This is a genomic window from Arenibacter troitsensis, from assembly GCF_900177645.1.
Lineage (GTDB): Bacteria > Bacteroidota > Bacteroidia > Flavobacteriales > Flavobacteriaceae > Arenibacter > Arenibacter troitsensis.
Window position 1 is genome coordinate 527,771 of the sequence record NZ_FXAO01000003.1, and the last position, 52,167, is coordinate 579,937.

Genomic DNA, 52,167 nt, shown 5'->3' on the forward strand with positions numbered 1-52,167 from the left:
TGAAAATTAAGAAAGGTTGGAAACAAAAGATCCATGAAGTAATCTACGGGACCCATACCCCTGCAGGAAGACTTTTTGATATCATACTACTTGCGGTAATCGTCTATAGTGTCATCATTGTCATGTTGGAGAGCATACCTTCGTTTGACGAAAAACACCATAAATTTCTGAACTATTCCGAATGGGTGGTGACCATTCTATTTTCTATAGAATACATTTTAAGGATAATTTCCATCAACCGACCTAAAAAATATATCTTTAGCTTTTTTGGATTAGTCGATTTTTTATCCACTATCCCAAAATACCTTTCCCTATTCTTTGTAGGTTCCCAATATCTAACTGCCTTTAGAATTTTAAGACTATTAAGGGTATTCCGAATATTAAAACTAGTACGCTTTGTAGGGGAGTCGAACAATCTAGTGAGGTCTATCCATGCCAGTAGAACCAAAATATTCGTTTTTGTTTTCTTTATCATCATTATATCCGTTTTATTGGGAACGGTGATGTATATTGTTGAAGGCCCTACCCATGGATTCACCAGTATACCCCATAGTGTTTATTGGACCATTGTTACCCTAACCACGGTAGGTTATGGGGATATCTCCCCGGAAACCCCTTTGGGGCAGTTTATCGCCACCGTAATCATGATTATTGGCTATGGTGTAATAGCGGTGCCCACCGGGATCGTTTCTGCTGAATATGCGGCTGGCTTGACCAACAAAAAAAATATCCCCCCTGGTAGAACCTGTCCTGATTGCGGTACTGAAATTATGCGTATTGATGCCCATTACTGTAGGGAATGTGGACATAGATTAAGTGATGATTAATGAATAAAAATAATCTTATTTCCATTGTAGGACCCACTGCGATAGGTAAGACCACCTTGGCCATTGCCATAGCCAAACATTATAAAACAGAGATTATTTCTGCCGATTCCCGACAGTTTTACAAAGAAATGTCTATTGGGACGGCAGTACCCTCCCCGGAAGAATTGGCCAGTGTTCCACATCATTTTATTCAGCACAAAAGCATTTTTGAAGAATATACCGTAGGGGATTTTGAAAGGGAAGCCATAGAAAAACTGGCAAAACTCTTTGAGGATAACGACATTGTAGTTATGGTAGGCGGAAGTGGCCTATACGTTGACGCCATCAAGGACGGACTGGATAATTTCCCCCCAATAGATCCTGAAATCCGGGAAACACTGAACCAAACCTTGAAAACCGAAGGCATTTTAAGCCTTCAGGAGCGACTCAAAATTCTGGACATGGATTATTACCATCAAGTAGACCTTAATAATCCACATAGGCTTATTAGAGCCCTAGAGGTGTGTATTGGCTCAGGTCTCCCCTACACCTCTTTCCTAAAACAAAAAAAAACCAAAAGGAATTTCAGTACCATTACCATAGCCATAAATGCCGAAAGGGAGATCATCTATGACCGTATAAACCAAAGAGTGGATATAATGATGGAACAGGGCCTTTTGGAAGAGGCATTGTCCCTAAAGGAACAACAATCCCTTAATGCATTGCAAACCGTAGGTTACAGAGAATTATTTAATTACTTTAAGGGGGGCTTTGACCTGGATACTGCTATTGCCGAAATAAAGAAAAACACCAGAAGGTTTGCAAAAAGGCAATTGACATGGTTGCGGAAAAAAGAGGATATTATTTGGGTTGATTATAACTACGACTTAAACGGTGTTTTGAGGAGAATAGAACAAGAATGCAATAGACAATGACTTCAACCAATAAAAACATTCTATTTGTAATCGGGGTTTCCGGTACAGGCAAATCTACCATAGCGAAGTTGTTGGCAGAAAAACTGAAATTACCTTTTTTTGATGGTGACGATTATCACTCAGAGGCCAACATAAAAAAAATGTCTAATAAAATCCCTTTGACGGACGAAGATCGGTACGATTGGCTGGTAACCCTAAACAAATTGGCCGTGAACAATAAAGAAACCGGAGCTGTCATTGTCTGCTCTGCCTTGAAGGAATCCTACAGAAAAATACTGGAAAATAAAATTGAAGGTAAGGTAGTTTGGATTTCCCTGGAAAGTTCTTTTGAATTGTTATTGGAACGCCTACAAAAACGAAAAGGACATTTTATGCCTGCCGAATTATTACGGTCCCAACTGGACACTTTTGAACCTCCTACCAAGGCCATAAAAATATCGATAGAACCCAGTCCCCAAGAAATTGTGGACCAAATATTAAGAGAATACCGGAACTAAGCAATAAGTTGTCCCAGGAACAAGCTTTCACAGCGGTAACGAAGTTGACCCAAGAGTTCAGATTCAAAACCAGAGACCACATCCTTTTGTTCGGGGTTCCTTCCGCCAACACCTTTCAATAAACCTACAGCATTGAAATTTAGTAGATTACAAATAAAAAGCACCAAGAAAAATCTTGGTGCTCTATAAATTTTGGATATATGGTGCTTAATCATTTTTAACCACCAATCTAAATCCTTCTCCATGGATATTCAATATCTCCACGTTTTCATCTTTTTTAAGATATTTACGCAATTTGGCAATGTAAACATCCATACTTCGGGAAGTAAAATAATTATCATCCCTCCAAATTTTGGTCAAGGCCAACTCCCTTGGCATTAAATCGTTCTCGTGCAATGCCAAAAGTCTAAGCAACTCGTTTTCCTTCGGAGAGAGCTTAATGGCTTCCTCATCCTTGTATTTCAAGAACCTAAGCTTGGAATTCAATTGAAAACCACCAATTGTAAATTCAAATTGTTTACTGTCCGCTAACGAACTGGAAGACTTTCTTTGAATTATAGCTTTAAGTTTCATTAACAGTACTTCCGAATCGAAAGGCTTGTTCAAATAATCATCCGCACCTGCCTTATATCCTTTAAGGACATCTTCTTTCATCGTCTTGGCAGTAAGAAAAACGATAGGCACGTTCTCGTTCTTTTCACGAATTTCCTTGGCAAGGGTAAAGCCATCCTTATAAGGCATCATTACATCCAAGATACAGACATCAAAATTGTCCTTCTTAAATTTTTCAAAACCTTCCATTCCGTTTTTCGCCAATGTAACGTCAAAATCGTTCATTGCCAAGTAATCTTTAAGTACAATTCCAAAATTTGGATCGTCCTCTACGAGTAATATTTTCTTATCTACTGTTTCCATTATTGTTTTAAATTAAAGGCAGTTTTATATAAAAAGTGCTTCCTTTTCCTTTTTCACTTTCTGCATAAACCTCACCTTGATGATCATCAACTATTTTTTTAACGTAAGCAAGCCCTAAGCCATGCCCCTTAACATTATGTATATCTCCTGTATGTTCCCTATAGAACTTTTCAAAAACCTTTTTCAATACCGCTTTGCTCATTCCAGCCCCCTGATCCTGTATTTTTATGATGATATAATTACCGACCACTTCCGTAAAAACATCGATCTTTGGTGCTTCTGGCGAATATTTCACAGCATTGTCCAATATATTTACTATTACATTGGTAAAATGCATCTCATTGGCCAATACCTCTGAGCGTTCCGCCTTTAAATGTGGCTTGATGTATCCTCCCCTATCCGCTACTATAAGATCCACATGGGTAATGGCATCCTCTATTATGTCGTGCACATCTGCCCTATCCTTACTAATATCCAACTGGTTTTTTTCCAACTTGGATATTCGCAATACGTTTTCTACCTGCGCATGCATTCTTTTATTTTCGTCCCTTATCATTTGCAAATAGCGCAGTACCTTCTCCTTGTCATCAATAATCTTCGGATTCTTTATAGCTTCAACAGCCAAATTGATCGTAGCAATAGGAGTTTTAAACTCATGCGTCATATTATTGATAAAGTCCGATTTAATCTCTGAAATCTGCTTTTGTTTTATCAATTGATAGATAGCACTGGAATAGGCCACCACGATAACCAAGGTAAATGTCAGGGACAAAATTGCCATTCCAAGAATAGACTGGATAAGGAACCTTTTCTTTTTTGGGAAGGTCAACAAAAGGGAAAAATTGGTATTCCCTTCACTGTCCTTAAACAAAGGAGCCTTATAAAGCGTGGTCTCGGAAAATTTAAACTTTTTGGATTTCACCTTAGTGGGCAGCCCTTTACTGTAAACTCCATACTCGTAGTCTATATCTATCCCGCGATTATTCAATTCCCTACTAAGCATCAATTCCACCTCCTGCTTGGATACCCGTTTATGGATAGGCCTATTTTTGGCCTGCTCCCTAAACACATCGTCCAAAGCAAACTTGTCCAGATCTGTCATAGATCCAATTTTCTCCAGCTTTTGGACAGGGGTCAAGGAATATTGCCTACCGTCCAAACCAAAATCCTCCTTAAATATTTCAGTTGTCCTGGTACTGGTAATATTTCTAAAGGTTGTGGTGTCCAAGCCAATATCAAAGAACGTAGATGCCATATTGTAGTCTTCCTCCAAAATACCATGCGTGTAAAACCGTATTTCGTTGGAATTGATATCACGATCAAAAAAGAAAAAATTCTTAAGATGGGTAGCCTTTGGCTTTCCTATACTATCACTAAGCTTGTAAAACTCATTAAGATAATCCTGTACCTCCCGCTTTTCTATATTCTCTGCAACCCTACTCAAAATTTGGTTGACCGTATTTGAAAATTGTTCCTCTTTATCAGCTACCGACTTATTTATCCAATAACTCTGTACAAAGATGATTCCTACCAGGGAAAGGCTCATTAAGACTACCAAAAGACCAAATAACCTCTTATTCATTTATCAACAAAATTAGAAATTTAACATTTAGCCAATTGCACGTTTAACCTAACCTTAACAAAAATGTTAAAATTTCGCGCTTAAGCCCTTATTTTAAGTAATTTATGGTGAATTCGGGAAACTTCCCTTTCCGTAGCCTCCAATCCAATATTTTCAATTATGAAGTCGGAAAGCTTCTCTTTTTCCTGGTCCGGCAATTGATTATCTATACGTTGCATTACCGCATGCTCACTAATTCCGTCCCTATCAACTACCCTTTGTATCCTGATATTCCTTGGTGCGGTAACCAATATAATTTTATCATAAAATTCCTGGTTCCCATTTTCAAAAATAATAGCAGCTTCTTGAATTACATAAGGGGCTTTCTGACGTAGGCACCAACTCTTAAAATCGTGCCTCACGGCAGGATGGACTATATTGTTCAGGCCCTTCAATAATTTCTTATCATTGAACACTAATTTGGCTATGTAATCCTTATTTAGCGTTCCATTCTTATAACTATCCTTGCCCAACAATGCCTCAATATCCTTTTTGATCTTTTCAGAACCGGCCATTAATTTCTTTGCCTCTATATCCGAATTATAAATAGGAACCCCTAATTTTTGGAACATAGATCCCACAGTCGATTTTCCACTACCAATACCCCCTGTCAAACCCACGATCATCATTGCCTCTTTAGTATAAATTCTACTTTATTCTCCCTTAACTGTACCACATTTACGCTATCTGGCTTTTTTATCAATTTCAAATCCAGAACATTTTCATTTTTGTCCCTTAGGTTCGAATAGTCTGCGATGACCACAAAATCCGTCACCGACAATTCCTTGATTGAACTTAATCGTCCCCTGCACAAAACCGAAACTATTTCTGGAAACGTTCTTATCCCGACTCCTTCAGGCACATTAACAACCTCCACTGGTACCTTAAAAACCTTTTCTGAAAATTTAAATATTTTGGCCGATAATGTGACGTTATGATCGGAGTATTTGGTGTTTTTTAGATTTGCCGGAAGATTCAATTTTAATTTCTTTGAAATATCATTGGTCGTATGTGGCAGCATCAAGGTTTGGGTGGTAATTCCGGTCAAAGTATCTATCTCCTTTTTTGGCCCCATTACAGTTATGGAATCTGGCGTCAAGCTATAGTTCTTATCCATCAAATAGTTTTGTTCCAAATCAATAGTCACTTTGGGAATTACCGGGACCTTTTTTTTGTAAAGCCTTTGAAAATTGAAAAACAAGGTATCCTTGTCCATATCCTCAACCCTTATAAACTTTGAAAGCTGATTTTCTATTTGACTTCTATAAGTTGAGGGGGAAACAAAAAATTTGGGACCCTTTTTTTCCAATTCGGACAGGTCCACTTCTACAGTTTTGTTTTTGAAACCGAACATCAAAAATTGAAACCCACTGGCTCTTAGTCTTACCTTAATGTTACTTTTGGAAACACTGTTTAGTAATAAGCTATCCGGGGTACTGCCATAATGTATATCAAAAGTGGCATTATTGGTATATTGTTCCCCTAAATTGCTAATAAACCAAGCCAGACTGGAACAGAATAGAAAGACCAGAAACAGTTTAACCTTTCTTTTGTTTAGTCCGTTTTTAATTTTTTCTATCAACTTATTACATCGTTTTAAAGAAAAGCTTAGGAAATAACTCCTCTGGTTTCTTATTGCTTAAAGCTATTAGGATCGAATTTTTAATGAATCCAACACCGTATCCTACAAATTGGATGACTGCTGCTACCAACGATAGCGCAGCTACCTTAACATTTTTATTGGCCATCAAGGAATGCACAAAAAGTAAACCAAAATAGAGGGCATAAATAGATATTGGCCATAATATTCCTAAAACCAACAAGGCAATTGCCACAATGAATCCGAAACAGAACAAAGTGGGAAACCAATAAGTTATTTTGGCACTGTCCGGATGCCAATGGTTTAAAATGGGCCTTACCATTCCAAATTTATTGACCTGGGTATAAAACTTATTCCAATCTATTCGACGCTTATGGTATACATAGGCATCTTCGATCAATTTGGTTTCATATCCCGCCTCCCAAATTCTAAAGGTAAGGTCCGGATCTTCACCGGGATGTATATTGCCATATCCAAGGGTTTTTTCAAACGCTTCTTTGGATATTCCCATATTAAAGCTCCTAGGCTGAAATTTGCCTACAGCCCTTTTTTTTCCCCGTATACCCCCAGTGGTAAAAACAGAGGTCATGGCATAATTAATGGCCTTCTGTACATTGGTGAAGGAAGAATGGGCAGCATCCGGCCCCCCATAACAATCCACATATTCATTTGCCAGAGACTTTTCCACCACGGACAAATATTGGCTTGGGATTATACAATCGGAATCCAATACTATAAAGTAATTACCACCTGCACGCTTCATTCCATAATTTCGGGAATCCCCAGGGCCGGAGTTTTTCTTCTTTAAATATGTTATGGACAATTTATCCTTATACTTTTCCACAATATCCTCTGAACTTTCCGACGATCCATCTTCCACGACAACCACCTCAAAAGATTTATCATAGTCCTGCAATGAAAGGCTTTCCAGCAATTCATCAATCTCATTGGGTCTGTTGTAAACCGGCACTATAAAAGAAAAGAATAAATCCATTGTGGTTTGGTATAAAATAAAGACCTGTCACAAACATGTTGGCTTGCCTTCAACCTTATTATAACTGTATTAAGCTAAAATGAATAATATGTAAGCTGGTATTTTGTCAAGAATATAGGTTGTTGGCCCAAGACATACCTCCAGATACACCCAAGGTGTATTATTCTGAAAATCTATCTACTACTTCCTGACTAACACCTGTATTGGAAAAACCTCCATCATGAAATAAATTTTGCATGGTAACCTTCCTGGTCAAATCCGAAAAAAGGGTAACGGTATAGTCTGCACAATCCTGAGCCGTTGCATTTCCCAAGGGCGACATTTTTTCCGCGTAGGAAATAAAACTGTTAAACCCTTTAACCCCTTGTCCCGCAGTTGTAGCTGTTGGGGATTGGGATATGGTATTCACCCTTACCTTCTTCTCCTTGCCAAAAAAGTATCCAAAACTACGGGCAACAGATTCCAAATACGCCTTATTATCGGCCATATCATTATAATCTGGAAAGGTTCGCTGAGCGGCCATATAGGTCAAGGCCACTATGCTCCCCCATTCGTTCATGGCATCGGCTTTGTACAAGCTCTGCATTACCTTGTGAAAAGATAACGCGGATACATCCCAACCTTTGGTGGTAAAATCATATTTCTCATCGGTATAGGCCCTGCCTTTACGAACGTTGACAGACATCCCAATGGCGTGGAGAACAAAATCTATTTTTCCTCCCAGAATCTCCATGGACTGGGTAACCAAATTATCCAAGTCTTCCACGCTTGTGGCATCTGCAGGGATAATCTTGGAACCTGTCTTTTTGGCAAGTTCATCTATCTGTCCCATTCGCATGGCTATCGGCGCATTGGTAAGGACAAAGGTACCACCTTCATCATGTATAGTTTCGGCAGTTTTCCAAGCTATGGAATTGGCATCCAACGCCCCAAAAATAATTCCCTTCTTTCCTTTTAGTAAATTAAACGACATAGTCTATTTTCTTAGTGAATTTTAGATCGTCAAAGATATTAAAAATTAGTGGGTAGACCACAGAAAGAACACGGTAGAAAAGCTAGTGCTCCTATTGCCATGGCTTCATATTACCAAGACAATAACCACAAAGGGGTTCATAGTATAGCACATTAATATGGCCAAAAATACCGGAAGGAGAAATTCTAGATTTCCCTATCCTTTCCAAAAACGGTTAATCCAATAGCTGCCTGGCATGTGCCAAAGCTGAATCGGACAAGGTTTTTCCTCCCAACATTTCTGCCAGCTCTACCACCCTTTCTTCTGAAGCAAGCCTTTTCATTTTGGTATTGGTACCCATTAGTTCTTCCTCCTTGTAAACCTTAAAATGATGCACACCTTTGGCCGCTACCTGTGGCAGGTGGGTGATAGAAAAAATCTGCATCGTATTGCTCATATCCTTCATAATGTCTCCCATTTTATTGGAAATCTCACCGGATACACCCGTATCTATCTCATCGAACATCATAGTAGGCAGCTGTTCGTACCTGGCCAAAATAGCCTTTATGGTCAACATTATCCTGGACAATTCACCGCCCGAGGCCACCTTCTTCAGGTCTCCATAAGCCGACCCCTTGTTCGCTGAAAACAAAAAGCTGAGATCGTCCTTCCCTGTAGGTTTAAACTCCTTGGATGGTGCAATTTCAATTTTAAAGGTTGCACTGGCCATGCCTAAGTCGGTCAAAGTTTCCTCCAATTGTTTTTTCAGCTTTGGAATAACCGCTTTTCTTCTCTTACTTATATTGGAAGCTTCCGTATTCAACGCAATTTCCAGTTGATGCAACTCCTTCTTTTTACGGTCTATATCGGCGACAACATTTTCCGTTGCACTTACCTTTCCATCCAAGGCATTCCTTATTTCCAACAGTTCCGGAATAGTCTGTACCTTGTGCTTCTTTAGAAGATCATAAAGCAATTGAAGTTTGGCATTTACCTGTTCCAACATTTGTGGATCTGCCTCCACCTTATCATTTAGAATATTGAGTTCGTTGGAAATATCATCCAATTCAATAAATACTGATTTTATGCGCTCGTTTATATCTGAGTATTGGTGTCCAAAACTAGCCAACTTGCTGGATACTTGTTTCAGCTCTGTAAGCAAGTTTACCAACCCTATCTGCTCATCATTCAACAGCTGCTGACCATGTGACAATTGCTCCAGAATAATCTCCACATTGTTCAGCTGTTCGTACTGCTCCTCCAATTCCTCCAATATCCCCTCTTTTAAGGGAGCCGAATTTAATTCCTGCAATAAAAAACTATTATACTCGTGTTCCTTGGTGGCACTATTTTGAAAATCGACAAGCTTTTGTAATTCCTTCTGGGTAGCTTGATATAACAGCAACTTGGAAGAATAGGTTGAAAGCACTTGCCCATTATCGGACAGGGCATCTATGACTTTTAGTTGAAAATCATTATCCGCTAGTCGCAAGGTTTGATGCTGAGAATGCACATCTATCAATTGATCTCCCAATTGCGACAAAATATCCAAAGTTACCGGGGAGTCATTGATAAAGGCCCGTGACTTACCGCTGGGCAAAATCTCCCTTCTTATGATGGTCTTTGCCTCATAATCCAGGTCATTTTCCTGAAAAAATGCTTCCAGGCCATATTTGGAGATTTCAAATTCCGCCTCTACGATGCATTTATCCTCCTTCTCCCTTAAGGAAGAGAGGTCCGCCCTTTTTCCCAATACCAAGGACAACCCACCTAATAAAATGGATTTACCGGCACCTGTTTCACCTGTTATTACCGTAAAACCATTGGTAAACTTAACGTTTAAATGGTCTATTAATGCATAATTCTTTATGGAAAGATTTGTCAGCAATGTTTATTGTCTAAGATTGCCGTAAAGATAATTTATATTGCTTTGGAAAAAAATGTGTGGTAAAAAATTTCTATCTACCAAATCCTGTTGTAGCGGCAATCAACATTCCCATAGGAAGCCGATCAAAATTTGATATCGTTCCAAGTAGAAGAATAAAGTGGAGCTATTTTGTTCAAGGTTTGTTTTAGCTGCACAATATCCACTTTGGGACCGTCGGAAAATACATTTTGAATTTCTTCCGATTTTGCATCAAAAAAAGTTTGAATCAAAAAAGCATTGGGGTACCTACCCCCCAAGGTCTCCAACAAACGCATGGTCCCTGCAACCACTTGCTTTCCTGTGCTGTTGTTATCGGCCAGGACATCCAAACCCTTTCTATGGTAATTGTACATGGCTATTCTGTACTCTCTGTAGGAATTGGACAAAAGGTTGTCTACCAACTCAAACCTACTTCTTTGTCCAGAGGTCTGTGTCCATCCAGAATAACCGGCACTTTGGGCCAAAGTAACAACCTGTTGTGCCTTTTTATAAAAATCGGTACCGCCCTCCAAAGAAAAAGTGTCCGCATCCAAGCCAAGAATAATATAGGCATAGTAAGATACGACCCCTACCAAATTGGAAGTAATGTTGTTTTCGTTCAAGATCAAGGGCTGAAACTCTATATAATCAAAACTAAACTGGTTATCCTTATAATTGAAGACAGGACTTTCATAGGAGGTGTTAAAAACAGGTCTTGAGGATTGAATTTGAATGTTCCCTTTAAACCTACTGGATTCATACTCCGTAATGGTTATGAACATTTGGGCGTTAACCCTTTCATTTTCCTTGTAGACGCGATTGGACCACCTGTTCTTATTCACAAAATCATTTAAGGAACGCTCTAAGGTCTTGAAAATTTGTTGATTGGTCTGCCCAACCTGATCCGAATTTATAGTAACCACACAATTCAATTCCTGAGCTCCCAGGCTAATAGAAATTATAAAACAAATTAGGGCTATATATAGATTACGCATGGATCCTGTTCTTGATTTCATTCAAAATATCCAAAGCCACCTCTGCCTTGGTTTTTAACTCAAACGTTTTAATATCCAAATTCTTATCTATGAACGATATTTTATTGGTCAATTTTCCAAAGCCCGCACCGCTATCGTTCAAAGAATTTAGGACAATGGCATCCAAATTTTTCCGCTTTAATTTTCCTATTGCATTATCAACCTCATTTTCGGTTTCCAGCGCAAAACCAACCAGAAATTGCGCCTTCTTCATTTCTCCCAGTGAGAAAAGTATGTCCTTGTTCTTTACCAAAGTAATGGTAAATTCATCGGAGGCTTTCTTTATTTTCTGATCGGCTACTAATTTAGGTCTATAATCGGCTACCGCAGCAGCGCAAATAACGATATCCATATCCGGGTATAAGGCCACGGTTGCCTTATACATTTCATTGGCCGAAGTTACTTTTATAAGTTCTATATGGGAATGTTGCACGGTTAAATGGGACGGACCGGATACCAAGAACACCTGGGCCCCCAGATTAGCCGCATTTTTAGCCAACTCATAGCCCATTAGTCCCGATGAGTGATTTCCAATAAACCTAACAGGATCAATGGCCTCATAGGTGGGACCTGCGGTAATCAAAACTTTTTTACCATTAAGAGGCAGTCCCTTGGCCATGTCATCCATGAGAAAATCAACAATATCCTCGGGTTCGGCCATGCGGCCCTCCCCTATCAATCCACTGGCCAACTCTCCAGATGTTGCCGGAATCATAATATTCCCAAATGACAACAACTTTTTGAAGATTGCTGTAGTAGAAGGATGTTTATACATGTCCAAGTCCATTGCCGGAGCAAAGTAAACAGGGCATTTAGCCGAAAGGTATGTTGCCATCAATAAATTATCGCAGGTACCATTTGCCATTTTGGACAAGGTATTGGCCGTAGCCGGAGCAATAAGGACTATATCTGCCCAAAGTCCCAATTCTACATGGTTGTTCCAGGAAACGCTTCCGTTTTCTTCATCCACAAATGAGGAAAGTACGGCATTCTTGGACAGGGTAGCCAAGGTTAAGGGGGAAACAAAAGAGCTGGCGCTTTCCGTTAAAACAACTTTAACGTTAGCGCCAGCTTTAATAAGTAAACGAACTAAAAAGGTGGTTTTATAAGCAGCTATACCCCCAGTAATGCCCAAAAGTATATTCTTACCGCCCAACATCCTTTTAAGCGTCTTTCTCTGTATTCCTGTGATAAATTTTATCGTCCAACCATTCCTTCACCGCCAATGCATGCGGCTTGGGCAATTTTTCGTAGAATTTGGAAACTTCGATTTGCTCCTTGTTTTCAAAAACTTCCTCCAGACTATCACTGTAAGTGGCAAACTCTTCCAACTTCTCCAAAAGCTCCTTTTTAATTTCAGAATTAATCTGAACAGCTCTCTTGGCAGTTATGGAAATAGCCTCATAGATATTCCCTGTCTTGGCATCAAAATCATTTTTATTGATCGTCACCGTAGAAACAGGAGCCTTCGAGTTTTTTAAATCGTTCATATTCATATCAAATCGTATTTTTATTTGGAATAAATTTCTAATTCTTTTTCAACTTTTTCCAAAGTCTTATTGGCTTCCTTCAGATATTTGGACTCCGGAAAAGATTTTTTCAAAGCCATATAGGCAGCCTTGGCATCATTCAATCTATCTTTTTTAAGATAATCGAAACTGTTAAGCGCCAAATTGGTTGATGCATCAAACTTATAATAAAGGGCATCTTCGCGATAAACGGATCCCGGGTTGTCTGAAATAAAATTGTCAAACGCGGTAACCGCAGGCGTTAAAAAAGTATAATCGAATTCCCCGATAGTATTGAACTGTTTGGCTATCTCATAGGATTTTCGCTCCTTCTTCGTAGTTAATTCCCTTGCCATTATGTTGGCCTCGACCAAAAATTCGGAATCAGGGTAGCTATTGATGAAATTTTGAAGCTTTATCAAGGCCTTGTCGGTATCGGTTTGATCCAAAGAATATTTAGGAGAAAGCATATAATAACTCTTGGCTCCGTAAAACCCGGCTTCTACAGCCTTATCACTTTTGGGATACGATTTTAGGAACCTTTCGAACTGGTAACCCGCCATATTGTAGTCCTTGGTCTGGAAATAAGAATCCGCAAGAAAGAACATAACCCGTTCTCCTTGTGGCTTACCTATATATTTTGGAGCAATCTGTTCCAATAAGCGGTTCGCCCTTTTAAAATCACCGGCATCATAAAATTTTTCCGCTAAATCATATTTGGCCTTAACATCTTCGTTTTTAAGTACTTTTTGGTACTCACTACAAGAGCCAAGAACAGCGATCAATAATAAAAAGGAAAATAGACGCTTCATTTTTAAAAACATTTTGCAAAATTAAGGATTATAAACGGATATAAAAAACATTTTTATCGTGCTAAAATAGCCCGCCCCTTTACCAACCACAACATTTTTATGCAAGTTTTAACTTTGTTGGCAAAAAATCCTGTAACAGATGGTTTTATTTTTCTAAACCACTGTCTTAAGCAAGGTGTTCAAAAAACTCTTAATGGTCTTTTTTAGTGTTGCAGTGGCTTCAACCAATGGCAACCTAACAACTGCTGTTCCCAGTCCAACAGCCTCCAGCAAGGCTTTGATACCTGCAGGGTTGCCTTCCTTGAAAATTAAATCCATCCCGTCCTGTAGGGCATAGTGCAACGCAAAGGCTTCCTTAACCTGACCCGCCAATCCAAATCGTATCATTTGGGAAAATTCTGAGGGCAGTCCTTGTCCCAAAACGGATATTACTCCAGAACCACCGGCCAATACCGTGGAAAGTGCAGTAAAATCATCCCCAGAAATTACCATGAAATTAGATGGTTTATCCTTTATGGTACGCATAATTTGTACCATGTCGCCACAAGCCTCCTTAATACCCACAATATTATTAAAGTCGTTCGCCAATCTCAATACCGTTTCCGGCAACATATTGCTCCCTGTCCTACCCGGTACATTGTACAAAATAACGGGCTTGGGCGAGGCCAAGGAAATGGCTTTAAAATGCTGGTATATTCCCTCTTGGGTAGGCCTGTTATAATATGGGGAAACCGATAAAATAGCTACAAAATCCCGTAGATCGGTTTCCTGTAGTTCTTCAACAACGGCCGCAGTGTTGTTACTACCTACTCCCAAGACTAAAGGAAGCCTACCGGCATTGGCATCCACAATGGTATCTATAACCAGCTGTTTCTCCTTTTTGGTCAATACAACAGACTCACCGGTAGTCCCTAATACAACCAAATAATCCACTCCACCTTCCACACAATAATTTACGATTTTTGCCAAAGCTATCGTATCTATAGAAAAATCCTCCTTAAAAGGAGTCACCAGGGCAACACCCGTTCCAACTAACTGTTCCATTATTTAATCTCATTTAAAACCCTTAAATATTTCCGTAACTCCTTTTTAAAAGTTTGGAAATCCTTGATGGGAGTATTCAATATCAAATCATTTAAATTTTTATCCACACTTCCAAAACCCACCTTCAATCTGGCTTTGGTCTTTAACGTCATTAACTGCAATAATAATTTTTCATCCGTATAATAATTGACCAAAAGGTCATATTCCCTATTTAAAAACTCCAAGGCATAACTGTTTTCAATATTTGCTTTCCAACCCAAATCCTTGTCGGAAAAAACTGGAGTTGAATAGGGGGAATTTTTATCGTAATATTTCTTGTACCCAATTATTTTTACGGAATTGGGCCTTAAGGAAAATTCATCCACAAACTCATAAAAAGCATTGGCATTTTCAAACTCGTCCAAATCAACAATACAACCCACAGAACTTATGCCCTTCTCCCTATTAATGGTTTCGGGCGGGGTGGTCAAGCCCCGTTGTAAAAACTTTTTACCTGCCCTAAATTTAATTTTTTCCTTAAGCGTTTTTAAAAACATGTATTTTTACATTTTCAAGATTGTAAATGTAAATAATATCGCCTCAATAATTATACGAAGGTAAGAAGTATATGGATTTAAAAAACAAACATTTTGTTATAATTGCAACAATACTGCTCGCGCAGAGTTGCAGGGAATCCGTTCCTAAGCTTAGAAATATTGAGGGTCAAAGGATTCAGATCAATTACGCTTCCATAGCCAAAGACTCCGTAGAAAACGTCATTGCCCCATATCGCAACAGGATCAATGAGGTATTGGACAGTGTTTTGGCCTACGCTCCAAAAGCCATATCCAAAACAGATGGTACATTGAATTCTCCCGCCGGTAATTTACTGGCAGACATTGTAATGCAGGAAGTAAACCCCGTTTTTGCCGCCAGAACCGGGAAGCAAATAGATTTTGTACTTCTTAACTTTGGCAGTATCCGATCCGTAATTTCACAAGGGGACGTTACCGAACGCACAGCCTATGAAGTAATGCCTTTTGAAAACTCGATAGTTATTGCCGAGCTGGATGGCAAGGCCATTAGGGCCATGGTATCGTTCTTAACAAAGTCTAGCGTTGCCCACCCTATTTCCGGGATTCAGGTAATCGTTGATAAAAATAAAAGTTTACAAGCAGTAAACATTCAGGGAAAACCATTTGACGAAAACAGGACTTATTATGTTGCCACTTCAGATTATTTGGTAACTGGTGGTGATAAAATGGATTTTTTTAAAGAATATATTACGTTGACGGATTCCGATTATCTAGTCAGAAATATACTGATCGATTATTTTAAGAAAATAGACACCCTTAGGGCAGCTACGGATGACCGATTTTTGCAAATAAAATAATTATGGAACGTAGAAAATTTATATCGGGTACAGCAGCCTCTGCCGCTTTTATTGGCATAGGGGGACTATCAATGAATTCATGCCAAAATTCAAGAAAAAAGCACATTACCATCTTACACACCAACGATGTACATAGCCATATAGATCCCTTCCCCAAAAACCATTCTGACTATCCCAACTTGGGCGGCCTGGCCAGAAGGGCAAGTTTGGTGGATCAAATAAGAAAAGAAAACCCTAATACCCTGTTATTTGACGCAGGGGATATCTTTCAGGGAACACCCTACTTCAATTTTTATGGGGGAGAATTGGAATTTAAACTAATGAGCATGTTAAAATATGATGCCGCTACCATTGGCAATCACGATTTTGACAATGGCCTTAATGGTCTGTATGCCCAGTTGCCCTATGCCACCTTTGATTTTTTATCTGCCAATTACGACTTTACCAATACCCTAATGGACAGTCATGTTCAACCATTTAAAACATATATGGTAGATGGAATTAAGATAGGGGTTTTCGGATTAGGTATAGAATTGGCCGGTCTGGTGACCAAAAAGCTGTACCAAGAAACCGTTTATCTAGACCCGATAGAAATTGCACAGGACATAAGCCGCACCTTAAAGGAGGAGGAAAAATGTGATTTAATTATTTGCCTGTCCCATTTAGGATATCAATACCAAAACCCTCAAAAACCGGATGACTTAAAGTTAGCGGCCAGAACAGAGAATATTGACCTGATTATTGGGGGACATACACATACATTTTTGGACAGGCCCACCATAGTTAACAATAGAAAAAACGAACAAATATTAATAAACCAAGTAGGATGCTTCGGTATTAATTTAGGTAGAATCGATTTTTATTTCGACGAAGGCAAGCAAAACAGTGCTGATGGAGTTTCCATCAAGGTATAACCCCATATTATGATTCAGGAAAAAGATAAATCTATAGTTTCAAAAAAAATTATCAAGGTACTAGGAGATGATTTTGTGGAACATATGGATAACATAGCTGTTGAGGAGCCATTGCAAATCAGTATCAGTATTTTAAAAACAGAATTCCCCATTACCAATAAAAATATCTCCATTACCATGAGAACGCCAGGTCATGATCAGGACTTGGCCATTGGATTTCTTTTTACCGAGGGCATTATCCAAGCTTCCGATCAAATAAAAAGAGTTGCCCTTGATGAAAATAGCATAAATGTCCAACTAAATAATTCCGAAAATATAGATATCGGTAAACTGGAACGACATTTCTACACTAGCAGTAGCTGCGGTGTTTGCGGCAAAGCCAGTATAGAGGCCATAAAAACAATCTGTAGCTTACCTCCTTCCCCGGCGGATTTTCAGATCGATAAAAATCTTATTAAATCCTTTCCCGGCATTCTAAAGCAAGAGCAAAACATTTTTAACAATACCGGAGGGATACATGCAGCTGCATTGTTCAATGTTAATGGCGAATTGATTACCATGCGCGAGGATGTGGGAAGACATAACGCTTTGGACAAAATAATTGGCCATTTAGTTACCCAGGACCTTTTGCCCTTGGATCAGCATTTATTGTTTCTTAGTGGTCGCGCCAGCTTCGAGTTGATACAAAAAGCGGCCATGGCAGGTATTCATTTTATTATGGCCGTAGGAGCCCCCTCCAGTTTGGCCGTGGAAATGGCCTTGGAACATGATATTACCTTAATAGGATTTCTAAACGAAACCAGGTATAACATCTACACTGGTCCGAAACGGATTAAAATTTAGGAATCTAAACTTTGAGGCTTATAGTCGAATACCTAACTTTATAGAATTAGGTTTATAATATTGTTGGAATGAAAATTAGAATACAGGGAAATTCGGTTCGTTATAGACTTACCCGATCAGAAGTGGCATTATTGAAGAAGGATGGCCACTACAAGCAACAGACCGCTTTTAATGGCAAGGATTTTATCTATGCCGTTGCGGCAAAAGAAAACATAACTGGCCTCCAAGCCGAGTTTAAAGGAGACACCATAACGCTTTATCTACCTAAGAAAGAAAGTTTAACCTGGCCAGATATCGATCGGGTAGGCTATGAAAACAAGATGGTTTTAAACGACGGACAGATCCTTAATTTATTATTGGAAAAGGATTTTGTTTGCTTGGATGAGCGTGTAGAGGACCAATCGGACAATTACCCCAACCCCAAGGCAACAACCGAAAAATAATGGCAGACGACCCTGAAAAACCATATCCCGAACCTACATCACCGGCAAAATTAACCGGACTTAAAACTTCAAGTCCCAAAAAGGTGGCAGCTGGAATTCCTGCGGTTATCTCCTCTGCCAAACATGTATTTGGGGAAATGGGACTCGGCCGTGGATTAAAAGCACTTGCCAACCTCAACCAAAAGGGTGGTATTGATTGTCCTGGTTGTGCCTGGCCAGATCCGGATGATGAGCGAAGCACTATAGCCGAATATTGCGAAAATGGCGCCAAGGCCATTGCAGAGGAAGCCACTACCAAAAAACTGGACGCCGACTTTTTCGCCAAAAATAGTGTTTCCCAACTTTCCATGCTTTCAGATTATGAAATAGGAAAAAAAGGTAGGTTGGCGCAGCCTATGTATTTGCCGCAAGGTTCGGATCATTATCAAGAAATAAGTTGGGAAGTGGCTTACTCCAAAATCGCAAAACATCTAAACGGGTTAAAAAGTCCGGACGAGGCCATATTTTACACCTCGGGAAGGACAAGCAATGAGGCCGCCTTCCTATACCAGCTTTTTGTTCGGGAATACGGTACCAATAATATGCCGGACTGTAGCAATATGTGCCATGAAAGTAGTGGCGTTGCCCTTACCGATACCCTGGGCATAGGCAAAGGCTCTGTAAAACTGGAAGATTTTTATGAGACAGAGGTTATACTGATCCTGGGGCAAAATCCGGGCACCAATCACCCTAGAATGCTCAGTGCACTTAAAAAAGCCAAAGAAAATGGCGCTACCATAATCTCAATTAATCCGATCATTGAAACCGGATTGTTAAATTTCAACAATCCCCAGGAAATAAAAGGAGCCCTGGGAATAAAGTCGAAATTAACGGACCTATACCTTCAGGTAAAAATAAATGGCGATATGGCACTTTTGCAAGCTTTGGTAAAAATCATGTTGACCAAAGAGGATAAGGATCCGGGAACTGTTTTTGATTTGGATTTTATAAAAGAAAAAACCCAAGGTTTTGAAGATTACCTAACGCACATAAGAACACTGGATCTAAGCAATTTAATTGCCAAATGTGGAATTCCCATGCAAACGCTGCAAAGTTTAGCCAATATACTGTGCAGCACCAATAAGATTATTGCTTGCTGGGCTATGGGCCTTACCCAACATAAGAATTCGGTAAATACCATAAAAGAGGTCGTAAACCTTTTATTATTAAAGGGAAGTATCGGAAAACCAGGTGCCGGTACCTGCCCAGTACGTGGTCACAGTAATGTTCAGGGAGACCGAACCATGGGAATTTACGAAAAGCCCTCACCATCATTTTTGAACCGGCTAGAGAAAGTATTCCGTTTTAACCCACCGCGCAAACATGGATTTGATACCGTAGAAAGTATTAAAGCCATGCATTCCGGTAAGGCTCGGGTGTTTTTTGCCATGGGCGGCAATTTTCTTTCCGCAACCCCAGATACCCTATTTACGGCAGAGGCACTTCAAAAATGCAACCTGACCGTACAGGTGTCCACCAAGCTTAACCGCAGTCACCTTATTCATGGAAAGGAGGCCATAATTTTACCCTGCTTGGGCAGAACGGACAAAGACCTTATTAATGGCGAATTACAGTTTGTAAGTGTTGAAAATTCCATGGGGGTTGTTCACAGCTCCAAGGGCAGTCTAAAACCCATATCGTCCAAGATACTAAGCGAACCTACCATTGTTTGCCAATTGGCCATGGCCACCCTGAAAAATTCCAAAGTAGACTGGCCAAAATATATGCAACATTACGATCATATTAGGGACAGTATTGAGGAATGTATTCCCGGATTTGAAAACTACAACCAAAGGGTAAGACAGCCTTCCGGCTTTTATTTGCCCAACGGGGCAAGGGAAAATTCCTATAATACTACAAGTGGGAAGGCCAATTTCAGCATATCCAATAGTGAGGCCATTGTCTTGGAGGAAGGTGAACTTTTAATGATGACCATAAGGAGCCATGATCAATTTAACACCACCATTTACGGACTGAATGATCGCTATAGGGGCATATTTAATGAACGGAGGGTTATATTGATGCACCCCAAAGATATTGAAAGTTACCATCTCCAGGATAGGGATTTGGTAGACCTTTTTAATTTCCACAACAATACGGAACGGGTAGCACAGAAGTTCATCGTTGTGCCTTACAATATCCCTGAAAAATGCTGTGCCACCTATTTTCCCGAAGCCAATGTCCTGGTACCCTTAAACAGCACTGCCGATAAAAGCAATACCCCTACTTCCAAATCGGTGGTCATTAAGCTTAAAAAACATTTATCCTAGATTTTACTATAATAATTAAGGAATATAGGCAACATTGTTTGTTTTTATTAAAAAACTGTTAGATTATTTTCAAAAGCCCTAACTTAACGGACACCAAAAAAAATATTAATTATCTTAAATTAATTTCAATGTATAAAACTGCATATATTTCAGTTCTTTTATTGCTTTTTACTATAAACGCCTTTAGTCAGGCCAACCAGCGGGAATATTACCAACTAAAGACCTACCTCCTGGATACGGAGGAACAGGAAAAGACCACGGACCAATATCTTGGCAAGGCCTTGTTGCCTGCGCTTAAAAAACTTAATATAAAGAACGTGGGGGTTTTTAAACCAAGAACAATCGATTCTTTAAATCCCAGAAGCATTAAAGTATTGATCCCAATGAAAAGTCTTGGAGATTTGGAAACAATAGAGGCCAAACTTCAAAAGGATAAGGTATATATGGCGGCCGCCAAAGATTTTTTGGACGCCCCATATACAAACCCACCCTATAGCCGGGTTGAATCTATTATTTTAAAAGCCTTTGTGGATATGCCAAAAATGAAGCCCTCTCCTTTAAGCGGTCCACGTAAAGACCGTATCTATGAATTAAGAAGTTACGAATCGGCAACAGAGGCCAAATACATAAACAAGGTAGAAATGTTCAACAAAGGCGGGGAGGTAAGCCTTTTTGACAATTTAGGATTTAATGCCGTATTCTATGGCGAGGTATTGTCCGGTGCAACAATGCCTAACCTTATGTACATGACCACATTTGAAAATCAGGCCAGTAGGGATGCACATTGGAAATCCTTTTCCGACTCGCCAGTTTGGAACAAACTAAAATCGGATCCCAATTACCAAAACAACGTTTCCAAAAACGTTACACGTTTCTTCTACCCAACTGAATATTCCGATTATTGATTATAAGCCCGAGCTTTTTCCATTTTGCAAATACCCCTTGGAACAACGAAAATTAATAACAAAAAAAAAGCGGTCAAGGGTATTTGCCATGACCGCTTTTTTTGTGATAACTACTTGATATTATCCCAAAACAAACAACATTGCTGTTATTGCGTTAAAAAATATTCCACCAATTGCCGTTGTTCGTCTTCCAAGTTTATACTCGGAAATTTCTTTTCTGCCATTCTATACCAATATCCGGCATTAAACTTATCACCTTCCTTTCGGTGCAGATAGGCATGGATCCAGCTACCATTGGTATTATGTAGGTCCTGTGCTATATCGTGTGAAGATTCCCAATCCCCTTTGGCATCAAACCACATGGCTCGTAAGGCTTCAGGCCAAGAAGATGGTGCCGATTGTTGGGACAGGGTAGCATTAAACTCTTCAAAACTTTTTGGAACGGACATCACTCTTAATTTATATGGACAATTAGGCTACGGTATTGGAGAGGGTCCCAATAGAATCGACTGTAATGTTCACAACATCCCCGTGGTCCAAGGTAAAAGAATCTGGGGGCACCACTCCTGTCCCAGTCATTAAAAGACTTCCAAAGGGAAAGGACATTTCACGATACAAATATTGAACTAAATCGGTAAGTTTCCGCTTCATTTGTCCCACCTCGGTCTCTCCCTCAAATACCGTATTTCCTTTACGCACAATTTGTATTTTTATCTTGGTATCCATGGAAATAGGCTCTTTGCTCAGCCAAATACAAGGGCCAACAGCCGCTGCCCCATCATAACTCTTGGCCTGGGGAAGATACAAGGGATTTTCCCCTTCAATGTCCCTTGAGCTCATGTCATTACCTATGGTATAGCCTATTATTTTGGCATTGGGGGTTATCACCAAGGTCAGTTCCGGTTCCGGAACATTCCATTTGGAATCCTTTCTGATCCTGACATCCTGCTTATGTCCCACTGCCCTACTAGCCGTACTTTTAAAAAATAATTCCGGCCTTTCCGCATTGTAGACGCGGTCGTAAAAATCGCCTCCACCCGCATCTTTGGATTCTTCAATACGAGCCTCCCTACTCTTATAATAGGTTACTCCGGACGCCCAAATTTCTTGGCGTCCCACGGGTGGCATTAAACTTTCGCTCAAAATGGCATCGCTATTTTCAATAGGATCAAGCTTGGAAATCAAACCTAGTGTATTATCGTATATGGCATCATCGGTAATAAACGAATCCCATTCCTGATTGATCAAATAAAATTTCTGGTCATTTTCAATCAAAATTCCTTGGTTGGTCTTATAAACTTTCATTCTTTAAAGATTAGATGATTAAACTTATTAGGGTTAGAACGATCATTGCAGAAAAGCCTAAAATGGCTGTCCCCAAACTATGCGTCCTGTATCCTTGATTTACCTTCATATCACTCATTTGGGTTACTACCCAAAAAAAACTATCGTTGGCATGCGACACCAGGGATGCCCCCGCACCAATAGCAATGACCACCAATGCTTTTGAAACCTCGGTATCGAAACCCATTGCCGGCATTAAAGGGGCAATTATGGAAGCAGTTGTAATTATGGCTACCGTAGAGGAGCCTTGTGCGGTCTTAATACCTGCAGCAATCAGGAATGGAAGCCATATCCCCAAATTTCCGTTAGACATATTATTCTCCAGTAATGAACTAATGTCCGAAGTCTGTAGTACTTTTCCAAATGCCCCTCCGGCCCCTGTTATTAATATAATAATGGCTGCAGAAGTAAGTGCCTCCCCTATCCATCCCGAGGTGCTCAACATTTCCTTATCCAATTTCTTGGGCAGGGTAAAGGACAGTACCATTCCGATCAAAAGGGCCACCACTGGGTTACCCACAAATCCTATGGCATACTTAAAAGTACCGTCCCCAAACGGCATAGTGGGATATTCGGCAAATGACCTTAACACAATAAGAATTATGGGAACGACTATAGGTATAAAGGAATTAAAAACCGATGGAGCGTTTTCCAACTGGGAATTAATCTGCTCCTCCGTTAGCTTTGGCGCTGGATCTATAAAAATTTTGGAACCTATTTTTTTGGCAAACAAAATACACACCAATAAGGCTGGTATACTGGTCATTAAGCCAAAGAGGATAACCTGTCCCAAATCTGCCTCTAAGATTCCGGCTGCAGCGATGGGTCCGGGAGTTGGTGGCACCATAGTATGGGAAGCCATTAAGCCCAGTGACAGAGCCACTGCTGTTCCCGCCAAGGACAGTTTTGCCTTTTTGGTAAGTGCCCTATTTAATGGCGAGACGATAATAAAACCGCTATCCGCAAATACTGGTATGGATACAAAATAACCAATAAAACCCATCGCCATATGAACACGTTTGGGACCAATAATTTTTAAGACCAAGTTGGCCAAGGTATAGGCCCCGCCCGATTTTTCCAGAAAAGTCCCTATTATTAAACCCGCTATAATGATAATGCCAATGCCACCGATAGTGCTACCAAAACCATCATTAATGGTCTTTATAAGCTCATCCAAGGGGAGTCCAGAAAAAATACCGAATAATAAACTAGCGGCAAGCAATGCCAAAAAAGGGTGAAGTTTAAAACGGGTCGAGGCCACAATGATGAATGCAATACAAAACAGAAGAAGTAGTATGGTATACATAATTACGATTTAGCACAAATATCTTTTACCCTCATATACCCTTATTTTTTCTACTTCCAACACTATTCATTTATATCCCCGTGGGCATATACATTATACCATACTTAAGAAATCGGCTTCCGAAATAATGGGAACCCCAAGACTTTCGGCCTTGGTTCTTTTGCTGGGCCCCATCTTGTCTCCTGCCACAAGATAAGAAGTTTTTGAAGAAATACTAGAGCCTACCTTTCCGCCGTTGTCCTCTATCAATTTTTTGAGTTCGTCCCTACTCAGGTTCTCAAAAACCCCTGATACCACAAAGGTCTGTCCTTTTAAGATATCGGTCTGATTCTCCAGTTTATCGGCAGAGACCTCAAATTGTACCCCGTATTGTCTTAATCTGGAAATAATTTCAAGGTTAATGTCGTTTCCAAAAAACGATACCAAGCTTTCTGCAATACGTTGGCCAATTTCATCCACCGTCATTAATTCCTCTACGGTCGCTATCATTAGCCCATCTATATTTTTATAAGCCCTTGCCAATTTCTTTGCTACGGTTTCCCCTACAAACCGGATACCCAAGGCAAAGAGCACCCTTTCAAATGGAATTTTCACTGATTCGGCAACCCCTTTTACAAGATTTTCGGCCGACTTTTCCGCCATTCGTTCCAAGGGTATCAGTTGCTCTTTGGTCAGTAAATAAAGGTCAGCGTAATTCTCAATAAGACCCTCCTTAAAGAGAAGTTCAACGGTTTCCCCTCCAAGCCCTTCTATATCCATTGCCTTACGGGAAATATAATGTTGTATACGTCCCGTAATCTGGGGAGGACATCCATACTCGTTGGGGCAATAATGTTTGGCATCTCCCTCATTCCGCTCCAATGGGGTATGGCACTCCGGACAATGATCTATATATTGGGTAGGCTTGGAATGGAGAGGTCTTTTAGTAAAATCCACCCCCACTATTTTAGGGATTATTTCCCCTCCTTTTTCCACAAAGACGGTGTCCCCTTCCCTGATATCCAGTTTCTCTATTTGATCTGCATTATGTAAGGATGCCCTTTTTACCGTAGTACCGGCCAAAAGTACTGGCTCTAAATTGGCAACCGGGGTTATGGCCCCTGTACGCCCAACCTGATAGGTAATTTCGTTTAACGCGGTGGAGACCTGTTCCGCCTTGAATTTGTAGGCCATGGCCCAACGAGGGGATTTGGAAGTATATCCCAGTTCCTCTTGGTGCTGTATATTATTCACTTTTATGACCACCCCATCCGTCTCATAAGGTAATTCGTGCCTATGTTTGTCCCAATACTCTATAAACTCAATAACCTCATCCGTAGTTTTACATAATTTGGCCGCTTTTGGAACTTTAAATCCCCATTCCCTAGCTTTTTCCAACATTTGCCATTGGGATTCCAATTTTAAATTTACGCCCACAATACTGTACAGCAAGCAATCCAAGGGTCTTTCAGCAACCAGCGCACTGTCCTGTAATTTTAAGCTGCCAGAAGCTGTATTTCTTGGGTTCATATAAGGATCTTCCCCATTCTCTATTCTTTCTTGGTTCATTTTGGCAAAACCTTCAAAAGGCAAAACGATCTCCCCACGGATATCAAATTTAGGAGGGTAATCCCCTTTTAATTGTAAGGGCACCGATCTAATGGTCTTTATGTTACTGGTTACATCATCGCCCTGAAATCCATCACCCCGGGTCACCCCCTTAACCAACTGGCCATTTTCATAGGTTAAACTAATGGATGCACCATCATATTTGAGCTCACAAGTAAATTCAACAGGGGCATCGCCCAATATTTTTTGTATTCGTTTTTCCCAATCTTCCAGATCTTCTTTGGAGTATGAATTGTCCAAGGAATACATACGATGTTCGTGCACCACCGTTTCAAAATTTTTGGTAATTGCACCCCCAACCCTTAAGGTCGGGGAACTGGCATCATAAAATTCGGGATGTTTTGCCTCAAGAGCCTGCAGCTCCTTCAGTTTCATATCAAACTCAAAGTCGGAAATAGTAGCATTGTCCAATACGTAATAATTATAATTATGCTCCCGAAGCTCCGTTCTAAGGCTTTCTATTTTGTCTTTAATTTCCATTTATAGTTGATCCTTTTTAATCCAAATTGGCAATGGCAAGGGTTCGTAATTTTTCATTTTATGCAAAAGTCCGTCTATGGAGTTATCTACCAACAATATATCGTAATATTCCTGCTTCAAAAATCCTTTATTGACCATAGTGCGCAGCATAGCCAGCAATTCATCATAAAACCCGTTGATATTTAAAAGTCCAATTGGCTTTTGATGAAGCCCAAGTTGTGCCCAGGTAATCATCTCAAACAACTCCTCCATAGTACCAAACCCACCCGGAAGTGTAATAATTCCGTCCGAGAGCTCATGCATCCTTAACTTTCGTTGATGCATATTTTCGGTAATTATTAGCTTGGTTAGTCCGCTATGGAACACCTCCTTTAATTTTAAAAAATCGGGGATGACACCTATAACCTTACCTTTATAGTCCAAGGCTCCCTGTGCTACCCTGCCCATAATACCTATTTTAGCGGCCCCATAGACCAAGGTAATACCCTCCGCTGCAAAGGTTGCCCCCAATTGATAGGCGCAATCCACTATTTCCGGATCATTGCCCTCACTACTTCCACAAAATACGACTATGCTCTCCATGTTTATTAATCTTTCCGCTTGCAAAAATATTAGTATCTATATCCATTTTATTTCCTTATGCCTTTAGGGTCCAGGACCATGACCAATATTTTAACTTAGTCCATTGGGATTGAGTACTGCTTTTAACATTCTATCATTTCCAAACATATCTTTTCTGAGTTCAATTTCGGAAAAATTTCCGGCTTCGAGCAGTTGTTTCATTTCTTCGCCAAGATATTGATTTATCTCAAAAAACAGCATCCCACTTGCCTTAAGGTGGTTTAAGGCAAAAAGTGTTATTTTTGTGTAGAAAATTAAAGGATCCCCATCGGAAACAAAAAGAGCCAAACCAGGTTCGTGCTCCAAGACATTATTTTTCATTTCCTTTTTTTCCAATTCCCTTACGTAGGGAGGATTGGATACTATTACATCAAATTTGTCCTTATAGCCCTCCATGGACAAAATATCCGCTTCCAAAAAGACAATGTCAACCTCATTGTCCACAGCGTTCTGCTGTGCAATCTGCAATGCTTTTTTGGAAATATCCAGGGCATACACCTTGGCATTGGGCAAGTTTTTGGCCAGGGATATGGCAATACAACCGCTTCCTGTGCCAATATCCAGTATTTTTAACCCTTCCTGCCTAATCCCTTGTTGAACCTCATTTAAAATCCAATAAACCAGTTCCTCAGTTTCGGGCCTAGGTATCAATACGTTTTCATCTACCCCAAATTCTAGATCGCAAAAATGGGCCTTCCCTAGAATATATTGAATAGGACGTTCTTGCTTTAATTGGCTCAAAGCATAAAACAAGGGTTCCTCATTATCCTTGGACACAACAAAATTAGGTTGCATGGCAAGAACAAATCTCTCCAAGCCCAAATAATGGTCTATTACCAAATAAAAAAAACTATCCACCTCTTCCTTTGGAAACAGCGGATCCAGTTCTAAATGATATATGTTTTTAATCTCTTTTAATAACATTCCAAAATTGTGATAAACATTGCAACCACCATGTACCTAAAAACGCTTAGAAATGATTGAAACCTCATCTATAACCTTTTTAGCATCCACACCGGACATGAATAATGACCGGTATCTCCCATTGGCTCCTTGATATAATGAAACCCGGTCTTTAAATATAATTTTTGGGCATCCCTCATAAAGGGCATGGTCTCCAAATAACAGTGTTCATAACCATATTCGATAGCCCTATCCAAACATAGATTTATCATTTTAACTCCCAATCCCCTGCCCCTAGCCTCTTCCAAGAAATACATTTTCTGCAATTCGCAAACATTGCCATTATAATTCTCCAACTGGGCGATTCCTGCACAGCCAATAATCCTACCATTTTCTTCCGCCACAAAATAAACGGCCCGGGGCTGGTCATAGTTTTCAAACATTTGATCCAAGGCTTTATCAGCATAGGCAGTGCCCACTTTAGGAACCCCAAGATCCTCCAAAACCTTTCTTATTACCCTGGCAACCTTATCATTGTCTTGAGGCTGAATTTCCCTTATGGTAGTGACTAACATATGATTACCAATAATCTACTTATATTGTTCTATTTTTGCGAAGTGAAGATACATGAAAAATATATTTCAAGATGTATACAGCTCGCCAAAAATGGCCTTGGGACCACCTTTCCCAATCCCATGGTGGGCAGTGTTATTGTGCATGGAGACAAAATTATAGGAGAGGGTTATACCAGTCCCTATGGCGGTTCCCATGCCGAGGTAAATGCCATAAATTCCGTAAAGGACAAGTCGCTTTTAAGTAAAGCTACCCTATACGTTACCCTGGAACCATGTTCCCATTATGGTAAAACCCCGCCATGTGCGGACCTGATTGTTAAACATCAGATTCCAAATATTGTTGTCGGGCTTTTGGACCCGCATGAAAAAGTTGCCGGAAAGGGCATTGAAAAATTAAAAGTTGCTGGCTGCAATGTCACCGTTGGTGTCCTGGAAAAAGAATGCTTGGAACACCATAAGCGGTTCATAACCTCCCATACCAAAAACAGGCCCTATATTATTTTGAAATGGGCCGAAACAGCGGACGGTTTCCTAGCCCCAAGCCATCAAAAAAGAAATAACAATCCCCAGCCTTATTGGATTAGCAATCCATACTCCCAACAGCTGGTCCACCAATGGCGCAGTCAGGAACAGGCCATTTTGGTAGGGACCAATACCGTATTGGCAGATAATCCCAAATTAAACGTTCGTCATTGGAAAGGAAAGAATCCAATTAGAATAGTTTTGGACAGGGAGTTAAAAATAGGCAAAAAACACCATGTAATGGATGGTAGCGTAAAGACCATCATCATAACCGCCGATAGACCTCAAAATCCGCCTCAGGGAATTTTTTATGAGCTTATTGATTTTGAAAGCAATTTGGCCGGACAAATTTGCGCCGTTTTACACAAGCATGAAATTATAAGTGTCATCATTGAAGGAGGGTCCAAAACATTACAAAGCTTTATAGATTCCGAATTATGGGACGAAGCTAGAATCTTTAAGGGTAAAAATAAATTTGGCGAAGGCTTGGAATCCCCAAGAATCCGTGGTTTTCTTCAAAGTGAAACACGCATAGAATCGGACATACTAACACTCCTAAAGCATGATTAAAAACATTATTTTCGATTTTGGGGACATATTCATCAATCTGGACAAACAGGTAGTTTTTAAAGCTCTGCAGGATAACGGCATCCAAGATTTTTTGCCCAAATACCATAGCATTAATGAAGACTTCGAAGTTGGCAAAATTAGTCCGCAGGAATTTGTGGAAAGACTGCAACCAGATTTTCCCCACCTTAGCCCCCAGGCTATCACAGATGTTTGGAATTCCATGTTGCTCGATTTTCCAGAATATCGGCTAAATTTTTTAGAAAACTTGGTCAAGGAGAATAGGTACAGGCTATTCCTTTTAAGCAATACCAATGCCCTGCATATTCCACATGTTATCAAGATTATGGGCACAGAAAGTTTTGAACGATTTAAAAGTTCGTTCGAACAGTTTTATTTATCCCATGAAATCCAATTAAGAAAACCCAACCACGAAATATTTCAATTTGTTCTGGAACAAAATAAATTAAACCCCCAGGATACCCTTTTTATAGATGACACCAAAGAAAATACGGATGCGGCCAATGAACTGGGTATGAAAACTTGGAATCTAATGGTAGGTAAGGAAGATGTGGTTAATTTAAACGACAGACTTTAGCATGTTGGACCTTGCGCTAAGTATTCTGTTTTCCAGCCTAATTTTTGTGGTTTTTAAATTGTATGATACCTATAGGATTCAAACCCTTTACGCCATCATCATCAACTATCTGGTTGCTTCTTCTGTGGGAATGTATTTTTACGACAGAAAAATTGATCTATTGGAAATTCCGGAAAAACCATGGTTTCTAGGAACTTTGGCTTTGGGAATATTGTTCATCCTTGTCTTTAATCTTATGGCAGCTACCTCGCAAAAAAGTGGGGTTTCGGTGGCGTCCGTAGCCACAAAAATGTCCTTGGTAATACCGGTTATTTTTGGTCTGCTGGTTTATAAGGAAGAACTGGGGGCTTTGAAATCCATAGGAATACTATTGGCCCTAGCTGCCGTCTATTTTGCCTCTATTAAAGAAAAGGATGTCCCTCTCAAAAAGAATAGCATTATACTTCCCGCCCTGGTTTTTATTGGTTCCGGCATAATAGATACAAGTATTAAATATCTGGAGGAGACCTTGGTTCCCAAGGAGGAGTTTCCTTTATTTTCTGCGGTGGTTTTTGGTTCGGCCGCAACTACAGGATTACTATTTATTGCAATTAAATCCTTTAAAAAACGGTCATTACCCAATATATTGACTGCCCTTGGCGGAATTACGTTGGGCATTCTGAATTATTTTTCAATATTTTACCTATTGCGCGCATTACAGCAGGAGAACCTTAACAGTTCTTCTGTATTCACCATTAACAATGTAGCCATAGTTATGTTTTCTACCCTATTGGGCGTTGTTCTGTTCAAGGAGCGCATCAGCGCCAAAAATTGGTTGGGCATTTCACTGGCCATAATCAGCATTTTACTAGTGGCTTTATTTTAATAGCTTAATATGGAGTTGGACGTTTATAAAACCTTAAAAGCACCTTCGGATGAAATTTTGTTCAAAGAACGCAAAAGCAAGTTTTTTGGGTACGCTTACCCAATACAGCATGAGGATGAGGTAAAACCCATTATTGAAGCGCTTAAAAAACAACACCACACTGCCAACCATGTTTGCTATGCCTGGCAATTGGGAATAGAGGATATTATCTACAGGACCAATGACGATGGCGAACCCAATAATTCGGCCGGAATGCCCATATACGGCCAAATACAATCTTTTGGAGTAACCAATGTCCTAGTGGCCGTAGCCCGAATCTTTGGCGGCACAAAACTAGGGGTCGGCGGCCTCATATCCGCTTATAGGACAGCGGCGCAAATGGCACTTGATTCGGCCGGGATAATAGAAAAAACTTTACAGCAGCGATACTTGCTTCATTTTGATTATTCCGAGATGGACAAGGTAATGCGCATTCTAAAGCAACATCAAATAGAAATTATTGACCAGAAAATGGAAATGGACTGCACCCTGGAAATATCGGTTAGAAAAAATGAAGCCATACTGACCGAAAATATTTTTGCTGCCATGTATCCAGTAAAAATAAAAAAACTAGACGTCTAAGTTGTCGAGGATATAATCTGGACATTTTATAGGCTTATTGGATTTCATATCCATAAATGCCAGAACCGTGTTGGCCTCTATTAACAATTCTTTGGCCTCGTTGCGAATCTCATAGTCAAATTCTATTCTCACCATAGGCCGCTTACGGATATAAGTTCTAACCGTTAAAAGATCGTCGTACACTGCCGATTTCTTGAATAAAATATTTAAAGAAATTACAGGCAACATTATTCCGTTTTCCTCCATCTTTTTGTAGGAAATGCCCATAGACCTTAACCATTCAACCCGACCCATCTCCAGATATTGCGCGTAATTCCCGTGATAAACCACGCCCATTTGATCCGTTTCGCCATACCTTACCCTAAAAGAAAATTCATTAAAATCCATGTTATTCCGTGTAAAACCTTTATATTTAAAAGTGTGAAAATAATGTGGTACAACATGAGAAAAAAAAAAGGAAAATTCAACCTCTTTGGATTTTTTTTTTAGAATATTTGTTCACATATTTGCCCACTTGATAGTCCCATTTAACCTAGGTGAATATCATCCGAAATTTACACTAACCAAAAAAAGAAAACATTAAAAATGAGTGTTACTGCAACGTCCGTATGGAACCATTGTTTGGGCTTTATAAAAGACAATATCCAACCGCAGGCATTCAAAACTTGGTTCGAGCCAATTAAACCTGTAAAGCTTTCCGATAACGCCTTGAGTATTCAGGTTCCCAGTAAATTTTTTTATGAATGGCTGGAAGAACACTATGTTAAATTATTAAAAGTAGCTCTCACCAAAGAATTGGGTGAGACCGCTAAATTGGTGTACATCATAAAAATGGAAAACACCTATGGCAATCGTGAACCATTTACAGAAAAAATACCCAGCGCCAACAGATCCAATGTTGAGCCACAGGAATTGGACGTGGCCATAAAATCCAAAAATCCGGAATTAAAAAATCCATTTGTAATTCCAGGCATTAGAAATATTAAGATTGAATCCCAATTAAACCCGAGTTATAATTTCGACAATTTCTTGGAAGGCGATTCCAACAGATTGGCAAGATCGGCCGGTATGGCAGTTGCCAACAAACCTGGAGGAACCTCATTTAATCCATTATTGGTTTTTGGCGGGGTAGGTTTGGGAAAAACTCATTTGGCCCATGCCATAGGTGTGGAAATCAAGGACAAATATCCAGAAAGGACGGTATTATACATTTCTGCTGAAAAATTTACCCAACAATATATTGAATCGGTCAAGAAAAACACCAGAAACGATTTTATTCATTTCTATCAGTTGATCGATGTGCTTATTATAGATGACGTGCAATTTTTATCGGGAAAATCCGGCACACAGGACGTGTTCTTCCATATTTTCAATCATTTGCACCAAAACGGCAAACAGGTTATCCTAACCTCGGACAAGGCCCCTGTGGATATGCAGGATATAGAACAGCGTTTGCTTTCTCGATTTAAGTGGGGTTTATCTGCCGAGCTGCAAACACCCGACTACGAGACCAGGATATCTATTTTAAAAAACAAACTGTATCGTGATGGGGTGGAAATGCCCGACGATATTATAGACTATGTGGCCAAGCACATAAAAACCAATATCAGGGAATTGGAAGGAGCTATCATTTCCTTGATTGCCCAATCTTCCTTCAACAAAAAAGAAGTGACTTTGGAATTGGCCCAATTGGTAGTAGAGAAATTCGTGAAAAATACCAAGAGGGAGGTATCCATAGATTACATTCAAAAGGTTGTTTCCGACTATTTTGAAATGGATGTGGCCACGCTTCAATCAAAAACAAGAAAAAGACATATTGTACAGGCCAGACAATTGGCAATGTTCTTTGCCAAAAAGTTCACCAAAGCCTCATTGGCAAGTATTGGCTCCCAAATAGGAAAAAGAGACCACGCTACAGTGCTGCATGCCTGTAAGACCGTGGACAACCTTGCAGAGACCGACAAGCAGTTCCGCAAATACATAGATGACTTAACAAAGAAGTTCTCTTAACACCTTCGTTGCCATGAGAACCAAAGTCCTTATGGTCTGTTTGGGGAATATATGCAGGTCACCTTTGGCCGAGGGTATTCTTAAAAACAAATTGGATAATAACTCATTCCTTGTCGATTCTGCGGGTACCGCCAGTTATCATATTGGAAAAAAACCCGATAGCAGATCTATATCCATAGCCAAAAAATATGGAATCGACATTAGCCAGCAACGATGCAGGCAATTCTCTGCCAAGGATTTTGAGGAATTCGATCTGATTTATGCTATGGACAAAAGTAATTACAGAAACATAATTGCGTTGGCCAAAAACGAATACGAGATTGCCAAAGTCAATTTATTACTTCATAGATCAAACTTGACCAATAAAGAAATTCCGGACCCCTATTATGGTGGTGAGGATGGATTTGAAGAAGTTTTTCATTTAATTGATTCTGCATGCGATTTGATTGCGCAGGACATTATTCACAATTAATCTAATCCCTATGGACCAAACTATGGGCAATATTGGAAAATTAGTTTTAATCCCAACAACCTTGGGCGATAACGAGCCCTTGGAGGTACTGCCAATATCCATCAAAAGGACCATTGAACAAATTGATCATTACATAGTTGAAAATGAAAAGACGGCTCGACACTTTATAAAAAAGATAAGTTCTAAAAAATCGCAGCCAAGTTTACACATCAACGTACTCAATAAGTTTACGGAACCAGAAATTCTTCCCACATTTTTGGACCCTTGTTTTGAAGGTTTTAATGTAGGCATTATATCGGAAGCGGGTTGCCCTGGAATTGCAGATCCCGGAGCTGATATTGTGGCCATTGCCCATCAAAAAGGAATACAGGTAGTGCCACTGGTAGGCCCCTCCTCTATTCTATTGGCTTTAATGGCCAGTGGACTAAACGGTCAGAGTTTTGCCTTTAACGGCTATTTGCCCATTGAAGCCGGGGATAGAAAAAAAAGTATCAAGAGGTTTGAAAAACTATCCAGGGATTTTGATCAATCACAGATTTTTATTGAAACCCCCTATAGAAATAATAAATTATTGGACGAATTATTAAAAACACTTTCTCCACATACCTTGGTTTGCGTTGCCTGCGACATAACTTTGCCCTCAGAATTCATCGCAACCAAAAAAGCAATGGATTGGCTAAGAACTTCTGTTGATCTTCATAAAAGACCCACTATTTTTATAATTCACGCATAAAAAAACCCTAACAAGATGTTAGGGCCCTTCCATTTTCATAATTACAAATTCTTTAAATTCTAGGATTCTTTTTAGGGGTTACATGGGAAATATCATATCCGGAGAATTTTTTGATGTAGTAAGAAACAGATGACCCAAAGTCATCGTCCACATTTAACTCCCCATAAGACCTTAGATACTTTTTTACGTTCCCCGCTCCTGCCAAATGTGCAGCCGCCAGTATTCCCGATTCCGTAATCTCCTGGCCATTAATGACCATACCAACAAATCTTTTTATATCCCTTCTAAGAATCCATTTGTTTCTGGAAAGATTGGTATGAAATACCCTTTCCTGCAACACTGGATCGTTAAGAAATAAGGTGGCGTTGTAAACACCGAGCAGCTCTAGGGTTCCTATACCAAATTGATACTTTCCTAGATAACCTAAGGCATTGGTCGTAAAATAATTTCCTTGAGATTCCTTAAAGGCCAAAGCCTCTTTAAACCCGTTATAGGATGTTCCTAAAAAGGGTGGCGCAGCCATAGTTGATTTTAAGGTAGTTCTGTGTTTGGGAAACAAAACTTCGGTAGGTCCATTTACTCTAAAAGCCTCGGGAATCACCATTTTAGCTGGTTTAAACCCATAACTCATAAGAATAAAAATCATGATAACGGGGAACAAATAACTTGTCCACTTTCTCATATATTTGTTTTCTTAAGACTTACAACCAAAAAAGGGGTTTGCTTAAATTTCACTTTACAAAGATATGCCCGATTTTTAAAAACAGACCAATTTTAACGCAACTTTGTACAAAATGTTGTGATTATTGGATAAATGACACAGAATTAAGGTTCATTGGTTCAGCGGTTTATCTTTTGACTGTTTATCCATCGGATGTACTGTTCTTTATTGCGGTTATGCTGCGCCAAAGTCTTTGCAAACTTGTGATAACCAAAATCTTCCACATTGGCTACAAAGTAATAATAATCGTGCTTTTCGGGATTTAAAACAGCGTCTATGGCCGAAATATCGGGCATAGCAATTGGTCCTGGAGGCAAACCTGCATACTTATAGGTGTTATAGGGCGAATCCAATTCCAAATCCTTATATAACACTCTTTTTATTATGGTATCAAAATTACCTGTATGTAATTTAACGGCATAAATCACTGTTGGATCGGCCTGGAGCAACATGCCCTTGGACAATCGGTTTAGATACACCCCTGCCACCCTGGGACGCTCATCTACTTTTGCCGTCTCCTTATGCACAATGGATGCCAAGGTAATCACCTGCGAGGGGTTTAAGCCCAGGGATTTCGATTTCGCAATGCGTTCATCGTTCCAAAACCTCTTGTATTCCTTTAACATCCTTTCCCTAAAACCCTCTGCCGAAGTATTCCAGAAAAACTCATAACTGTTGGGAATATACATTGAAAGTGCCGTTTTATCGTTAAACCCGTTGGCTTTCAGAAATTCAGACTCTTTAAAGACACTCAATAAAGCCGTACTATCCGCCTCGATCTGAAAGGAAATTCTACCCGCTAGATCCGATAGGCTCTCCTGATTGTTAAAAGCAACTTTTACGGGAATATTGCCACTTCTTAGCGAATTGACAATATCGTTATTGCCCATCCCCTTTTTTATGGCATATTTCCCTGCTTTTACATTGGCGCTATAGCCCTTTTTATCTGCCGCAGATTCAAACGTATTCAGATCCTTCAAAAGCGGCTCCATAATTGCCTTAACTTCTTCGAAATCCGAATTTGACGGAATAAATACATAGGCCACTTCGTTGTTAAATTGCGTGTTGGGTACAAAGAAGGCCCTATAGACCATATAAGCGAATGCACCACCCACCAACATTCCAGCAATAACGATAACCAGTAAAATTTTCTTTATATACATTAGCCGTTCATCTTTTGAAACAAGATTTCATTTTTAAAAGCTCCATTGGAGTAAATCCAATCCTTTTTTATTCCAACTTTTTCAAACCCCAATTTTGAGAACAAATGTATGCTAGGAGCGTTTTCTTCCAAAACATTTGCATAAACTTGTCTCATTCCCAATACCGAAAAGGCATAACTGGTGAGTATCTCTACGGCTTCAGTGCCAACCCCTTTATTTCTATTTATCTTCTGATTTACAACAATTCCCATTCCCACTCTCAAATTTTTTGGGTCAAAATCAAATAGATCTATTAAACCCAACACCATACCTTTTAGATTGCAAATACACAATCTCAACTGCTTTACCTCATAAATATCCTTATGGGCATTTTCCAGGTAAAGTTGTAACACGTGTTTGGAATAGGGTGAAGTGGTGCCACTTATTTCCCAAATCTCGGGATTATTCTCCAAATCATATAGAAAATCCAAATCCTTGGGCTCCATGGCCCTCAGGTAAATCTGCTCCCCTTTAAGACTCCACATTTATCTCCCCTTTAAAAACGAGTTTAGCAGGACCTGTCAGCCATATTTGATCGTAGCCATTTGCATTGCTCCTAAACTTCACTTGAAGATTACCACCAGGGGTAACAATCTTAACTAAATCCCTGTTTGTCTTGCCCGAATGGTACATGGCCAAGGCAACGGCGGTAACTCCTGTGCCACAGGAAAATGTTTCATCTTCCACTCCCCTCTCATAAGTTCTTACGTTAAAGGTATCTTCCGCAGTCTGATCCACAAAGTTGATATTGCTTCCCTTTTCACCGTACAAACCATAGCGAAGCTTGGCACCTTCCTTGCGGACATCAAAATCCTTAAGTCCGTCAACCAACTGAACATGGTGTGGGGAACCAGTATTGAGAAACAAGGAATTGGACTTTTCCTTTATTTCCCCAACATTCTGCATCTCCAAACTAACGATACCGTTTGCTATTGTTGCATTATGTAGTCCATCTACCGCCATAAATGATGTGTTTTGGTCAACAACCCCCAAATAATGGGCAAAGGCCACAATACATCTGCCTCCATTGCCGCACATGGTACCCTGCCTGCCGTCCGAATTATAATAGACCATTTTAAAATCCGTGTCCTCGTCATTTTCCAATAAAATGAGTCCATCGGCACCAATGCCAAATCTTCTATCGCATAAAAAAGAGACCAGCCCAACGTTTTCCTTAGGAAAGAACTCCTTGCGATTATCAATCATGACAAAGTCGTTTCCAGTTCCTTGGTATTTAAAAAAATTCAGTAGCATATTGTAATTTATATAGCAAATATATAATTTTATTAAGGTTTTATTATCAGTTAAAAACTCGTTAAAGCCAAATAATTGCTATAGAATTGTGTTAATTTTACTTGAGCAAATTAAAAAAATGTTTTTATGAAGAAATTTGGAAGTTTATTATTGGTCTCTGTTTTTGCAGGTGCTATTACTTTAGGTGCTTACAAACTTTTTTTAGAGAAACCAAATTATGCAGTAATACAGGAAGACAACGGGGCTCAGTTGATTTCAACTAGCTATACCCCAACTTCGGCCAAGGGTGCAGGCATTAACGAAGTAGATTTTACTATGGCGGCAAAGAACACCGTAAATGCAGTGGTACACGTTAAAAATGTAGCCACCAGTAAGGGCCCGTCCAATATAATGGAATTTTTCTACGGATATGGCGGAAGTCAAACACCTCAGGTAGGTACTGGTTCGGGAGTAATTATCTCTCAGGACGGTTATATTGTTACCAATAACCACGTAATTGCCAATGCCGATCAACTGCAGGTTACTCTAAATAATAATAAAACCTACGATGCCGAATTGATCGGCACCGACCCTAATTCCGATATTGCCCTGATTAAAATAGATGTGGACAGGCAATTGCCTTATCTAGCTTTTGGGGACTCGGACAACACCAAGGTGGGTGAATGGGTTTTGGCGGTAGGGAACCCTTTTAATTTAACATCTACGGTTACGGCCGGAATCGTTAGCGCCAAGGCTAGGGCATTGGCCAGTTTGGATCAGTCATTTATTCAGACCGATGCGGCCGTAAACCCTGGGAACAGTGGTGGAGCGTTGGTAAATACCAATGGCGACCTTATTGGCATCAACACGGCCATTACCTCTCAAACAGGTTCCTATGTAGGGTACTCCTTTGCGGTGCCCAGTAACATTGCAAAAAAAGTAGTGGAGGACATAATGGAATACGGAAACGTCCAGAAGGGAATTTTAGGTATCAATACGGTTCCTATGAACAGTCCGTATGCCGTTGAAAATGGCATCAATGAAATTGACGGGGTCTATATAGCTGGCGTTGAAGAGGATTCAGGTGCCTATGACGCAGATTTAAAAGAAGGAGACATTATTAAGAACATAGACAATGTTGAAATTCACAAATTTTCAGATCTAATAGGCTATATAGCTTCCAAAAGACCCGGCGACGAGCTTTTGGTTACAGTGTTGCGCGGTGATGAGAGAATGGAATTTCCGGTCATGCTTAAAGAACGGCAAACAATCATTATTCCTGTTTTGGGCTTTGAAGTTAAAAACCTGACTGAGGATGAGAAGAAAGCCTTTAAGACTAAAAAAGGGGTTAAAATTATAGGAGTGCCCGAAACCTATAGAAATTATGGATTTGAAGGCAAAGTTTTGCTTTCCTTTGGTGATGAAGAAATCAACAATATCCAGGATGCCAAAACCAAGTTCGGTAGAATTTCTAGGTACGATAGGGCAAGTATTACCATGTTGAATAAAAAAGGTGAAAAAGAACGGCTGATAATACAATAAAAACCCATGCACAAAATAAAAAGCGCTCTGAAGGGAGCGCTTTTTTTATACCATAAATTTTTACGAAAACGTTTGAAATATATACTTTTACCCAAAATCCAACAAATCAAGATCAACCTATGAGCGCTATTAAACTTTACGAAAAGGAATTGGCCTTTCAAGCAGACAGAAGGAAAGCTACCACCGAGTTCATTAAAATTGCAAGTGATTTATGGTACGACAAGTCCATAGAAATTGTTCTTTTTAAAAACCAGGTCATAGACAAAAACGTGAGCGACATTATAAACCTACATGAATATGCCTGCGAATTTGTTCAAAAGCCAATATCCATATTCGATTCGGTCGAAATATTGCGAACTATCAATGATATACAGCTACCTCCTTCAAAATTGGATATAGGCAAACTTACCTATGAATATCATTCGGATGAGAATAATTATAGCAATGTAAAAGCCTTTGCCCTGGACAAGCTAAAAAGTGCCAATTCCAGAAACGGGATAACACCCAAAGATGTGGTATTATATGGTTTTGGTCGAATTGGTAGATTATTGGCCAGGGAATTAATGGCCAAAACCGGCAAAGGAAATCAGTTGAGGCTAAGGGCGATAGTTACCCGAGGTACACTTACACCGGAAACTTTGGAAAAGAGAGCCAATTTATTGCGAACAGATTCGGTGCATGGACAATTTATGGGAACTGTGGACATAGACTTTAAGAACAAAGCTATGTACATTAATGGAACAACTGTACATATAATAGAGGCCGATAATCCTGAAGACATTGATTACACCCAATACGGAATTGCCAATGCACTGATAATAGACAACACAGGGGCCTTCAGGGACAAAGAAGCCTTAAGTAGACACTTAAAATCCACAGGTAGCAGCCAGGTACTGTTGACAGCTCCAGGCAAAGAGATTCCCAATATAGTCCATGGGGTTAACCATATGGAATTTGATCCGGACACCAACAATATATTTTCTGCCGCCTCTTGTACTACAAACGCAATAACCCCTATCCTGAAAGTGGTGGATGATTCTTTAGGAATAAAAAAAGGACATATAGAAACCATCCACGCCTATACCAATGATCAAAATTTGGTTGACAATATGCACGGGAAATACAGACGTGGCAGGGCGGCAGCCCTAAATATGGTCATAACGGAAACCGGCGCAGGAAAAGCAGTGGCCAAGGCCCTTCCGCAACTAATGGGCAAATTGACATCCAATGCCATTAGGGTACCGGTGCCCAATGGATCTTTAGCGATATTGAATTTGGAGATCAACAGCAAGACTTCAAAAGCGGCATTGAACACCATAATTAAGAAATATGCCCTGGAAGGCGATTTGGTGGAACAAATAAAGTATTCCTTAAGCAATGAATTGGTTTCAACAGACATTGTTGGGACTTCTGCACCTGCCATTTATGACAGTACTGCAACCATTGTATCGGAGGATGGAAAGAATCTAGTACTATATATTTGGTACGATAATGAATTTGGCTATTCCCACCAAGTAATCCGCCTTGCCAAATACATTGCCAAGGTTCGCAGGTACACCTATTATTAAAATTTTATCAATATATAATAATATACTAAATTGTGGGTTATTCTATTTAGTTAAGACGCTTGGTATCCTTTTTTTAATAATTGGGATTATTAAAGTATTTTAGCCCTCTCTAAATCATTATTAACAATAAGAATTACATAAATGAAAATTTCGAAATTACTCTTTATCGTAATGGCTCTATTGTCATTTAACCTACACTTTGCACAGGAATCCGAGGAGGACGATAAACTTTCCTTGGACCAGGGGCCCATTAGTTCCCAATTCGAATATATCTCCCAAAAATCAGGCAATTACAGGGCCGACGGGGTAAGATATGAAGTGGTAAAGGAGTTTAACTTGGGAAAACTCAGGCAAAATGTGTTGGATTCTATCAATGCATTCAACAAAAAAGTGAATGAGCTCAATGGCACCATTGCAGGACATGTTGCAACGATTGAATCGCTGAACAAAAAACTGGAAGAGACTACCAACAACCTTACCCAAGTAACCGAAGAGAAGGATAGCATGTCTTTCCTAGGTATTCTGGTGGCCAAAAGCACCTACAATTTTATTCTTTGGACCATTATAGCGGTGCTTTTACTGTTTTTATTATTTTTCATCTATAAATTCAGAAATAGCAATATTCTTACCCAGGAAGCCAAATCCACGCTTGCAGAAGTGGAAACCGAATATGAGGATCATAGAAGAAGGGCATTGGAAAGGGAGCAAAAAATTAGTAGACAGCTTCAGGACGAGATCAACAAGCATAAAAAATCCAAATGATCTTACGTTAAACGTTTGGATTTTTCCGAATGAAATTTAAAAAGCTCCTATTTTAGGAGCTTTTTCCTTTAGTCCCGTAGGCAATGGCAATCAATCCAAACAAAATAGCTCCAAGGATTGTGTCTATTTTTACTACTTTTGAGCCCGCCCTATAAAAGGCATTAACTGTTACCGATTTTCCCATGCGAATAGATATAATTACCGTAGTTCCAGAAATACTTAAAAGTCCCTTTGAAGCTTCCATTTTAAAACGAGCTATAGATAAAGGGGTTGTTGAAGTGCATTTGCACAATTTAAGGGATTATACGGACAAAAGTTACAATCAAGTAGATGATTATCAGTTTGGGGGCGGCGCAGGAATGGTCCTGATGATAGAGCCCATTGACAAATGTATTTCAACCTTAAAAAGTCAAAGGGAGTATGATGAGGTCATCTATATGACCCCTGACGGAAAAACTTTGAATCAGAAAATGGCCAATAGCTTGTCTTTATTGAATAATGTAATTATACTTTGTGGCCACTACAAGGGTGTGGACCAGCGCGTAAGGGACCTATTTGTTACCAAGGAGATATCTATAGGCGACTATGTCCTTTCCGGGGGCGAATTGGGAGCTGCCGTGCTATGTGATACGGTCATTAGATTAATACCGGGAGTATTGAACAATGAAACCTCGGCGCTTACCGACACCTTTCAGGATAATTTACTAGCTCCGCCTGTATATACCAGACCAGCCGAATATAAGGGCCATAAAGTACCGGATATTCTATTGAGCGGGAATTTTCCGGAAATAGAAACATGGAGGGAGGACGAAGCGTACAAAAGAACGGAGCAGCTTCGCCCGGACCTACTTAATGACTGAGTTTGGAACCTATGTATCTTTGGCCTGCCTAGGCACGAAATTGGGGAACGGGAAATGTTTGATTACCATTGGTTTCACTTAAAGGAATAAAATATATTAAGACGGTTTTTCTGAAGAATTTTAATGATAAAAAACGCTTAATCACTTGTAAGTTATAAATATTAGATTAATTTTGCACTCCATTATATCAACCTCTGACGATAATCGTGAAAGTTGGTTTAAGTAAATCATAATAAAAAACGATGGAAGAGTTATTAAAATTTGTAGAAAACGAATTTATTCCTAAAAAAGATTTTCCAAACTTTTCAGCTGGGGACACTATTACTGTGTACTATGAAATTAAGGAAGGTGAAAAAACAAGAACACAGTTCTTTAAAGGTGTTGTTATTCAAAGAAGGGGAACTGGAGCTACCGAAACATTTACTATCCGTAAAATGTCTGGTACTGTAGGTGTTGAGCGTATTTTTCCAATAAATATGCCAGCACTGCAAAAGATAGAAGTCAATAAAAAAGGTAAGGTTAGAAGATCACGTATTTTCTACTTTAGAGGTCTTACCGGTAAAAAAGCTAGAATTAAAGAGGTCCGCTCTTAATAAGCTTTTGGAATATATAAAAAAGCATCCCTACCGTGGTAGGGATGCTTTTTCATTTATAAACATTTGTTCAAAACAATAGTTCATAATATGTTGATAATAAAATTGTTACAAAATTTGTTTATTACATAAAATTTCCCTAATTTTAAAATGTGGCTGGTAATTCGTTAGGCGGATTAATGAATGTCACATAGAGTTTACGTTCTTTATCTCATTGTTATTTGTCCTTCTATAATGTTTTGCATTATAGATTGCATTCTAGCTATTTGACTTGCTTCTGTAAGTTGATAGTTTTGTGAGTATTGTGATATTATTGATGTAACATCTAGGTTGTACATCAAAAATACCAAATATTTAAACATTGAGGAGAAACAGCTTTATCACTTGGTTGCAGAATTAAGGGTAAAATGTTTCAAACGTTGAAATAGCGACGCAAATGCAATCAATGGTTGCCGTTTTGTAAAAAACAAAACAACAAGTTTGTAAACTATTTCTAGAAAGCCATATCAAGGTAGTTATACAATGATATGGCTTTTATTTTTTATATAATATCAACTTCAACATATAGAATTTTACCCCCTCTACTTTCCTAGTGCAGATTTAGTCAATATTATAGCGCTTCCCTGTTTATTTGGCATTTTTAAAATTGTATATTTGCTCCGCTTAAACTTAAAAAACAAAATTATAATGCCAAAAATTTTATATACCAAAACAGACGAGGCCCCTGCATTAGCAACACAATCATTTCTACCTATTATTAAGGCATTTACAAAAACAGCCGGAATTGATGTCCAACTTAAGGATATTTCCCTGGCGGGTAGGATTATTGCTGTATTTCCAGATTATTTAAATAAGGAACAGCAGATTTCAGACGATTTGGTAGAATTGGGAAATTTGGCCAAAATGCCCGAAACCAACATTATAAAACTTCCGAATATTAGTGCTTCCGTTCCGCAATTAAACGAAGCTATAGCGGAATTACAAAGTAAGGGATATAACATTCCGAACTATCCGGACAACCCAAAAAACGATGTTGAGAAAGATGTTAAGTCTAGGTATGACAAAATTAAGGGAAGTGCAGTGAATCCAGTTTTACGCGAAGGAAATTCGGACCGTAGAGCGCCCAGGGCTGTTAAAAATTATGCAAAAAAGCATCCCCATTCCATGGGTGCATGGAGTCCAGATTCCAAAACACATGTAGCTACCATGACTCAAGGCGATTTTAAATCGAACGAGAAATCCATTACCCTGAAAGCACCTACCGCTGTAAGAATAGAACTTACACAAAGAGATGGTACCAAGTCTTTACTTAAAGAAAGTATTAAACTTCAGGAGGGAGAAATAATAGATGCCACTGTTCTTAACAAAAATGCACTGATAAAATTCCTTCAGGAACAGGTAAAAGACGCCAAAGAACAGGGTGTTTTGTTTTCCGTGCATTTGAAAGCTACGATGATGAAGGTATCGGACCCTGTTATTTTTGGTCACGTAGTAAAAGTATTCTTTGCCGATGTATTTAAAAAGCACAGCGCTACTTTTAAGGAAATTGATATCAATGCCAATGATGGGCTAGAAATTTTACTTAAAAAAATAAAAAGTCTTCCCGATTCCGAAAGAAAGCAAATAGAATCCGATATCGAGAACACTATCAATCAAGGTCCCGCCCTAGCCATGGTAAATTCCGATAAAGGAATCACCAACTTACATGTACCAAGTGATATCATTATTGATGCCTCTATGCCGGCCATGATTCGTAATTCCGGTAAAATGTGGGACGCCAATGGAAAGGCCCAAGATACCAAAGCAGTAATCCCAGATAGTAGCTATGCCGGAATTTATACCGAGACTATTAACTTTTGTAAAGAGCATGGTGCCTTTGACCCAACAACCATGGGGACAGTACCCAATATAGGATTAATGGCCCAAAAAGCAGAGGAATACGGTTCCCATGACAAAACCTTTGAAATAAAGGCCAATGGTAAGGTTTCCGTAGTGGACATCAATTCTGGTGATGTTCTAATTGAGCACAATGTAGAGGAAGGTGATATTTGGAGAATGTGCCAAGCTAAGGATGCACCTATCCAAGACTGGGTTAAACTGGCCGTATCCAGAGCAAGGGCTACCGATATCCCTGCCATATTTTGGCTGGATGAGAACAGGGCCCATGATATGGAATTGATCAAAAAAGTAAATACTTACTTGGCACACCATGATACTACAGGTTTGGACATAAGGATAATGTCTCCAAAAAAAGCTACTGTATTTACGTTACAAAGACTTAAAGAAGGTAAGGATACCATATCTGTATCCGGTAATGTGCTGAGAGATTACCTAACGGATCTTTTCCCAATTTTGGAAGTAGGTACCAGTGCAAAGATGTTATCCATTGTACCACTTATGAACGGTGGCGGCCTTTTTGAAACAGGTGCAGGTGGTTCGGCCCCCAAACACGTGGAACAGTTCTTGTCTGAAGGCCACCTTAGATGGGACTCTTTGGGAGAATTTTTGGCCCTCGGAGTATCTTTGGAATTCTTCGGTGAAAAAAATAACAACAGTCAAGCTACAGTCCTTGCAGATGCTTTGGACAAGGCTACGGAACAATTTTTGGAAAACGACAATTCCCCTTCAAGAAAAGTTGGTGAACTGGACAATAGAGGAAGCCATTTTTACCTAGCCCTATATTGGGCCAATGCGTTGGCTGAACAGAATAAGGACCAGGAACTGAAAACAATTTTTACACCTATTGCCGAAAAGCTTTCTAAAAGTAAGGATGAAATATTAAAGCAGTTGAACGATGCTCAAGGTTCCCCTGTGAATATTGGAGGTTATTATTTGCCAGATGCAGATCTTATAAGCAAGGCCATGAGGCCCAGTACTGCCTTCAATTCCATTTTGGAATCCATTTAAACGAATTTCTTTCATATTTAAAATGACCTTTTCAACTTATGAAAAGGTCATTTTGCTTTAAGAGATCGCAAACTTTTTTTTCCTCAAGGAAAATATCGATACATTTAGGTAAAAAATGCTTTAAATGGGAAAAATTACAAGTTTGCCGTTTTATATACTGATACTATTTTCCACTAATCTATTTTCTCAGGAACGGTTTACCCTGAGCGGTACAATAACAGAAATAGCCAGTAACGAGACACTTATAGGTGTTACTGTTGCTGTTCCAGCCTTAAGTACAGGTGTTATTACCAATGAATACGGTTTCTATTCCATTACGTTACCAAAGGGAAGCTACGAGCTGCATATAAGCTCTCTGGGCTACCAAGATATTATCCAAACTATTGATCTGTCCTACGATCAAAAAATTAACTTTCAATTGCTTGAAGACGCCGAGCAATTACAGGAAGTAGTGGTTACGGAGGATATTGAAAAATTAAATATCCGAAAACCTCAAATGAGCGTTAATTCACTTTCTGCAGAAACCATAAAAAAAATACCGGTAATTCTGGGCGAAGCAGATATTATTAAATCCATACTTCTTTTACCTGGAGTAAGTAACGCTGGCGAAGGGGCATCAGGCTTCAACGTACGGGGAGGTGCGGTAGACCAAAACCTTATTCTCCTGGACGAGGCCACCATTTTTAACTCCTCCCACCTATTTGGTTTCTTCTCCGTTTTTAACCCAGATGCCATAAAGGATGTTAAATTATTCAAAGGAGGTATACCCTCGCGTTACGGAGGCAGGGTTTCCTCTGTTCTGGAAATATTTCAGAAAGAAGGAAATAGCAAAGAATTAAAGGTTAACGGTGGCATTGGTGCCGTTGCCAGCAGGCTTTTAGCCGAGGGACCAATAATAAGGGACAAAGCAGCTTTCCTAATTGGTGGCAGGGCATCCTATGCACATTTGTTCCTACCGCTTTTCGACATAGACAACACAGCCTATTTCTATGACCTAAATACCAAGTTAAACTTTAAATTAAATGAAAGCAATAACATTTTTTTCTCCGGCTACTTTGGACGGGATGTTTTTTCCATAAGTGAAAGTTTCGTGAACACCTATGGCAATGCGGTTCTTAATTTCCGATGGAACCATTTGTTTTCGGACAAATTATTCTCCAATTTATCCTTGATATATTCCGACTATTATTATGGCTTAAAATTGGATTTTGTAGGATTTAAATGGAATTCAGGAATTCAAAACTTTAATCTGAAATACGATTTCAAGCACTATTTGAGCAATAATTTTCAAGTAAACTATGGCATTAACAACATTTATTATCGGTTTAACCCGGGCAAGATAGAACCTAGTGATTCGGAATCGGGAATAATCGAAAATCAGTTGATCCAAAAATACGCCAACGAATTTGCGGTTTATGTGGATATTGAACAGAACATTACGGAAAAATTGAGTTTACAATATGGGTTACGTCTTAGCAATTTCATACGCTTGGGACAGGATGAATTAAATGTATATGAAAATGACAATCCGGTAAGCTTTGATCCCGTTCTACAGATATACAAGGAGGCCGACCCAATAGATGTAATCTATCCCGAACGCAGGGAACAACTTGCAACCTTTACAAATTTGGAACCGCGTATAGCACTAGCCTATTCCCTAGACGCCAATAATTCAATAAAAGCCAGTTACACTAGGTTGGCCCAATATCTCCACTTAATTTCAAATACGAGTTCCCCTACCCCTCTAGATGTTTGGACCCCAAGTGGTCCCTTTATAAAACCACAACTATTGGATCAATATGCTGTAGGATATTTTAAAAATCTGAATGACGGAGACTATTCCTTGGAAACCGAAGTTTTTTATAAGGATATCCAAAACAGAATTGATTATATAGACGGGGCCAATTTGATTGCCAATGATGCTATAGAGCAGGTAATCCTGAATGGAGAAGCAAGGGCTTATGGGTTGGAGCTGCTTCTTAGAAAAAACCGGGATAGATTTCAAGGATGGTTGGCCTACACCTTATCCAAATCGGAACAGAGGACCCCTGGAAGAAATGCCTCGGAAACAGGCATCAATTCAGGAAGTTGGTACAACACTCCCTACGACAAAACCCATGACGTATCCCTTTATGTAAATTATGAATTGAACGAAAAGTGGAGCTTTAACAGCAATTTTGTATTCCAAACAGGTCAACCTACCAATTATCCCATTGGCCAATTCGAATTCCAAAATTTAGCAGTGCCCTATTACGGACTTAGAAACAAAGAGCGACTGCCAGCTTATCACAGAATTGATTTTTCCGCTACACTTACCCCCCGAAAAAATAAGGGTAGAAAACTAAAAGCGGAATGGGTTTTTAGCCTTTATAACCTGTACAATAGAAGAAATGCCGCCTCTATCGGTTTTAGTCGAAATGGGGACACGGGCGTGAACGAAGCAGTCCGGACCTCAATTTTTGGATTAGTACCCGCCGCCACCTATAACATCAAATTTTAAAGAAATGAAGTATATTATAATTTTAATCTCGTGTCTTATAACTTTTGGCTGTCAGGACGTAATTGAGGTAGACCTTCCTACTGAAGAACCCAGATTGGTTATCGATGCCTTGATCCGATTGGAGGATATGGACAACCCATCCGTATTGGTCCAAATAAAGGCCAGTTTAACAAGTTCATTCTTTGAAGAGGTAATGCCCGCCCAACTACAGGAAATCACCCTCACAAACAAGGAATCGGGAGCTATTTTAACCTTGGTAGAATCCGTTCCCGATACCGGCGTTTATGAAAATGAATGGGATTTGGAAGAATTGACCCAAGGAGAATTGGAACTCAAGGTTGAATATGATGGCCAATCCTATTTGGCCAAAACCAAATTTGTGCCTACAGTTCCCTTGGATTCCCTGGAACAGGGAACCACTACCTTGTTTGGAGATGATGAAACAGAAGTAATTATTACTTTCACAGATGATGGGGACAGGGAAGATTACTATTTATTCGATTTTGATTTTGGGGAGTATTTGGTTAGTGAAGATGAATTTTATCAGGGAAAGCGATTTCAGTTTTCATTTTTTTACGACAGTAATTTGGAAGATGAAAGATTGGTTACCATTAGTATTTTAGGTATAGATCAGGACTTTTTTAATTATATGAACCAATTGATTCAACAAAGTGGAGCGGATAACGGTCCTTTTAGCACCCCCGCCACAACGGTTAGGGGAAATATTATAAATGTCACCGGTACCGCGGAAAAAGATAATTTTGCCTTAGGCTATTTTGCCATATGCCAAGCTTATTCGGATACCCTTTTGATAAAAAAATAATCTATATTATTAAGACCATCCCCAAGATGAAAACTATGAGAACAAATAAAGCACTATTATTAAAAGGATTAAAATACATAGCTTATACCATTGCCCTTATGTTTACTGCCCCGGTAGTAATATACCAAGCCTTTAAAAATCAAGCCCACCCACTTTATTGGCCAGTCTTGATTGTAGGTCTTATTCTAGCCATTGCAGCCATTACTATGGGCTTTTATAGTATTAAATTGATTATGGATGCATTGTTCAACAAGGACAACAAGCAAGACTAAATTTCACCTTTGGTTATCACCTAAACCAAGCCTCCTACATAAAGTCAGACCCCGATATTTTGTATCTACTTGAAAAACTCCGACACCTCACATAAAAATTAGTTCAATTTAATCTTTCTGTTCCCAAATCATCTTCCAAATAAAATTGAACTGGTCCTGATTGGAAAAATGGTTATTTTCGTATTTAAAATTTAATTAAATGACCTTATTTGTAGATATGGACGAGGTGTTTGCCGATGCGTTTAATGCGCATATAACACTGTACAATGCCGAATTTAATGAAAACCTAACGGAAATGGACTGTATGGGACGAGAGGTTTGGCAAAGTGTTCCTGTGGAACGCCAATACAGCGTAAGGAACCATGCCAGAACAGACGGCTTCTTTCGCGCTCTTGAACCCATAAAGGACAGTCAAAAAGTATTGAAGGAACTATCCAAAAAATACGATCTATATGTAGCCTCCGCGGCCATGGAATATCCCAATTCGTTAAGGGAAAAAAGCGATTGGTTGGATGAGCATTTTCCTTTTATCCATTGGAGAAATAGAATCCTCTGTGGAAGCAAGCATATTTTAAATGGAGATATTTTAATTGATGATCGAAGTTACAATCTGGAGCATTTCCAGGGAAGAAAAATATTATTTACCTCCCCTCATAACATTCATACCACGGGATACGAACGTGCCGACAATTGGTTGGAAGTAGGGAATTTACTGCTATAAATTTTAAAGTGTCCGAGATAAAGGCAATGTAGCAATTACCCAATGTACCGATTGCCTAATGTATCTATTAGGCGATTTGGAAATGGAATGATTAATAATATAATAAGGCGTAAATACTTACTTTGTAGGTTTTTTAAATAATTATGAATCTTGGGGGCCAAAAAAATTAAGCGCCTTAAAAAGCGTTGATGAAAGCCATTATTTTGAGAAGTAATAAATCTGTTCAGTGAATACCATTGTTAGGCACTGGCTTTTATTCCATCATTTTGTCGAAAGCCTTATCAAATTCTGCTTTCCTCTCCGTAGAAACGTTTTCATACATTATTATCCGTCCAGCTATCGATTCTTTTCGTGAGTGTTTTTCTTCGTCAAAGAGTTGGGAAAAATTCAATTCAGCGTTTTCTCCACACAGAACAGAAATAATACTTTTATCTGCGTAACTGTAGTATTCCATAAATCCATCTCCGTAGTACTGTCGATCACTCTTTGTCCGGATCAATCCCAAAAGTTGTGTGTGAATTACAAAAAGATATGCCTGACCAGCTCAAGTTAGTGTTCTGTTCATTTTTTGCATCGCCCAAAAAACGAACCAAAAAACGCTAGGCTGATTTTAAATTTCTTTAAATCCACGCAATTTCCACAGCCGCGCCGCCCAGGCCGCTTTCACTAAGGTGAAATGCTCTATGGACGGCTTCCCACGACCAGTGTGAAAACCACTCGATTTAAGACGAAATTGAAAATAGGCCGGTCCTTTCGTTCCGTCGACCGTCATGTGGGGATAAGTCATTTTCCGTTATTTAATACCTTTGGGCATTGTCCTCAAGGTCTATGGTTCGGCAGTTCTTCTTCCGTAGTGGAGATGGCATGGCCGTTAAGAATTATTGAAGCCTTGGAAATAATTTAGGCCATGGCATCGGTCCTTAAAATCCTAAGATTTTAGGGGCCACCTAGCGAAGAAGGGTCTTTTCTCCTGCCCGACGGCAAGGCGGGTTTGTTTCGTTTTATTCATGGCCTTTCTATTTTATAATAAGGTATTCATGAACCTCCTACGTCGGTTTCATTGGAAAGCAAAGAAATCGAAGATTCACGAAATCCGATAAAAAACAATAACAACCAATTGAGTAAAATGAAAGAATTATTTAATCGTTGGTTTTTCTAGATTGCTCCTATTAATTAAAACTATTGTTCAAAAAACATGAGTGATCCTATTAATCCTAATTTTTACATAAACACAACTATTGTTCTTGACCCGACAATTTGATGATTTGAAAATGTAGGAAATGAACAATCAATCAATGTAGCAATATATCAATTGATGGATTTGGAAATTAATGGATCTGATGAGTTGAAGATGGGCCGATTTGGAAATGTAACAATGAATCGATGCAACAGTGTACCAATCTTTTGATGTGTAAAATAATAATGCCATCGGCGTGGCCTGTGTTGGATATGGCACAAAAAAAAGTCCCCCCATCGTAAGATGGAGGGACTTCAAAAAAAGGCGGCGGCCTACTCTCCCACTTGGTGTAGCAGTACCATCGGCGCAGACGGGCTTAACTTCCCTGTTCGGAATGGTAAGGGGTGGGCCCCGTCGCCATGGCCACCTAAAATCGTCGATGTTTTTCCATGGCCCCAGGGCCATGGTCCGCCCGAACTGCATTGCAGGGCGGGCCACCTAAAAACTTCTATACTTTAATGTCCGGTACCCGACAGCGGATGCTGAGCGTAGCCGAAGCATGACATAATAATGGGACAGGGCGGCCGTTGCGGTCGCACTTGGGTAAGGTAATCTACAGGAAACGCGTATTTAAAAAAAGGTTTGTCGCGT

Annotated in this window: 52 protein-coding genes and 1 rRNA gene (1 of these 53 running past the window's edge); 26 read left to right on the top strand and 27 right to left on the bottom strand. The window is 39.5% G+C overall.

What is annotated here, in order from left to right; all coding sequences use genetic code 11:
- The 3 genes in view from B9Y87_RS09365 to B9Y87_RS09375 are tightly spaced (each overlapping or abutting the next) and all read left to right on the top strand, a layout consistent with a single transcriptional unit that may run on beyond the window.
- A protein-coding gene (locus tag B9Y87_RS09365) for an ion transporter (protein ID WP_085498365.1) crosses the window boundary here: on the top strand, positions 1-827 show its 3' portion. The gene continues 1 nt to the left of window position 1, outside the view; only the last 827 of its 828 coding nucleotides appear in the window; the start codon is cut by the window's left edge — 2 of its three bases fall inside, at positions 1-2; the stop codon is at positions 825-827.
- Positions 827-1,741 (top strand): tRNA (adenosine(37)-N6)-dimethylallyltransferase MiaA, encoded by a 915-nt coding sequence (gene miaA / locus B9Y87_RS09370; RefSeq protein ID WP_085498367.1) that lies wholly within the window; start codon positions 827-829, stop codon positions 1,739-1,741. The genes B9Y87_RS09365 and miaA overlap by 1 nt, the downstream gene beginning before the upstream one ends.
- On the top strand, positions 1,738-2,238 hold the full coding sequence (locus B9Y87_RS09375) for a gluconokinase (RefSeq protein WP_085498369.1): 501 nt from the start codon (positions 1,738-1,740) through the stop codon (positions 2,236-2,238). Before miaA ends, B9Y87_RS09375 begins: the two co-directional genes overlap by 4 nt.
- 207 nt (positions 2,239-2,445) lie before the next feature.
- Here B9Y87_RS09375 and B9Y87_RS09385 read toward each other — a convergent pair whose 3' ends face one another.
- The 13 genes from B9Y87_RS09385 to B9Y87_RS09445 all read right to left on the bottom strand — a co-directional run bounded on the left by B9Y87_RS09385 (position 2,446) and on the right by B9Y87_RS09445 (position 15,160).
- Positions 2,446-3,153 carry a response regulator transcription factor gene (locus tag B9Y87_RS09385; protein WP_085498373.1) on the bottom strand — a complete coding sequence of 236 codons (708 nt, stop codon included), beginning with the start codon at positions 3,151-3,153 and terminating at the stop codon, positions 2,446-2,448.
- 7 nt (positions 3,154-3,160) lie between these two features.
- Complete coding sequence (locus tag B9Y87_RS09390; protein ID WP_085498375.1) at positions 3,161-4,735, bottom strand: sensor histidine kinase; 1,575 nt, start codon at positions 4,733-4,735, stop codon at positions 3,161-3,163.
- Between the two features lie 80 nt (positions 4,736-4,815).
- Positions 4,816-5,403 carry a dephospho-CoA kinase gene (coaE, locus tag B9Y87_RS09395; protein ID WP_085498377.1) on the bottom strand — a complete coding sequence of 196 codons (588 nt, stop codon included), beginning with the start codon at positions 5,401-5,403 and terminating at the stop codon, positions 4,816-4,818.
- Positions 5,400-6,356, bottom strand: a complete 957-nt coding sequence (locus B9Y87_RS09400; protein ID WP_085498378.1) for a CdaR family protein — start codon at positions 6,354-6,356, stop codon at positions 5,400-5,402. Before B9Y87_RS09400 ends, coaE begins: the two co-directional genes overlap by 4 nt.
- Positions 6,357-6,360: 4 nt before the next feature.
- Positions 6,361-7,368, bottom strand: coding sequence for a glycosyltransferase family 2 protein (locus B9Y87_RS09405; protein ID WP_085498380.1), 1,008 nt, complete (start codon positions 7,366-7,368; stop codon positions 6,361-6,363).
- A 160-nt stretch (positions 7,369-7,528) separates the two neighbouring features.
- Complete coding sequence (locus tag B9Y87_RS09410) at positions 7,529-8,341, bottom strand: enoyl-ACP reductase FabI (RefSeq protein WP_085498382.1); 813 nt, start codon at positions 8,339-8,341, stop codon at positions 7,529-7,531.
- Positions 8,342-8,555: 214 nt separating this feature from the next.
- Positions 8,556-10,208 (bottom strand): DNA repair protein RecN, encoded by a 1,653-nt coding sequence (gene recN, locus B9Y87_RS09415; RefSeq protein ID WP_085498383.1) that lies wholly within the window; start codon positions 10,206-10,208, stop codon positions 8,556-8,558.
- Between the two features lie 122 nt (positions 10,209-10,330).
- Positions 10,331-11,221 (bottom strand): type IX secretion system protein PorD, encoded by an 891-nt coding sequence (porD, locus tag B9Y87_RS09420; RefSeq protein ID WP_085498384.1) that lies wholly within the window; start codon positions 11,219-11,221, stop codon positions 10,331-10,333.
- Positions 11,214-12,419, bottom strand: a complete 1,206-nt coding sequence (coaBC, locus tag B9Y87_RS09425; protein WP_085498386.1) for a bifunctional phosphopantothenoylcysteine decarboxylase/phosphopantothenate--cysteine ligase CoaBC — start codon at positions 12,417-12,419, stop codon at positions 11,214-11,216. Before coaBC ends, porD begins: the two co-directional genes overlap by 8 nt.
- Positions 12,420-12,423: 4 nt before the next feature.
- Positions 12,424-12,756: a DNA-directed RNA polymerase subunit omega gene (locus B9Y87_RS09430; RefSeq protein WP_072864859.1), complete on the bottom strand. Its 333-nt coding sequence runs from the start codon at positions 12,754-12,756 to the stop codon at positions 12,424-12,426.
- Between the two features lie 14 nt (positions 12,757-12,770).
- On the bottom strand, positions 12,771-13,592 hold the full coding sequence (locus B9Y87_RS09435) for an outer membrane protein assembly factor BamD (RefSeq protein WP_085498388.1): 822 nt from the start codon (positions 13,590-13,592) through the stop codon (positions 12,771-12,773).
- 141 nt (positions 13,593-13,733) lie between these two features.
- Positions 13,734-14,624, bottom strand: coding sequence for a 4-hydroxy-tetrahydrodipicolinate synthase (gene dapA / locus B9Y87_RS09440; RefSeq protein WP_085498390.1), 891 nt, complete (start codon positions 14,622-14,624; stop codon positions 13,734-13,736).
- On the bottom strand, positions 14,624-15,160 hold the full coding sequence (locus B9Y87_RS09445) for a DUF6913 domain-containing protein (RefSeq protein WP_072864854.1): 537 nt from the start codon (positions 15,158-15,160) through the stop codon (positions 14,624-14,626). Before B9Y87_RS09445 ends, dapA begins: the two co-directional genes overlap by 1 nt.
- A 71-nt stretch (positions 15,161-15,231) precedes the next feature.
- Between B9Y87_RS09445 and B9Y87_RS09450 the strand changes: the two genes are divergently transcribed.
- The 6 genes from B9Y87_RS09450 to B9Y87_RS09475 all read left to right on the top strand — a co-directional run bounded on the left by B9Y87_RS09450 (position 15,232) and on the right by B9Y87_RS09475 (position 21,410).
- Positions 15,232-15,996, top strand: a complete 765-nt coding sequence (locus B9Y87_RS09450) for a 5'-nucleotidase C-terminal domain-containing protein (RefSeq protein WP_085498392.1) — start codon at positions 15,232-15,234, stop codon at positions 15,994-15,996.
- 2 nt (positions 15,997-15,998) lie between these two features.
- Positions 15,999-16,910, top strand: coding sequence for a bifunctional metallophosphatase/5'-nucleotidase (locus tag B9Y87_RS09455; RefSeq protein WP_085498394.1), 912 nt, complete (start codon positions 15,999-16,001; stop codon positions 16,908-16,910).
- Positions 16,911-16,919: 9 nt separating this feature from the next.
- Complete coding sequence (gene fdhD / locus B9Y87_RS09460; RefSeq protein ID WP_085498395.1) at positions 16,920-17,753, top strand: formate dehydrogenase accessory sulfurtransferase FdhD; 834 nt, start codon at positions 16,920-16,922, stop codon at positions 17,751-17,753.
- A gap of 68 nt (positions 17,754-17,821) precedes the next feature.
- Positions 17,822-18,196 (top strand): DUF7009 family protein, encoded by a 375-nt coding sequence (locus B9Y87_RS09465; RefSeq protein WP_085498398.1) that lies wholly within the window; start codon positions 17,822-17,824, stop codon positions 18,194-18,196.
- Positions 18,196-20,505, top strand: coding sequence for an FdhF/YdeP family oxidoreductase (locus B9Y87_RS09470; RefSeq protein ID WP_085498399.1), 2,310 nt, complete (start codon positions 18,196-18,198; stop codon positions 20,503-20,505). Before B9Y87_RS09465 ends, B9Y87_RS09470 begins: the two co-directional genes overlap by 1 nt.
- 128 nt (positions 20,506-20,633) lie before the next feature.
- Positions 20,634-21,410, top strand: a complete 777-nt coding sequence (locus B9Y87_RS09475; RefSeq protein ID WP_085498401.1) for an NIPSNAP family protein — start codon at positions 20,634-20,636, stop codon at positions 21,408-21,410.
- 146 nt (positions 21,411-21,556) lie between these two features.
- On the opposite strand, the gene B9Y87_RS09480 is transcribed toward B9Y87_RS09475, so the two are convergent.
- The 7 genes from B9Y87_RS09480 to B9Y87_RS09510 form a co-directional block, all read right to left on the bottom strand.
- Positions 21,557-21,859, bottom strand: a complete 303-nt coding sequence (locus B9Y87_RS09480; RefSeq protein ID WP_085498403.1) for a hypothetical protein — start codon at positions 21,857-21,859, stop codon at positions 21,557-21,559.
- A 22-nt stretch (positions 21,860-21,881) separates the two neighbouring features.
- On the bottom strand, positions 21,882-22,715 hold the full coding sequence (locus B9Y87_RS09485; protein WP_085498404.1) for a fumarylacetoacetate hydrolase family protein: 834 nt from the start codon (positions 22,713-22,715) through the stop codon (positions 21,882-21,884).
- A 10-nt stretch (positions 22,716-22,725) separates the two neighbouring features.
- Positions 22,726-24,060: a GntP family permease gene (locus B9Y87_RS09490; protein ID WP_085498406.1), complete on the bottom strand. Its 1,335-nt coding sequence runs from the start codon at positions 24,058-24,060 to the stop codon at positions 22,726-22,728.
- 93 nt (positions 24,061-24,153) lie between these two features.
- Entirely contained in the window at positions 24,154-26,148 is a 1,995-nt protein-coding gene (gene ligA / locus B9Y87_RS09495) for an NAD-dependent DNA ligase LigA (RefSeq protein WP_085498408.1), read from the bottom strand.
- On the bottom strand, positions 26,149-26,730 hold the full coding sequence (locus B9Y87_RS09500) for an LOG family protein (protein ID WP_085498410.1): 582 nt from the start codon (positions 26,728-26,730) through the stop codon (positions 26,149-26,151).
- 90 nt (positions 26,731-26,820) lie between these two features.
- A complete protein-coding gene (prmC, locus tag B9Y87_RS09505) occupies positions 26,821-27,693 on the bottom strand; it encodes a peptide chain release factor N(5)-glutamine methyltransferase (RefSeq protein WP_085498412.1) in 873 nt (290 codons plus the stop codon).
- A 68-nt stretch (positions 27,694-27,761) separates the two neighbouring features.
- Positions 27,762-28,247, bottom strand: a complete 486-nt coding sequence (locus B9Y87_RS09510) for a GNAT family N-acetyltransferase (RefSeq protein ID WP_085498414.1) — start codon at positions 28,245-28,247, stop codon at positions 27,762-27,764.
- A gap of 42 nt (positions 28,248-28,289) precedes the next feature.
- Between B9Y87_RS09510 and ribD the strand changes: the two genes are divergently transcribed.
- The 4 genes from ribD to B9Y87_RS09530 are packed head-to-tail and all read left to right on the top strand — an operon-like array spanning position 28,290 to position 31,420.
- Complete coding sequence (gene ribD / locus B9Y87_RS09515; RefSeq protein WP_085498502.1) at positions 28,290-29,339, top strand: bifunctional diaminohydroxyphosphoribosylaminopyrimidine deaminase/5-amino-6-(5-phosphoribosylamino)uracil reductase RibD; 1,050 nt, start codon at positions 28,290-28,292, stop codon at positions 29,337-29,339.
- On the top strand, positions 29,332-29,934 hold the full coding sequence (locus tag B9Y87_RS09520; RefSeq protein ID WP_085498416.1) for an HAD family hydrolase: 603 nt from the start codon (positions 29,332-29,334) through the stop codon (positions 29,932-29,934). Before ribD ends, B9Y87_RS09520 begins: the two co-directional genes overlap by 8 nt.
- 1 nt (position 29,935) lies before the next feature.
- The gene (locus B9Y87_RS09525; RefSeq protein WP_085498418.1) at positions 29,936-30,799 is read left to right on the top strand and encodes a DMT family transporter; all 864 of its coding nucleotides are present in this window, start codon (positions 29,936-29,938) and stop codon (positions 30,797-30,799) included.
- Positions 30,800-30,808: 9 nt separating this feature from the next.
- Entirely contained in the window at positions 30,809-31,420 is a 612-nt protein-coding gene (locus tag B9Y87_RS09530; protein ID WP_085498420.1) for an IMPACT family protein, read from the top strand.
- Here B9Y87_RS09530 and B9Y87_RS09535 read toward each other — a convergent pair.
- Positions 31,409-31,807 (bottom strand): acyl-CoA thioesterase, encoded by a 399-nt coding sequence (locus B9Y87_RS09535; RefSeq protein ID WP_085498422.1) that lies wholly within the window; start codon positions 31,805-31,807, stop codon positions 31,409-31,411. The two genes, B9Y87_RS09530 and B9Y87_RS09535, sit on opposite strands and share 12 nt — an antisense overlap.
- Before the next feature lie 198 nt (positions 31,808-32,005).
- On the opposite strand from B9Y87_RS09535, the gene dnaA reads away from it, so the two are divergent.
- Genes dnaA through B9Y87_RS09550 form a run of 3 tightly spaced genes read left to right on the top strand, consistent with a single transcriptional unit; the run spans position 32,006 to position 34,635 of the window.
- Complete coding sequence (gene dnaA, locus B9Y87_RS09540; RefSeq protein ID WP_072864817.1) at positions 32,006-33,430, top strand: chromosomal replication initiator protein DnaA; 1,425 nt, start codon at positions 32,006-32,008, stop codon at positions 33,428-33,430.
- A gap of 13 nt (positions 33,431-33,443) precedes the next feature.
- On the top strand, positions 33,444-33,902 hold the full coding sequence (locus B9Y87_RS09545; RefSeq protein WP_085498425.1) for a low molecular weight protein-tyrosine-phosphatase: 459 nt from the start codon (positions 33,444-33,446) through the stop codon (positions 33,900-33,902).
- Between the two features lie 10 nt (positions 33,903-33,912).
- Positions 33,913-34,635, top strand: a complete 723-nt coding sequence (locus B9Y87_RS09550; RefSeq protein ID WP_085498427.1) for an SAM-dependent methyltransferase — start codon at positions 33,913-33,915, stop codon at positions 34,633-34,635.
- Positions 34,636-34,687: 52 nt separating this feature from the next.
- Here the strand turns inward: B9Y87_RS09550 and B9Y87_RS09555 are convergent, their stop codons facing one another.
- From B9Y87_RS09555 to dapF, 4 genes are all read right to left on the bottom strand, one after another.
- A complete protein-coding gene (locus B9Y87_RS09555; RefSeq protein WP_085498429.1) occupies positions 34,688-35,317 on the bottom strand; it encodes a hypothetical protein in 630 nt (209 codons plus the stop codon).
- Positions 35,318-35,475: 158 nt separating this feature from the next.
- Positions 35,476-36,519 carry an endolytic transglycosylase MltG gene (mltG, locus tag B9Y87_RS09560; RefSeq protein ID WP_085498431.1) on the bottom strand — a complete coding sequence of 348 codons (1,044 nt, stop codon included), beginning with the start codon at positions 36,517-36,519 and terminating at the stop codon, positions 35,476-35,478.
- Positions 36,519-37,043, bottom strand: coding sequence for a GNAT family N-acetyltransferase (locus B9Y87_RS09565; protein ID WP_085498433.1), 525 nt, complete (start codon positions 37,041-37,043; stop codon positions 36,519-36,521). Before B9Y87_RS09565 ends, mltG begins: the two co-directional genes overlap by 1 nt.
- Positions 37,030-37,812, bottom strand: coding sequence for a diaminopimelate epimerase (gene dapF, locus B9Y87_RS09570; protein ID WP_085498435.1), 783 nt, complete (start codon positions 37,810-37,812; stop codon positions 37,030-37,032). Before dapF ends, B9Y87_RS09565 begins: the two co-directional genes overlap by 14 nt.
- A 126-nt stretch (positions 37,813-37,938) precedes the next feature.
- On the opposite strand from dapF, the gene B9Y87_RS09575 reads away from it, so the two are divergent.
- The 3 genes from B9Y87_RS09575 (at position 37,939) to B9Y87_RS09585 (ending at position 41,663) form a co-directional block, all read left to right on the top strand.
- Positions 37,939-39,333, top strand: a complete 1,395-nt coding sequence (locus B9Y87_RS09575; protein WP_085498437.1) for a S1C family serine protease — start codon at positions 37,939-37,941, stop codon at positions 39,331-39,333.
- Between the two features lie 119 nt (positions 39,334-39,452).
- Positions 39,453-40,901, top strand: coding sequence for a glyceraldehyde-3-phosphate dehydrogenase (locus B9Y87_RS09580; RefSeq protein WP_085498439.1), 1,449 nt, complete (start codon positions 39,453-39,455; stop codon positions 40,899-40,901).
- Positions 40,902-41,042: 141 nt separating this feature from the next.
- On the top strand, positions 41,043-41,663 hold the full coding sequence (locus B9Y87_RS09585; protein WP_085498441.1) for a tRNA (guanine-N1)-methyltransferase: 621 nt from the start codon (positions 41,043-41,045) through the stop codon (positions 41,661-41,663).
- Between the two features lie 52 nt (positions 41,664-41,715).
- On the opposite strand, the gene B9Y87_RS22300 is transcribed toward B9Y87_RS09585, so the two are convergent.
- Positions 41,716-41,847, bottom strand: a complete 132-nt coding sequence (locus B9Y87_RS22300) for a hypothetical protein (RefSeq protein ID WP_262483176.1) — start codon at positions 41,845-41,847, stop codon at positions 41,716-41,718.
- Between B9Y87_RS22300 and trmD the strand changes: the two genes are divergently transcribed.
- The 7 genes from trmD to B9Y87_RS09620 all read left to right on the top strand — a co-directional run bounded on the left by trmD (position 41,846) and on the right by B9Y87_RS09620 (position 50,339).
- Positions 41,846-42,523, top strand: a complete 678-nt coding sequence (trmD, locus tag B9Y87_RS09590) for a tRNA (guanosine(37)-N1)-methyltransferase TrmD (RefSeq protein ID WP_085498443.1) — start codon at positions 41,846-41,848, stop codon at positions 42,521-42,523. The two genes, B9Y87_RS22300 and trmD, sit on opposite strands and share 2 nt — an antisense overlap.
- A gap of 242 nt (positions 42,524-42,765) precedes the next feature.
- Positions 42,766-43,116 (top strand): 50S ribosomal protein L19, encoded by a 351-nt coding sequence (rplS, locus tag B9Y87_RS09595; protein ID WP_031444555.1) that lies wholly within the window; start codon positions 42,766-42,768, stop codon positions 43,114-43,116.
- 687 nt (positions 43,117-43,803) lie between these two features.
- The gene (locus tag B9Y87_RS09600) at positions 43,804-46,023 is read left to right on the top strand and encodes an NADP-dependent isocitrate dehydrogenase (protein WP_085498445.1); all 2,220 of its coding nucleotides are present in this window, start codon (positions 43,804-43,806) and stop codon (positions 46,021-46,023) included.
- 124 nt (positions 46,024-46,147) lie between these two features.
- A complete protein-coding gene (locus B9Y87_RS09605) occupies positions 46,148-48,523 on the top strand; it encodes a TonB-dependent receptor (protein ID WP_085498447.1) in 2,376 nt (791 codons plus the stop codon).
- Positions 48,524-48,527: 4 nt separating this feature from the next.
- Positions 48,528-49,346, top strand: coding sequence for a DUF4249 family protein (locus B9Y87_RS09610; protein ID WP_085498449.1), 819 nt, complete (start codon positions 48,528-48,530; stop codon positions 49,344-49,346).
- A 35-nt stretch (positions 49,347-49,381) separates the two neighbouring features.
- The gene (locus B9Y87_RS09615; RefSeq protein WP_085498504.1) at positions 49,382-49,618 is read left to right on the top strand and encodes a DUF6095 family protein; all 237 of its coding nucleotides are present in this window, start codon (positions 49,382-49,384) and stop codon (positions 49,616-49,618) included.
- A gap of 199 nt (positions 49,619-49,817) precedes the next feature.
- Positions 49,818-50,339: a 5' nucleotidase, NT5C type gene (locus tag B9Y87_RS09620; RefSeq protein ID WP_085498451.1), complete on the top strand. Its 522-nt coding sequence runs from the start codon at positions 49,818-49,820 to the stop codon at positions 50,337-50,339.
- A 1,496-nt stretch (positions 50,340-51,835) separates the two neighbouring features.
- Here the strand turns inward: B9Y87_RS09620 and rrf are convergent.
- Positions 51,836-51,947 (bottom strand): 5S ribosomal RNA (rrf, locus tag B9Y87_RS09630).
- Positions 51,948-52,167: the final 220 nt, after the last annotated feature.

Coding starts and splice junctions, on each gene's coding strand:
- B9Y87_RS09535 (WP_085498422.1), bottom strand. CDS start 31,807: ATGGATTTTAATGAATTTTCTTTTAGGGTAAGGTATGGCGAAACGGAT.
- B9Y87_RS09555 (WP_085498429.1), bottom strand. CDS start 35,317: ATGAGAAAGTGGACAAGTTATTTGTTCCCCGTTATCATGATTTTTATT.
- dnaA (WP_072864817.1), top strand. CDS start 32,006: ATGAGTGTTACTGCAACGTCCGTATGGAACCATTGTTTGGGCTTTATA.
- B9Y87_RS09410 (WP_085498382.1), bottom strand. CDS start 8,341: ATGTCGTTTAATTTACTAAAAGGAAAGAAGGGAATTATTTTTGGGGCG.
- B9Y87_RS09530 (WP_085498420.1), top strand. CDS start 30,809: ATGGAGTTGGACGTTTATAAAACCTTAAAAGCACCTTCGGATGAAATT.
- B9Y87_RS09610 (WP_085498449.1), top strand. CDS start 48,528: ATGAAGTATATTATAATTTTAATCTCGTGTCTTATAACTTTTGGCTGT.
- dapF (WP_085498435.1), bottom strand. CDS start 37,812: ATGCTACTGAATTTTTTTAAATACCAAGGAACTGGAAACGACTTTGTC.
- ligA (WP_085498408.1), bottom strand. CDS start 26,148: ATGGAAATTAAAGACAAAATAGAAAGCCTTAGAACGGAGCTTCGGGAG.
- B9Y87_RS09445 (WP_072864854.1), bottom strand. CDS start 15,160: ATGTTTTTAAAAACGCTTAAGGAAAAAATTAAATTTAGGGCAGGTAAA.
- B9Y87_RS09605 (WP_085498447.1), top strand. CDS start 46,148: ATGGGAAAAATTACAAGTTTGCCGTTTTATATACTGATACTATTTTCC.
- B9Y87_RS09585 (WP_085498441.1), top strand. CDS start 41,043: ATGAAAATTTCGAAATTACTCTTTATCGTAATGGCTCTATTGTCATTT.
- trmD (WP_085498443.1), top strand. CDS start 41,846: ATGCGAATAGATATAATTACCGTAGTTCCAGAAATACTTAAAAGTCCC.
- B9Y87_RS09520 (WP_085498416.1), top strand. CDS start 29,332: ATGATTAAAAACATTATTTTCGATTTTGGGGACATATTCATCAATCTG.
- B9Y87_RS09450 (WP_085498392.1), top strand. CDS start 15,232: ATGGATTTAAAAAACAAACATTTTGTTATAATTGCAACAATACTGCTC.
- prmC (WP_085498412.1), bottom strand. CDS start 27,693: ATGTTATTAAAAGAGATTAAAAACATATATCATTTAGAACTGGATCCG.
- B9Y87_RS22300 (WP_262483176.1), bottom strand. CDS start 41,847: ATGGGAAAATCGGTAACAGTTAATGCCTTTTATAGGGCGGGCTCAAAA.
- B9Y87_RS09490 (WP_085498406.1), bottom strand. CDS start 24,060: ATGTATACCATACTACTTCTTCTGTTTTGTATTGCATTCATCATTGTG.
- B9Y87_RS09525 (WP_085498418.1), top strand. CDS start 29,936: ATGTTGGACCTTGCGCTAAGTATTCTGTTTTCCAGCCTAATTTTTGTG.
- B9Y87_RS09405 (WP_085498380.1), bottom strand. CDS start 7,368: ATGGATTTATTCTTTTCTTTTATAGTGCCGGTTTACAACAGACCCAAT.
- B9Y87_RS09550 (WP_085498427.1), top strand. CDS start 33,913: ATGGACCAAACTATGGGCAATATTGGAAAATTAGTTTTAATCCCAACA.
- miaA (WP_085498367.1), top strand. CDS start 827: ATGAATAAAAATAATCTTATTTCCATTGTAGGACCCACTGCGATAGGT.
- B9Y87_RS09620 (WP_085498451.1), top strand. CDS start 49,818: ATGACCTTATTTGTAGATATGGACGAGGTGTTTGCCGATGCGTTTAAT.
- B9Y87_RS09470 (WP_085498399.1), top strand. CDS start 18,196: ATGGCAGACGACCCTGAAAAACCATATCCCGAACCTACATCACCGGCA.
- B9Y87_RS09465 (WP_085498398.1), top strand. CDS start 17,822: ATGAAAATTAGAATACAGGGAAATTCGGTTCGTTATAGACTTACCCGA.
- coaE (WP_085498377.1), bottom strand. CDS start 5,403: ATGATGATCGTGGGTTTGACAGGGGGTATTGGTAGTGGAAAATCGACT.
- B9Y87_RS09500 (WP_085498410.1), bottom strand. CDS start 26,730: ATGGAGAGCATAGTCGTATTTTGTGGAAGTAGTGAGGGCAATGATCCG.
- B9Y87_RS09475 (WP_085498401.1), top strand. CDS start 20,634: ATGTATAAAACTGCATATATTTCAGTTCTTTTATTGCTTTTTACTATA.
- B9Y87_RS09575 (WP_085498437.1), top strand. CDS start 37,939: ATGAAGAAATTTGGAAGTTTATTATTGGTCTCTGTTTTTGCAGGTGCT.
- B9Y87_RS09545 (WP_085498425.1), top strand. CDS start 33,444: ATGAGAACCAAAGTCCTTATGGTCTGTTTGGGGAATATATGCAGGTCA.
- rplS (WP_031444555.1), top strand. CDS start 42,766: ATGGAAGAGTTATTAAAATTTGTAGAAAACGAATTTATTCCTAAAAAA.
- B9Y87_RS09565 (WP_085498433.1), bottom strand. CDS start 37,043: ATGTGGAGTCTTAAAGGGGAGCAGATTTACCTGAGGGCCATGGAGCCC.
- B9Y87_RS09580 (WP_085498439.1), top strand. CDS start 39,453: ATGAGCGCTATTAAACTTTACGAAAAGGAATTGGCCTTTCAAGCAGAC.
- B9Y87_RS09510 (WP_085498414.1), bottom strand. CDS start 28,247: ATGTTAGTCACTACCATAAGGGAAATTCAGCCTCAAGACAATGATAAG.
- porD (WP_085498384.1), bottom strand. CDS start 11,221: ATGCGTAATCTATATATAGCCCTAATTTGTTTTATAATTTCTATTAGC.
- B9Y87_RS09385 (WP_085498373.1), bottom strand. CDS start 3,153: ATGGAAACAGTAGATAAGAAAATATTACTCGTAGAGGACGATCCAAAT.
- mltG (WP_085498431.1), bottom strand. CDS start 36,519: ATGTATATAAAGAAAATTTTACTGGTTATCGTTATTGCTGGAATGTTG.
- B9Y87_RS09600 (WP_085498445.1), top strand. CDS start 43,804: ATGCCAAAAATTTTATATACCAAAACAGACGAGGCCCCTGCATTAGCA.
- B9Y87_RS09455 (WP_085498394.1), top strand. CDS start 15,999: ATGGAACGTAGAAAATTTATATCGGGTACAGCAGCCTCTGCCGCTTTT.
- B9Y87_RS09480 (WP_085498403.1), bottom strand. CDS start 21,859: ATGTCCGTTCCAAAAAGTTTTGAAGAGTTTAATGCTACCCTGTCCCAA.
- fdhD (WP_085498395.1), top strand. CDS start 16,920: ATGATTCAGGAAAAAGATAAATCTATAGTTTCAAAAAAAATTATCAAG.
- B9Y87_RS09615 (WP_085498504.1), top strand. CDS start 49,382: ATGAGAACAAATAAAGCACTATTATTAAAAGGATTAAAATACATAGCT.
- coaBC (WP_085498386.1), bottom strand. CDS start 12,419: ATGTTGGGCGGTAAGAATATACTTTTGGGCATTACTGGGGGTATAGCT.
- B9Y87_RS09375 (WP_085498369.1), top strand. CDS start 1,738: ATGACTTCAACCAATAAAAACATTCTATTTGTAATCGGGGTTTCCGGT.
- B9Y87_RS09390 (WP_085498375.1), bottom strand. CDS start 4,735: ATGAATAAGAGGTTATTTGGTCTTTTGGTAGTCTTAATGAGCCTTTCC.
- B9Y87_RS09485 (WP_085498404.1), bottom strand. CDS start 22,715: ATGAAAGTTTATAAGACCAACCAAGGAATTTTGATTGAAAATGACCAG.
- dapA (WP_085498390.1), bottom strand. CDS start 14,624: ATGGAACAGTTAGTTGGAACGGGTGTTGCCCTGGTGACTCCTTTTAAG.
- B9Y87_RS09435 (WP_085498388.1), bottom strand. CDS start 13,592: ATGTTTTTAAAAATGAAGCGTCTATTTTCCTTTTTATTATTGATCGCT.
- B9Y87_RS09430 (WP_072864859.1), bottom strand. CDS start 12,756: ATGAATATGAACGATTTAAAAAACTCGAAGGCTCCTGTTTCTACGGTG.